We start from the raw sequence: 57145 nt of genomic DNA, 5'->3' as shown, positions 1-57145 counted from the left end.
GCCGTCGGCGATCAGGAAGCCGCAGGAACGGATGTGGTCCGACACGACCTTGAGCGACGACTGATTGTCGTTGGCGCAGCCAATGGCCGCAGCCGAAGCGCTCAGCAGGTTGGTGAACAGGTCGATTTCGTAGTTGGAATGAACGTGCTGCATCACCGCACTGATCCGCTCCAGGCCCATGCCGGTGTCTACCGACGGCGCTGGCAACGGATGCAACACGCCGTCGGCGGTGCGGTTGAACTGCATGAACACGTTGTTCCAGATTTCGATGTAGCGGTCGCCGTCTTCTTCCGGCGAGCCCGGTGGGCCGCCCCAGATGTCGGCGCCGTGATCGTAGAAAATCTCGGTGCATGGGCCGCACGGGCCGGTATCGCCCATGGTCCAGAAGTTGTCGGAGGCGTAAGGCGCGCCCTTGTTGTCGCCGATGCGAATCATGCGCTCAACCGGCACACCGATCTGCTGGGTCCAGATGTCGTAGGCTTCGTCATCGGTGGCGTAGACGGTGACCCAGAGTTTTTCCTTCGGCAGCTTCAGCACGCCGGTCAGGAAGGTCCAGGCGAAGGTGATCGCATCTTTCTTGAAATAGTCGCCGAAGCTGAAGTTGCCCAGCATTTCGAAGAACGTGTGGTGGCGGGCGGTGTAGCCCACGTTTTCCAGGTCACTGTTCTTGCCGCCGGCGCGTACGCACTTCTGGCTGCTGGTGGCGCGGGTGTAGGCGCGCTTTTCCTGGCCCAGGAAGCAGTCCTTGAACTGGTTCATCCCCGCGTTAGTGAACAGCAGGGTTGGGTCATTGCCTGGGATCAAGGAGCTGGAGGCGACACGGGTGTGACCTTGCTCTTCGAAGAAGCGAAGGAAGGCTTCACGGATTTCTGCGCTTTTCATTAGGTTCTTCCACGGAGGCTGCGGCCAAAGGCCAGTGCTAAACGTCATCAGACGGAGCGACGGCAAAGGGCCGCATTATATCGGCCCTTTGCCCGTGGTACAGCGTGTTTATGTGATAGAAACAGTCAATTAGACGGTCTGCACTGTCATTTTCGGGAAAACTCGACAAATGTCGCGAGCACTTGCTCGATCTGCGCCCGGCTAACGTCCAGGTGAGTGACCATGCGCAGGCGCGGCGCGGCGCTCAACTTGATCCCACGCTCGGCGGCAAACGCCTTCAAGGCCTGGGCCCGGTCACCGATATCAACGTAGACCATGTTGGTCTGCACCGGCTCCACCGTATAACCCGCCTCGCGCAGTTCGTCCCCCAGCCATTGGGCGTTGGCGTGGTCGACGGCCAGGCGCTGCACCTGGTGATCCAGGGCATACAGCCCCGCCGCCGCCAGCGAACCGGCCTGGCGCATGCCGCCACCGACCATCTTGCGCAAACGTCGCGCCTTGGCGATCAATGCCGTGGAGCCGCACAGCACCGAGCCGATCGGCGCGCCCAGGCCCTTGGACAGGCACACCGACACCGAATCGAAGTGCTGGGCAATTTCCCGGGCATCCACCCCCAGCTTGACCGCCGCGTTGTAGAGCCGCGCGCCGTCCAGGTGCAAGGCCAGGTCGTGCTCACGGGTAAATGCTCGCGCCGCGGCCAGGTATTCCAACGGCAACACTTTGCCTTGCATGGTGTTTTCCAGCGCCAGCAAGCGGGTACGGGCGAAGTGGAAGTCGTCCGGCTTGATCGCCGCCAACACGTGCTCCAGGTTCAACGAACCATCGGCCTGCACTTCCAGCGGCTGAGGCTGGATCGAGCCGAGTACTGCCGCGCCGCCGCCTTCGTATTTGTAGGTGTGGGCCTGCTGGCCGACGATGTATTCCTCGCCTCGCTCGCAGTGCGCCATCAACGCCAGCAGATTGCTCATGGTGCCAGTAGGCACGAACAAAGCGGCGGCAAACCCCAGGCGTTTGGCCAATTCGGCTTCCAGGCGATTGACGCTCGGGTCTTCACCGTAGACGTCGTCGCCGCTGGCGGCAGTCGCCATCGCGTCGAGCATGCCGGGGGTCGGTTGGGTCACTGTGTCGCTGCGCAGGTCAATCACGGTCATCAAACTAGCCTCTAGCGGATTGGAGCATTCCTTGTGTTAACGATTACTGCGGGCAAACCCGCGGAATATCAAGCCCCGTGCTTGCACAATCGAATACCAACCAAACAAACCGATATAGGTTATCGATACACCAACCGTGCAGTTTCTGAAAAACCATGATAAAAACTCTCCGCCGCCAGGGTTCTGGCGGCAACGTTCTCAGGGCGGGGTGTAATTCCCCACCGGCGGTAATTGCACGCAACGTGCATAGCCCGCGAGCGCTTGGCGCCTCGAACTGCCTCGGCAGCACGGCGACAAGGTCAGCAGACCCGGTGTGATCCCGGGGCCGACGGTCATAGTCCGGATGAAGAGAGAACGGGATTGGCACCTAAGGGCCGAACGCTGACGTCATGTTTGCATGAGCAGGCTGTCCGTACCCTTAAATCCCATTCGATTCATAACGCCCTGTTTTTTTCTTAAACAGGAGTCAGAACATGCAACCCACCGCAATCGACAGCAAAAGCAAAAACCATCACGGCGAGCGCGTCGCGTTTATCCAGGCCTGCTGGCACAAGGATATTGTCGACCAATCCCGCAAAGGCTTCCTCGCCGAAATGATCGCCCAGGGCTACCAGGAATCGGACATCGATTTCTTTGAAGTCGGCGGCGCCTTTGAAATGCCCCTGCACGCCAAGCTGCTGGCCAAGTCCGGCCGTTATGCCGGTATCGTCGCGGCCGCACTGGTGGTGGACGGTGGCATCTACCGTCACGAGTTCGTAGCCCAGTCGGTGGTCAGCGGCCTGATGCAGGTTCAGTTGGAAACCGAAGTGCCGGTGTTCTCGGTATCCCTGACCCCGCACCACTTCCACGCCGGCAGCGAGCACCACACATTCTTTTATGAGCACTTCGTGCACAAGGGCCAGGAAGCGGCACGTACCTGCGCCGACACCCTGCACAAGGTTCGCGCACTGCGCCGCAACGAACCACGGGCTGTAGCGGTTTAAGCAGCACTGCAAACCACTGTAGGAGCGGGCTTGCCTGCGATGGCATCACCTCGGTCTGTCGGGTGTACCGAGGTGATGCCATCGCAGGCAAGCCAGCTCCTACATTCTGACCGAGTCAGTCTCGGGATTCAGGCCAGGCCCGCATCCGTGGTCGGCACGATCAATATCCCCGCTCGCAAGCCATTCTTGACCTTCGGGTTCGGGAAGATGATGCGTGCGCCCTCCTCCTCGATCACCCAGCGGGTCTTGGCAATGTCCTCGGCCAGCAGGTAACCCAGCTCCAACTCCGAAAAGTTTTCCACGTCGGCCGGCAAATGCAGGACGAAGGTATCGCTGTGCTTGATGACTTCCCGGGAGACGCTGAAAAGCTTCAGGCCATCAAGGCTCTCGGTGGCCGGCTCGTTGCCTTCGATGATCTGCTTGAGGCGGGTTTCCAGGCGGGACACGTCCACGCCCTGGTTCTGCCCGAACGGCCGCGCCTTGCCCAATTCCAGGGTGAAGGACTCGGCCTCCAGTTGCTCATAGGTAAACGCGGTAAAGGTGATGGAGGTCTTGTTCTGCAACAGCACCGCTTCCATGCCGGCGGCTCGCAGGCGCGCCAGTTCACGGCGTGAATGCTGGCGACCGTCCTTCCACGGGTACAGCGCGAACTGCTCGATCTTCGAGCCACGGATGGCGGTGTGCAGGTCGTAATGCAGGCGGCTACGCCCAGGCACGCTGAAGAACGTGCGGGCCAACTGTTCAAGCTCGGCGGCACGCATGGCTTCGGGGCCGATGTTTTGTTCGTGACGGCCGTTGAACAGCCGGTTGACGTCCAGTTCGAGATAACGCTCGCCGCGGCGCATGGCCTCGGGGTTACCGAACAGGAACAGAATACGGGTACGGGGCTTGATCTCCCCGCGGGCAATGCCCTGCAGCAAGCGGTCGGCCAATTCGATCGGCGCGGTTTCGTTGCCGTGGATGCCGGACGACAGCAGCACGTCGCAGCCGTTGTCCCGCGCTTCAGGAGGCCGCACTTCCAGCGCGCCCTCACTGAGCCAGCGCAGTTGCACGCCGTCGACAGTCAGTTGAATTTTTTGCGCCGGTTCGCGACCGGCGAGGGTCAGTTCAAGCAGTTTGCCGAGGGCGAGCATACGCAGCTTCCTTAGTGGTTGCAGCCTGGGCCGTGGACGTGATCGTCGTCATCACCTTCAACGTCGGCCGGTTCCATTTCCAGTTGCAGGCTCATCAGGTTGGTGGCCAATGGGCGCATCAGCAGGTTGGCGTATTCCGCGTCGCCTTCTTCCACGTCCACGCCGATCAGCAGTTGGCCGCGGCCGTCGTGCTGGATCCAGATCTCCTTGCCCTGCCAGACCACGGCGACGCGGGTGCAGGAAGTTTCCAGCTGGGTGCCGTCGGTGTCTTCAAGGATCAGTTTCAGGGTGTCGGTGGTCATAAATAGTTCTCAGCCGTGCGGCGTTAATTGATCTGGAAAGGATAAACCGAGCCCAGTTTAAGGATTTGCGTCAGTTCATCCAGTGCCGTCCGGCACTCAAGCAGCAATTGCGGGTCAGCCAGGTCGGTTTCCCGCAGGCTGTCGCGGTAGTGCTTGTCGACCCATTGGGTGAGCGTGTCGTACAACGGCGCCGTCATGATAACCCCTGGGTTGACCGCCGCCAGTTCGGTTTCATTCAGCGCGACGCGCAAGCGCAGGCACGCCGGGCCACCGCCGTTCTGCATGCTTTGCTTGAGGTCGAAGACGTTGACTTCGCGGATCAGCCCGCCCGAAGACGTCAGGCCTTGCAGGTACTGCCAGACGCGCTCGTTGGCGCGGCATTCTTCCGGCACGATCAGCAGCATCGAGCCGTCGGCGCGAGTCAGCAACTGGCTGTTGAACAGGTAGGAACGCACCGCGTCCTCAACGCTGACCTGGGCCCGGGGCACGCAGATCGACTGGAAATTGCCGCCGAGTTTGCCGAGCTTGCCCTGCAATTCGCCGAGCATCTGTTCGGTATTGAGAAACGCATCCTCGTGATAGAACAGCACTTCGCCGTTGCCCACCGCGATCACGTCGTTGTGGAATACACCGGCATCGATCACCGCCGGGTTCTGCTGGGCGAAGACCACGCCGTCATCCCGCAGGCCGTGCAAGCGAGCGACCGCCTGGGAGGCTTCGAGGGTCTGGCGCGCCGGGTACTTTTGCGGCGCCGGGTAGCGGGTGTCGAACGCGCTGCGGCCGAACACGAAAAACTCTACGCCCGCCTCGCCGTAGTCACGGCAGAAACGGGTGTGGTTGGCCGCGCCTTCGTCACCGAACTGCGCCACGGCCGGCAACGCGGCGTGGTGGGCGAAGTGTTTCCCATCGGCAAACATCGCCCCCAGCACGCGGCTGGTGGTCGGGTGTTCGATGCTGCGGTGGTATTTGCAGTTGAGGTTGGCGGCGGTGAAATGCACGCGGCCGTCGGCGGTGTCGGCGCTTGGGCTGACAGTCGCGGCGTTGGCCACCCACATGCTCGACGCCGAGCAGCTGGCTACCAACAATGGCATGGCTTGCTTGGCGGCTTGCTGAATGACTTGGGCGTCGGTGCCGGCAAAGCCGAGGCTGCGCAAGGCGGCCACATCAGGGCGTTCCTGGGGCGCCAGCACACCTTGCACGAAGCCCATTTCCATCAGGGCTTTCATCTTCGCCAGGCCTTGCAGCGCGGCTTCCTTCGGGTTGGAGGACTGCTGGCTGTTGCTCTGGGACGCGACGTTGCCGTAGGACAAACCGCCGTAGTTATGGGTCGGCCCCACGAGACCGTCAAAATTGACTTCACAGGATTTCATCGGCGAGGCTCCACGAACATCTGTATTTTTATAGGCATCAAGTGCAGATCTGTATCTGTTAACCCGATCAAGTGTAGGAGCTGGCTTGCCTGCGATGCGGGCAACTCGGTCATTCAGATACCCCGAGGTGATGCCATCGCAGGCAAGCCAGCTCCCACATTAGATCAGTGTCACTTTCACTTAAGCGTTACGCCTGGGGTCAGCGACGCTGGCAACACCAGGCTCGGGGTCTCAAGCGAGGCCACCGGGTACGCGCAATAATCCGCCGCGTAATAGGCGCTGGCGCGATGGTTGCCCGAAGCGCCCACGCCGCCAAACGGCGCGCTGCTCGCAGCGCCCGTCAGCTGTTTGTTCCAGTTGACGATCCCGGCACGGCTCTCCAGCCAGAACTGCTGGTAACGCGCTTCGGAATCCGACAGCAAACCGGCCGCCAGGCCGTATTGGGTGTTGTTGGCCTCGGCAATCGCCGCCGCGAAATCAGCGTAGCGGATCACTTGCAGCAGCGGGCCGAACAGCTCTTCATCCGCGCGATCCATAACCTCGGTCACATCGATAATGCCCGGCGTCAGCAGCGCGGCCTGGGCCTGTGGCTGGGTCATTTCCAGCAGCGCCACGGCGCCATTGGCCAGCAGCAATTCCTGGGCATCCATCAACGCCTTGGCGGCGCCGAGGGAAATCACCGAGCCCATGAATGGCGCGGGCTGCTGGTCGAATGCGCCGACTTCGATGGTAGAACTCACCGCCACCAGGCGAGCGAGCAACGCATCGCCCCAGGCGCCTTCCGGCACCAGCAAGCGACGAGCACAGGTGCAGCGCTGGCCGGCCGAGATAAACGCCGACTGGATGATGGTATAGACGGCAGCATCCACATCGGCCACTTCGTCCACCACCAGCGGGTTGTTGCCGCCCATTTCCAGCGCGAGGATCTTGTCCGGGCGCCCGGCAAATTGCTGGTGCAGATGGTTGCCGGTGCGGCTGGAACCGGTGAAGAACAAGCCGTCGATGCCCGGGTTGGCCGCCAGGGCGATCCCGGTTTCCCGCGCGCCTTGCAGCAGGTTCAATACGCCCGCCGGCAGGCCGGCGTCGATCCAGCATTGCACGGTCAGCTCGGCGACTTTCGGGGTCAGCTCGCTGGGCTTGAACAGTACGGTGTTACCCGCCAGCAAGGCCGGCACGATGTGGCCGTTAGGCAGGTGACCCGGGAAGTTGTAAGGGCCGAATACCGCCACCACGCCGTGAGGCTTGTGGCGCAATACGGCAGTGGCGTCGCCCAACGGGCCGCTCTTCTCGCCGGTACGCTCACGGTAGCTCTGCACCGAGATCGCGACCTTGTTGACCATGCTGGTGACTTCAGTCGCCGATTCCCACAAAGGCTTGCCGGTTTCCTCGCCGATGCAGCGGGCGAGTTCGTCGGCACGGCTTTTCAGGTTGGCGGCGAAGGCTTCCAGCACGCTCAGGCGCTCTTCCAGGGAACGCTTGGCCCAGGCCGGGAACGCCTGGCGCGCAGCCTGAACGGCGGACTCGACCTGCTCGACGGTGGCGCTGTTACCCGACCACACCACCTGCTGGGTCACCGGGTTCAGCGACTCAACCACTTCACCCTGGCCAGCCAGCCAGCTACCAGCGATATACAACGAATTCATTATTTCGACTCCCGGGCAGCGGACAACGGTACGGCACGCACTTGATCACCGGCGATCAGTTGCAGGCGCTTGGCGGTCTGTTGATCGACCACCAGGGTGCCCGCAGCCAACCGCGCCGGCGCTGCGGTGATGCGGCAATCTTCGCGTTTGCGGTTATGGATCAGGAACGGCGTGGCGTCGTCGCCCGGCGTGCCAATTGCCAATACCAGCGCTTCGCTGTCGCGTACCGCGCGGATCTTGGTGGTTTCACATTCCACCGCCGGGCCCGCGTCGAAGATATCGACGTAACCCTGGTAGCTGAAGCCTTCGCTCTTGAGCATGCTCAAGGCCGGCTCAGTGTCGGTGTGGACCTTGCCGATCACATTGCGTGCGTCCTCGGACAGGAAGCAGGTGTACAGCGGAAATTTCGGCATCAGTTCGGCGATAAACGCCTTGTTGCCCACACCAGTGAGGTAGTCCGCCTGGCTGAATTCCATCTTGAAGAAGTGCCGGCCCAGGCTTTCCCAGAACGGCGAGCGCCCGGCTTCGTCGGACATGCCGCGCATCTCGGCAATGATCTTGTTGCCGAACAGCTGCGGGAATTCCGCGATAAACAGCATGCGCGCCTTGGCCAGCATGCGGCCGTTGAGGCCGTTGCGGTAATCGGCGTGCAGGAACAGCGAGCACAGCTCGGAGTTGCCGGTCAGGTCGTTGGCCAGAAACAGCGTCGGGATTTCGCGGTAGATGTTCAGTTCCTGGGAAGCGCTGACCGTCAGGCCGACCCGGAAGTTGTACCAGGGCTCGCGCAGGCCGACGGCACCGGCGATGGCGGAAATCCCCACCACGCGGCCTTCATCGTTTTCCAGCACGAACAGGTAATCCGCATCACCGCGCCCGGCTTCGCCGCGAAAGGTCTTTTCAGCCCAGCCGACCCGGTGGGTCAGACGCTCTTCATTGGCCGGCAAGGTGGTGAGGCCGGTGCCGGTGCTGCGCGCCAGATCAATCAGGGCCGGTAAATCGCTGCTGCGTACGGGACGAACGATCATGCTATCTCCTCAAACGGGCCGCTGTTGTCAGCCACCCGCGAAACTCTGTTTATACCGCTACCAGGCGCACGCTCGCGCCTTCGCCTACGCCCAGGGCCTCGGCGGCTTCCAGGTCCAGGGTCACTGGCTTGCCCGGCGCGTAGTCCAGCTCCAGCATCACCGCGCGGTAATCCTGCAACTGGCCGTTGCTGACCAGGTACTGGCGGCCGACACCCTTGGCCATCTCGCCGATCTTCACCGGCACCACGCGGCTCTGGGCGATCGAACGAATACCCGACACCCGCGCGTGCAGCGTTGGGCCGCCGTCGAAGATGTCGATGTAATGGTCGGTCTCGAAGCCTTCGCGCATCAGGATGTCGAAGGTGATCTGCGCTCGCGGGTGCACCTGGCCCATGGCTTCTTGGGCGGCGTCCGGCAACAGCGGCACGTAGATCGGGTAATGCGGCATCAGTTCGGCAAGGAAGGTCCGGCTCTTCAACCCGCACAGGCGCTCGGCGGCGGCGTAGTTGAGGTCGAAAAAGTTGCGGCCAATCGCGTCCCAGAACGGCGAATCACCGTTCTCGTCGCTGTAGCCCACAATCTCGGTGACCACCGAATCGGCGAAGCGCTCCGGGTGGCCGGCCACGAACAGCAGGCGGCCACGGGAGTTGAGTTCCGACCACGGCGAACCCACCAGCTCCGGGACCACGTAGAAACTGGTCAGCAAACTGTTGCCGGTCAGGTCATGGCACTGCGAGAGCACGTGGATCTTGTTGTGGATCTTCAGCTCGCGGGAGGCGTGCACAAAGGTTTCGTTACGGAAGCTGTAGAACGGTTCCGAGTAGCCGGCGGATGCGACGATGGCCGAGCAGCCCACCAGCTTGCCGCCGTCGGTGTCTTCAAGGACGAAGAAATAGCTTTCTTCACCGTTGAAGCTGACCTCGGCGGCGAAGGACGCTTCGCTTGCGGCGATCTTGTCGCTCAGGCGTTCGACATCATCCGGCAAGGAGGTGACACCAATCGGGCTGTCCGCAGCCAGACGCTGTACCTCGCCCAGATCAGCCATTTGCGCGGGGCGCATCACCAGCATGGTGTCACTCCTTAACTCGAAAAACTCACAGAGGGAAAAATGCCGGGCACGGGACCTGAATTCAAACAGATCCAATGTGGGGAGTCTTTTGTGGGAGCTGGCTTGCCTGCGATAGCATCAACTCGGTGCAACAGGTAAACCGGGTCGTCTGCATCGCAGGCAAGCCAGCTCCCACAAAAGCCAGCGCCCACATCGACCGAGCCCGGCATACAAAATTTGTGTTCGGCGCCCGATCACTCAAGCGCCGAACGGTCCATCAGGCTTGCGTCAGCGCTTTCACCGCACGTTCGAAGCGGTCCAGGCCTTCCTGGATATCGGCATCTTCCACCACCAGGCTCGGGGCGAAGCGCACCACATCCGGGCCGGCTTGCAGGATCATCAGGCCTTCGCGCTCGGCGGCGTTGAAGATGTCCTTGGCACGGCCTTTCCAGGCATCGCTCAGCACGCAACCGAGCAGCAGGCCCAGGCCACGCACTTCAGTGAAGATGCCGTACTGCTGGCCGATCTTCTCCAGGCGTGAAACGAACAGGTCGTGCTTGGCATTAACACCGGCCAGCACTTCCGGGGTGTTGATCACGTCGATCACCGCCTCAGCCACCGCGCACGCCAGCGGGTTGCCGCCGTAGGTGGTGCCGTGGGTGCCGACCACCAAATGCTTGGCCAGGTCTTCACGCGTCAGCATGGCTGCGATCGGGAAACCGCCGCCCAGGCTCTTGGCGCTGGTGAGGATGTCGGGCACCACGCCGTAATGCTGGTAGGCGAACAGCTCGCCGCTGCGGCCCATGCCGGTTTGCACTTCGTCGAACACCAGCAGCGCGTTGTTCGCGTCGCACAGGTCGCGAGCGCCTTGCAGGTACGAAAGCTCAGCCGGCAGTACGCCGCCTTCACCCTGGATCGGCTCCAGCACCACGGCGCAGGTCTTGTCCGAAACGGCGGCTTTCAGCGCCTCCAGATCGTTGTAAGGCACGTGGGTGATGCCGACGATTTTCGGACCGAAGCCGTCGGAATACTTCGACTGGCCACCCACGTTCACGGTGAACAGGGTGCGGCCGTGGAAGCTGTTCAGCGCGGCGATGATTTCGTATTTCTCGGTGCCGAAACGGTCGAACGCGACACGACGGGCCAGCTTGAAGGCGGCCTCGTTGGCTTCGGCGCCGGAGTTGCAGAAGAACACACGCTCGGCAAAGGTGGCGTCGATCAACTTGTGGGCCAGGCGCAGGGCCGGCTCGTTAGTGAAGACGTTGGACACGTGCCACAGCTTGTTGGCCTGTTCGGTCAGTGCACCGACCAGCGCCGGGTGGGCGTGGCCCAATACGTTGACCGCGATGCCGCCGGCAAAGTCGATCAGCTCTCGGCCCGCCTGGTCCCACACGCGGGAACCTGCGCCACGCACGGGGATGAAAGCGGCAGGTGCGTAGTTGGGAACCATGACCTGGTCGAAATCGGCACGTTGCACCGGGGCTTGCTCAACGGACATCGGAGTCTCCTGAAGAGGAACGCCTGCCTGAAACTGGCGGGCGATGCAGGGATTGTAAGGACAGTTTTCAGTGCGGCCTTGCCGCCAAGCGACAACTTCTTATAGCGCCAACCCGTGATTTTCGCGGGTTTACGCCAATGCGACAAATAGCATCGCAATGGCGCAGTTTAAACGCTGGCGCGGGGTTTGCGGCATCGGCAAGACGATTTGTGTACAGCCGGGTAAAAACCATCTATGCACCGCCTGTGCCTTGACGCGCTTTGGTCCCATTGGCCTTCATCCCATTTGGAACCGCTGCCATGAGCGACCGCACTTCAAGCCCTCACTATCAACAACTGATCAAGGCCGTCCCCCCGTGGCTGGGCAACGCCAGCCCCGAAAGGCACCGTCAACTCAAAGGCACCGCGCCGACAATCCCGGCCTGGTACGGCCGCGCCTCAGACACCGATCACCGCACCCTCAAAGCCCTCATTGGCCACGCCTGGGACGCACAGAACCCGGTGGACCAGGCGCTGGCCAACGTGCTGAACATCAACGACTTCGCCCGCCCGATGCTGCAAAAGGCCCTCAAGGACCAGTTCGCCCTGGAGCCCGATGTGGAGAAGACTCTGATCCGCCTCTACATTCCCGCCAGTATCCCCTGGTTTCCCATCCGCTCCGGCGCCGCCCGCACCTGGACCGTGTCATTGCTGGAAGCCGCCCTGCACAATTTCGAACCCGACGAGACCCAGGCCAACGCCCATGAAAGCGCGTCGTCCTACGTGCAGGAAACGGCCACTGCGGGGCAACTCGAAATCCTCGACACCCTCGAACAGCGCATGAGCATCCAGGCCTTTATAAAGCTGTGCCGCACCCTGGATATCGGTGGCCACTATCAGACTTATCTGGCGCAGCAGCTGCTGGAACCCGTAACTTCAGACGTGCTGCAACTGAAAGTCGACGCAGCCCGCAAAGCCATGCTCAAGGCCGCCCTGCACATGGCGGTGTCGAAGCAGGACCTGGGCAGCCCCTCGCAACGCCTGATTGAAGGCATCGTCGACGGCCTGCAAGGCATGCGCCTGGACGGCAAACTCTGGCAGGCCCACGACTTGACGATGATGTCAGCCAGATTGACCGGCATTGTGCTGTTTGCCCCGGACCTTGAGCGCTACCTGCAAGCGGTGCCCGTCGTCGCCTATATTCCGGATGATCCCGAGTCGCCGATCAAGCAATACGCCTCCTCCGCCGCGTTTATGCTGGACCTCACGCAAAAACTGCGCGGCCGGCCATACCAGCAGTTTTTCAGCCGCTTTGTGGCCCATGAGGATCGCGCCTATTTCTTCGCCGACCTGCACCAACGCCTGAGCCGCGTGACCTGGCACCAGCATGTGGCGACCGACCCAATGCCCACCTGGCGTGAAACACCGGTCAGCAAACCCAACCTGCAATTTGCCGTGAAAAAAATCAGCGGCGACGTACTGACCCATCTGTACCAGCAGACACTCAACAAGATCATCAATGACGCCGCCGTCACTGCCGTCTCCACCGCCAGTGCCAACCGCAAGGCCCGCTGGCAGCGCTGGGACGCCCTGCAAAAAGTCGCCACCACGTTGCTGGAGATCGCCGCGTTTGTCGCCGCGCCGTTTTTTCCGCCACTGGGGGCGCTGATGATCGGCTACACCCTGTATCAGGTGCTGGATGAGACCTTCGAGTCGATCATCGACTGGGCCGAGGGCCTGACAAACGAGGCCCTGAGCCACTTCATGACGTTGCTGGAGACCCTCGTTCAATTGGGCATGTTCGCCGTAGGCGCACCGATTGCAGAGGATGTATTGCGCAAAGCACTGCCCCAGGAACTATGGGATTTCATCGACGGCCTCAAACCGGTGCAGCTTCCCGATGGCCAGCAGCGCCTCTGGCATCCCGACCTGAAACCTTACGCTCGCAAGACACCGCTGCCCGACGCTTCAATTGCCGATGAACAAGGCGTCCATCAGCATCTCGACCAAGCGGCGGTACCCATCGACAACACGCCCTATTCACTCAATAGGCTACCGGGCAAAGACGCCTTCAGCATCACTCACCCCAGCCGCCCCAATGCCTACCAACCCAAGGTCTGGCATAACGGCAACGGTGCCTGGTACAGCGAGCTGGACCAGCCTCTGTATTGGGACAACAGCACCCTGCTTCGCAGGCTGGGCCACCCCGCCGAGCCCTTCAGCACCGCCGAGCTGGAGCACATCCAACACGTGAGTGGCATTAATGAAAGCACCCTGCGCGCAATGCACGTCCAGCATCAGCCGCCCCCACCGGCGCTGGCCGACACCTTGAAACGCTTCAAGATCGAGCGGGACATCAACACCTTCATCCGCCAAATGAGCAGCGATGATCCGGCGCAATACCGCCAGGCTTCAACCATGACCCAACTGCAATTGCTCTGCACCCCCGAGGCATGGCCACAGACCCGTACGCTGCGCGTGGTCGACAGCCAGGGGAAAACGTTATGGCACTACGCACCGACCCCGCGTGCACCACAGGTGGTCATCAACCAAGGCCAACTGAAAAACGGTGACCTGCTCAATACGATCCTGCTGGCACTGAACGAGAACGAGATCAAAACCCTGCTGGGTGAAGAGTTTGGCCAGCCACCCCGCGCACTGGAGGTGCGCGCTCGAACGTTAAGACAACAACTCGCAAAGGCCGCCCAAACACAAAAAAACAGCGTGTTTGAATCCCATTACCGCGCCGTAAACCGCCCTGCAATTGCACAAGCGCAACACCTGATGGACAACGCTCCAGGCCTGCCGGCGACGATGGCTGACATCCTGGCATCCCAAGCCACCCCCGCAGAACGCCTTGAACTCAACACCGGCCGGGTGCCAAAGCGCCTGCAAGACCTGGCACGCTGGGCCCGCCAGGAAACCCGCCTGAACCGCGCCTATGAAGGCCTGTACCTGCACACCCCCGACAATCCGGACAGCCACACATTGGCACTACACTCACTGCCCAGGCTGCCAGGCTGGTCCGGCAAGGTACGCCTGGAGGTCCGTGAACACACCTTTGAAGGCCCGCTGCGCGACCACATCAGCGGCGCCCCCGACACACCACGCAAGGTATTGGTACACGAAGAAGGTCATTACCAGGCGTATGACAGTGAAGGCCAACACCTGCACGGCAGCACCGACTTCTACAACGCGGTGCTCCAGGCTCTGCCGGATAGCGAACGCAACAGCCTGAACCTGCACATACGGCAAGGAACGCAACTGCGCGAAGGGATTGCCAAGGTGGTGCTGCCCAGAGATCGGCTGCTGCCACTCCTGGAAAAACGCCCGGTTCGTCCGCCTGCAGCAAAAACCATCCAGCGTTTGCTTGGAGGCAACAACGGCTACCCGTCCCCGGCGCACCCCACGCCGATACCGGGCACCCCACGCTCGCTGGAACAACGAGCTCAGGAGCTCTACCCCAGCCACAGCGCCGAACAAATCCGAGAGCGAATCCGCGAGCTCAACCGCCAACCCGGCGGTGCACGGTCGGGGCTGCTCCAGTTAGAGGCCGAATACGGGCAATTGAGCCAGGACCTATCAACCTGGGTCGCTGAAACACCTCGCTCGCACCCGCAAACCCAGGCACCGTTACCACTAGCCGTACACACATACGAACACCAAAAGCGCGGCGCCTTCGCTGACGAAATCCAGCGCTGCTGGCGCAGGGAGACCGACCGCAGTGAGTTGGAGGAAGACGCCGGCAACGACTACAGCCTGATATATGAAGAGCCCATTTTGGGACAGTTGCCAACCTTGACCGCCCGGTTCGACCATGTCGCCTCACTCGGCCTGGCAGGCGACGAAGGCAGCATGGGCGTTCATGGGTTTATTCGTCACTTCCCTCAGGTACGCCAACTGGAACTGCGCAACTTTCCACTCGGCACCCTTCCCGACGGGCTGGCGGACCTACCTCGCCTGACTGACTTGACCCTCGACGGTTGCAGCATTCGCCTGACCCCACAGAGCCAGACATTGCTGGCGTCAATGTCACGCCTTGTCTCGCTGGATCTCTACAGCAACCCGTTGGGCATCACCCCCGACGTCAGCGCGATGGCTCACCTCAAGCATCTGGACCTGTCGTCCACCGGTATCGACCAGTTGCCTGCAGGCCTGCTGACCCGCCCCCTGCTGGAAAGCGCAATCCTCAGCAACAACCGAATCACTGAGCTTCCCGATACGTTTTTTGACCTGCCGGAGGAGGTCAGTGCAGGGTTTGACCTGGGGGAAAACCCCTTCCCCGAAGCCACCATCGAGCGCGTAAAAATGCACTTCCAGCAAACAGGCGAACGCTGGGAAGTCAGCGCACCACAAGTCGATATCGAGCGACTCAAGCTGCTCTACCCCACCTTCAGCACCAACGATTGCAACCTCTACTACTTCGGCATGCCGGGCGACCTGAGACTGGCGCGGGTGGAGCTGACTCGCCTGGAGGCCGAATACGACAAGCTCACGGCTGATCTTGAAGAATGGCGAATCGATGTACCCACACAGCACCCCACACTGGAATTTGAGTTGAGTGAAGACCGGCGCGCCCGTGAGCAGGTCAAACGCTACAGGCTAAAGGAGCGGCTCGAAGCGTGTTGGCGTCGGGAAACCAGCATCGACACGTCGAACAACAGCCCCCATATCACTCACGAATTGATGTTCGAAGACACGCTGCTGGGAGATTTGCCGACCCTGAGTGCGAATTTCGATCACGTCTCGTTACTGGCGCTGGTGGGTGAAAGCGCCACCTCGGATATCAGCCGGTTCCTGGAAGCGTTCCCCAAGCTACGAAGCCTGTCGATCCAAAACTACCGCTTGCGGCAGATCCCTCGCCAAGTGTTCCAGATGCCCGAGTTGCAGGAGCTGATCCTGCCACAGTGCGAGATTCAACTGACGCCCATGGGCGCTGAAGAACTCGGCAATTTGAACCTGCTTACCTACCTGGACTTGAGCGACAACCTGCTGGGCACCACCCCGAGGGTTGGCAATATGCAACACCTTACAGTCCTGGACTTGCAAAGCACCGGCATCCGGGAAATACCGCCCGGACTGCTGTCCTTGAGACGGCTTTCCGACGCGGACTTGCGCGACAACGCCATCCGCAATATCGGCTCCGAGTTGCTCGAAGTGCCATCGAAAATCTTTATCGCACTCCAATTGGACGGCAACCCTCTGTCCAACCATGCCAGGCGCGTAATCAGCCGTTATCGACAACGAGCCCGCATAACCGCCCGGCCCGAAAGTTGACTTAACCGCGCTCGGAAGGCACCGACGACAATTCAAACGGGCTACTGCTGCGGCGCTGGTTACGGTCTTCACGGGGGGTGGCGCCGAAGAAGTTGCGGTAGGCGCTGGAGAAGTGCGGCCCCGAGGAGAAGCCGCACGACAGGCCGATCTGGATGATCGACTTGCTGGTTTGCATGAGCATCTGGCGGGCCTTGTTCAGGCGCAGTTCCAGGTAGTACTGGCTGGGGACGCGATTGAGGTATTGCTTGAAGATGCGCTCGAGCTGTCGTCGGGACACGCACACGTGTTGGGCGATTTCGTCGGTGGTCAGCGGTTCTTCAATGTTGGCTTCCATCAACAGAACGGCCTGGGTCAGCTTTGGATGGCTGGAACCCAGGCGGTTTTGCAGCGGGATACGCTGGCGCTCGCCGCCTTCACGGATGCGCTCCACCACCAGCTCCTCGGAGACGGCACCCGCCAGTTCGGCGCCGTGATCACGGGCCAGCACCGCCAGCAGCAAATCGAGTACCGACATGCCACCGCAGGCGGTCAAGCGATCACGGTCCCAGTCGAACAGATGGCTGGTGGCGATGACCTTGGGGAAGCGCTCGGCAAAATCGTCCTGCCAGCGCCAGTGCACGGCGGCGCGGTAACCGTCGAGCAAACCGAGTTGGGCCAACGGGTATACGCCGGCCGACAAACCGCCAATCACGCAGCCGGCACGCACCAGTTGCTTGAGGGCGGTGCTCAGTTGGGAAGCGATGACGGTCGGTGGCTCATCGGCCAGCAGGAACAGCTTTTGAAAGCCTTCCAGCTTGCCGGCCCAAGGTTCGCCCGGCAGTTGCCAGGCGCCATCCATCGGCGGCTCGGCCTGCAGGAACGAGAGTTCGTACACCACGTCCGGATGCACCCGCTGAGCAACGCGCAAGGCCTCCTCAGCCAGCGCAAGCGTCAGTGCTTTAGTGCTGGGCCAAATCAGGAAACCAATTCGATGGGCAGTCATGGAGTGCTATCCGAAGCGAAAAACAGTAATGAAGACAAAGGCCAATGCTAGCCCGTAAACCAACACAAATCTCAAAACATATAGAGATCTAATGTGGGAGCTGGCTTGCCTGCGATAGCGGGGGGTCAGCTTGCACCTCTGGCACAGACACATCGCCATCGCAGGCAAGCCAGCTCCTACAGGGGATCGGGGCCAGCCTTAAAGCTGTGAAGCTTGCACTAATTCAGTGCATAACAGCAGCCCTGTTTACTTCAAGCTACCGGAAAGAAACTGCTGCAAACGCTCGGACTGCGGGTTCACCAGCACTTCGCGCGGGTTGCCACGCTCCTCAACGATGCCTTTGTGCAGGAACACCAACTGGTTGGAGACTTCACGGGCAAAGCCCATTTCGTGAGTCACCACCACCATGGTCCGACCTTCCTGGGCCAGGTCCTGCATCACTTTGAGCACTTCACCCACCAGCTCCGGGTCGAGGGCCGAGGTAGGTTCGTCGAACAGCATCACCTCAGGCTCCATCGCCAACGCACGGGCAATCGCCACGCGCTGCTGTTCGCCGCCGGACATGTGGCCGGGGAATGCATCCTTACGATGGCCCACACCCACTTTAGCCAGGTAGTGCTCGGCCTTTTCCCGGGCGTCTTTTTTCGACATGCCCAGGACATGCACCGGCGCTTCCATGACGTTTTCCAGGGCGGTCATGTGGGACCACAGGTTGAAGTGCTGGAACACCATCGACAGTCGCGAACGCATGCGCTGCAGCTGCTTCGGGTCCGCGGCCTTCATCGCGCCGTCCTTGTTGGCCACCAGTTTCAGCTCTTCGTTATTGAGCAGAATCTTGCCGGCGTGGGGTTGCTCCAGCAGGTTGATGCAACGCAAAAAGGTACTTTTGCCCGAGCCACTGGACCCGATGATGCTGATCACATCACCGGCCGCGGCGGCCAGGGACACACCTTTGAGCACTTCATGACTGCCATAGCGTTTATGCAGGTCTTGGACTTCAAGTTTGTACATGCGGTCGGTTCTCACAAAAACAGTTGGTCAGTCGTTGAGCAAGCGCCCGTGCCGCAGCGCTTCGCGCCCCGCCACCTTGGCCAGCCAGAAACCCGCTTGGGCATAACGCAGCCGTTCAACGGCAAACAACACCCCAGGCGTACCCGCGCAAACAATGCTGACGCGGTCGGACAAGGGATCGATCACTTCAAATATCGGGTCGCCGGCTTCCACCACATCTCCGGCTTTACGCAGGTAACTGATCACGCCGGCGTGGGGCGCGAACAACAACTCGGTGCCTTCGAAGGGCAGGCCCTCGCAGGGTTCGTGGGCGGCTTTCGGCCACTCCCCGGTTATCAAGCCTTGCTCGGCAAGGAACGCCAGGATGCCTTCGGCGTGGAAAATCGCTTCGTCACGGCCGGTATCGGCCTGGCCGCCCAACTCCAATGTCGTCGCCAGGCAGGCCAACGGAATCTGCGCCTCGGGGAACGCCCGGGCCAAACGCAGCCACGGCAGCGAACAGGCTTCGTCAAACGAGCTGCCGCCGGAATCTTCCGCCAGCAGGCCGACCTTCACATTCAAATGCGCCGACAGCGAACGCCACTGCGGCCAGTGCTGCGGCAGCGCGTACATGTGCAGCGCGGCTTCGGCATCGCAATGCAAGTCGAGCACCACATCGGCGGTGCAGGCATGACTCAGCAGGATGCGCTGCATGCCTTGCAGCTGGCTGCTCGGCTCGGGCAATGCATTGAGTGCATCACTCATGGCCTGGCGGATCATGCGCACGTTGGCGTGGGGATCATCACCCAATTTGCCTTCGAGCAACTCGGCAACCGGCGCGCTCAACTCAACAAAATCGCGGTTGAAATTCTTGCCGCTGCCGATCTCGAAACGCCCTTGGTGGCTGCCTTGCAGCAGTTGCCCCAGGCCCATCGGATTGGCCACCGGCACCAGTTCGATCACGCCGTTGAGGGCGCCTTGCTGTTCCAGTTCGGCCAGGCGCTTTTTCAGCTCCCAGGCGGCCCGCATGCCGGGCAATTCATCGGCGTGCAGGCTGGCCTGGATATAAGCCTTGCGCTCGCCGCTGCCGAAACGGAACACCGTCAGCTGGCGTTCGCAGCCCAGATGACCCCAGGGCAACAGGTGATCGATACGTTCCATATCAATGCTTCCGTGGAGCCAGGTAGCTCAGCCAGCGGCCTTCGGCCAACTTGAACAGGCGCACCAGGATGAAAGTCAGGCACAGGTAGAACGCGCCGGCGGTGATATAGGCTTCGAACGGCAAGTAGTACTGGGCGTTTACCGTGCGCGCGGCACCGGTGATGTCGATCAGGGTGACGATGGAGGCCAGGCTGGTGGTCTGGAGCATCATGATCACTTCGTTGCTGTATTGCGGCAGCGCCCGGCGCAGGGCCGATGGCAGCAGGATCCGGCGATACAGCTTGTAGCGCGACATGCCCATGGCCTTGGCCGCTTCGATCTCGCCATGGGGCGTGGCCTTGAGGCTGCCGGCGATGATTTCGGCGGTGTAGGCGCTGGTGTTCACCGCGAAGGCCAGGCATGCGCAGAAGGTCGCGCTGGACAGCAGTGGCCACAGGAAGCTTTCACGCACCGCTTCAAACTGGGCCAGGCCGTAGTAGATCAAGAACAGCTGCACCAGCATCGGCGTGCCGCGAATCACGTAGGTGTACAGCCAGGCCACGCCATTGACGATCGGCTGCTTGGACACGCGCATCAGGCCCAGGGGCAAGGCTGCGAGCAAGCCGAAGAACAGCGAAATGGCCAGCAGTTTCAGGGTGGTCAGCAAGCCGCCGAGGTACAGCGGCATGGCCTCCCAGATGACGTTGTAGTCGAAGATCATAGATCAGCCGCCTTTACGCCTACCGAGTAGCGCTTCTCAAGATGACGCAGGGCCAGCAACGACACGCTGGTGATCACCAGGTACATCGCCGCCACTGCGAGGAAGAAGGTAAAAGGTTCGCGGGTGGCGTCTGCCGCCTGCTTGGCCTTGAACATCATGTCTTGCAGGCCCACCACCGAAATCAGTGCGGTGGCCTTGGTCAGTACCAGCCAGTTGTTGGTAAACCCAGGGATCGCCAGCCGAATCATCTGCGGCACCATCACCCGGAAAAACACCTGGAAGGGGCTCATGCCATAAGCAAGGCCGGCCTCGGCCTGGCCCTTGGGAATGGCCATGAAGGCGCCACGGAAGGTTTCCGAAAGGTAGGCGCCAAAGATGAAACCCAGGGTGCCGATACCGGCGGCCAAGGGGTTCAAGTCAATGTAGTCGTTGTAGCCGAGCAGCGGCGCAACGCGGTTAAGCAGGTCCTGACCGCCGTAGAAAATCAGCAGGATCAGCACCAGGTCGGGGATCCCGCGGATCACCGTGGAGTACAGGTCGCCCAGCCAGGCCAACCAGCGCACCGGCGACAGGCGTAACGCGACCCCGATCAGACCCAGAACAATGGCCAAGGCCATGGACGACAAGGCGAGCTGAAGCGTCAACCATGCGCCATCGAGGATGACGGCCCCGTAGCCTTTCAACATGATTCAGGTCCTCGAAAAGGGGGATGAAAAAATGGCGCAAACTTCAGAGACCCTGTTGCTTGCGCCATTGCGGACAGACAGCTGCGACGGTTTACTTGGCTTCTGGGCCGTAAATGTCGAAGTTGAAGTACTTGTCCTGGATTGCCTTGTACTTGCCGTTGGCACGGATCGCGGCGATTGCAGCGTTGATACGGTCCAGGTTTTCCTTGTCGCCTTTACGCACGGCGATGCCGATGCCGTCGCCGAAGTACTTGGCGTCGGTGAAGGCCGGGCCGGTGAACGCGTAGCCTTTACCGGCTGGCGTGTCGAGGAAGCCTTCCTGCAACAGGGTGGCGTCGGCCACGGTGCCATCAAGGCGACCGGCTTCCACGTCCAGGTAGATTTCGTTCTGCGAGCTGTAAGGAACAATGGTGGCGCCTTTGGGAGCCAGCACTTCCTTGGCGAAACGGTCGTGGATCGAACCGCGTTGCACGCCGATCTTCTTGCCTTTCAGTTCATCCAGGCTATCGCTGACGGCAGTGCCTTCCTTCAACACCAGGCGAGCCGGGGTCAGGTAGTAACGGTTGGTGAAGTCCACGGACTTCTTGCGGTCTTCAGTGATGGACATCGAGGACAGGATGGCGTCGATCTTGCGCACTTTCAGCGCTGGGATCAGGCCGTCGAATTCCTGCTCGACCCAGGTGCACTTGACCTGCATCTGCTCGCACAGGGCGTTGCCGATGTCGTAGTCAAAACCGACGATGCTGCCATCCGGTGCCTTGGAGGCAAACGGAGGGTAAGCCGCTTCAATACCAATCTTCAGGGGCTTGCCTTCGGCGAAAGCCTGCATGGACAGCACGGACAGCGCCAGGGCGCCCAACAGCACGAGTTTCTTCATCTTGGGACTCCATCGGTATAGGGCAAAACAGCAGTATGAGCCAGAGCCCACGATGCGACTGAGTGAAACCGAATAGCGTTGCTGCGTCCTACGCCAGTTCAACATCGGCGACGACGAGCGAGTGATCGGCATTCTAACGACAGGCCGGAAGCCGATATTTCCTCAATGCGACAACAATTTACAGAAGCACCGAGAAAGCGGTTCCAGCACATTGACAGCCCCTGGATTTTATGCAGAGGCAAAAGATATTAAACCTGTTAACGCTGCAAATTGCGGGCCTATTATTCGCAAACCCTTCTAGCACGGCAAGTGTAGCGTTGGATCTAATTTTACAGGGCGTCTAAAACGCGGGTTTTCGGGGCATGGGCGTAGCACTTTGCCTCATGTTTGGGCGTGGGGTTACACATTTGCGGGGCTCGGTAACATTCAGAAACTTCCTACGATGAAAACCGATATTTATTGGTGTGGGAGTTGGAATGCGATTCACTGTGGGAGCTGGCTTGCCTGCGATAGCGGTGGGCCAGCCAACACAGTGGGGTCTGATACGCCGCCATCGCAGGCAAGCCAGCTCCCACATTAATCCGGTCTTGGCAGTGGCATTTGCCGCTCCTCACAAAAAAGCCCCACCCGGCCTACGCCGAATGGGGCTTTGCCCTACAACCCCGCCTTACGCGACGTTCATGGTCTTGTGCGTCTCGATCAACTGCGCCACCACCCCCGGGTCCGCCAGGGTGGAGATATCCCCCAACCCGTCGTACTCAGCCGTCGCAATCTTGCGCAGAATCCGGCGCATGATTTTCCCCGAACGGGTCTTCGGCAAGCCCGGCGCCCACTGGATCACATCCGGCGAAGCAATCGGCCCGATCTCTTTGCGCACCCAGTTTTTCAACTCCAGGCGCAGCGCTTCATTCGGCTCTTCGCCGTTTTTCAGCGTGACATACACATAGATGCCCTGGCCCTTGATGTCGTGAGGCACACCCACCACCGCCGCTTCCGCGACTTTCGGGTGGGCAACCATCGCGCTTTCGATCTCGGCGGTACCCATGCGGTGGCCGGACACGTTGAGCACGTCGTCCACCCGACCGGTGATCCAGTAGTAGCCATCCTCGTCACGACGCGCACCGTCACCGGTGAAATACATGCCGCGGAAGGTCTTGAAGTACGTGTCCACAAACCGGTCATGGTCGCCATACAGCGTACGTGCCTGGCCTGGCCACGAATCGAGAATCACCAGGTTACCCTCGGCCACGCCTTCGATCAGGTTGCCCAGGTTATCCACCAGCGCCGGCACCACACCGAAGAACGGACGTGCCGCCGAACCCGGCTTGAGCGCATGGGCGCCCGGCAGAGGGCTCATCATGTTGCCGCCGGTTTCGGTCTGCCACCAGGTGTCCACGATCGGGCAACGGGATTGGCCGACGTTCTTGTAGTACCAGTCCCACGCTTCCGGGTTAATCGGCTCACCCACCGAACCCAGCAGGCGCAAGCTGCTGCCATCGGCGCCTTCGCAGGCGGCGGTGCCGGAAGCCATCATGGCGCGGATCGCGGTCGGTGCGGTGTAGAGGATGTTGACCTGGTGCTTGTCGACGATCTTCGCCACCCGGGTGATGTCCGGGTAGTTCGGCACGCCTTCGAACATCAGCGTGGTCGCGCCGTTGGCCAGCGGGCCATAGACGATATAGGTGTGGCCGGTGACCCAGCCGACGTCGGCGGTGCACCAGTAGATTTCGCCCGGGCGGTAGTCGAACACGCGCTCGTGGGTCAGGGCTGCATATAGCAGATAGCCGCCGGTGGTGTGCTGCACGCCCTTCGGCTTGCCGGTGGAGCCCGAGGTGTAAAGGATGAACAGTGCTTCTTCGGCGCCCATCTCTTTCGGCGCGCACACGGTGCCCGCCACTTTCATCAGGTCTTCGTACCAGATGTCGCGATGCTGGTTCCACTTGATGTTGCCGCCGGTGCGCTTGCACACGATGACTTTCTGGATGCTGCTGGTTTCCGGGTTGGTCAGGGCGTCGTCGACGTTGGCCTTCAGGGAAATTTTCTTGCCGGCACGAATGCCTTCGTCGGCGGTGATCACCACCTTGGATTTGCAGTCGATGATCCGACCGGCCAGGGCCTCTGGCGAAAACCCGCCAAACACCACCGAGTGAATCGCACCGATCCGGGCACAGGCCAGCATGGCGACCGCAGCTTCGGGAATCATCGGCATATAGATAGTCACCACGTCGCCGCGATGCACATCCTGGCCGCGCAGGGCGTTGGCGAACTTGCAGACTTCTTCATGCAGCTCGCGGTAGGTGATGGTGCGGCTTTCGGCCGGGTCATCGCCCTCCCAGATGATTGCCGCCTGATCGCCGCGCTCGGCGAGATGACGGTCCAGGCAGTTGTAGGAAACGTTGAGGGTGCCGTCGGCAAACCACTTGATGTCGACATGGTGATCGTCGAAGGAGGTCTGCTTCACCGTGGTGAAAGGCTTGATCCAGTCAAGGCGCTTGGCTTGCTCGCGCCAGAAACCGTCGGGGTTGACCACCGACTGCTGGTACATGGCCTTGTAGGTCGCCTCATCGGTCAGCGTATTGGCTGCTACTTCGGGGCGAACGGGGTACAGAGAAGCCGCACTCATCTTTCTTACCTCGGTGACATAGTTGTTGTTGTATGGCCCTGTTGTAGCCGGGCCGAGCCTATAGAACCATTCGACGATGGTAGTAACAAGCCCCTACAAATTGCCCACCTATACCCTGGCGGCGCTCTGGCCCGCGGCCTGTGGCGCTTTGCAGGTTTCTGAAAAAACCTTCATTTCGCGATTGTTACAAAAACCGCCAATAGTGTTTATCAAAAGCACGGGTATATGAATATAAGCGAGGCGCCTAAAATCAACTCCGCCAACCAAGGCACCGTGATTAACCAAGTTACAGCCCCCACGAAGGCACGTTAATCCGAACTTACCAACTCTAGTTACACACGTGGCCTCACAAGGGCCCCGTGACCCCTTTCGACCGCCAAAAGGTAAATAGTCAAATGAAAGCGTTATTAGTTATGGCCCTTAGCAGCTTGTGCGCCACTGCCGCCCTGGCCGACGAAGCCCCGACTGACGTAGCCAGCCAGAGCACTCCGATTGTTGAAGACTACACCTACAGCACCCACCTGGACGTTGCCAAAGTATTGTCCATGAGTGAAGTTCCGAATGTATGCCAAGTTGTACCGGTAAAAATGGAATATGAAGACTCACAAGGTCAGCGTCATATTCTTCAATACCAAGTGATGGGTAACGGTTGCTCTAACGGATAATAACTTCGTTAGTTTGAACTGAACCTGAACTTATTCGCCGCAAGAAATCGTTCTTGCGGCAAAGAGCCGGCCCCACCATCGCCCCGCTTCACCCCCTCGAAAAAAATCCTACCGCTCGTCCTTCCAGCCAACCCCAACAAACCCGCGCTCTGGCTCGAAAAGCAGGCTTTTTGTCTGCGATCCGTGGCCATCCGCCGCAACACAAAGCCGAATTTTTCCCTATAATGCGCGGGTAAATCGGGCCTGCAATATCCCTTTACACTGGGATGAAGAGCCAGACCTGAGGCCCCCGCTGGAGCTCGCAAGCACTGCTCCGCCCCTCAAGCCTCAAGCAGAACACCCGTAACCCTGATTCCGTTTAATGCGTGCGCTAGCTGCAACAAACGATTCCTTAAGATCCACCGCGGCCTTTGGGCCGTGTGAACACCCAACCATCCGGTTTCACACGGGCACCTTAGAGCCCTCACGCAGGAGACGACACGTCATGCTGAGCTGGGACGAGTTCGACAAAGAAGAAGACGGCGAAGTAGTTGCCAAAGGCGCCAACGCCGGCCACGCCACCGAAGCCAACATGGACCGCCTCGACGGTGCCGGCGCTGCTGCCGCCATCGAAGCCCGCGCCGTCACCGCCGCCGACTCCGCCGCCATCGTGCGCGCCAAGGCTGCACTCGACAAACTCGACGTCGCCGAAGGCCTCGCCGAGCTCGAAGGCTCCGCCGCCCGCGTCGCCGTTGACGAAAAGCGCATGATCAACTGCCGCGCCGACCTCAACCAACTCGTACCCTTCAAGTACGACTGGGCCTGGCAGAAATACCTCGACGGCTGCGCCAACCACTGGATGCCGCAAGAGGTCAACATGACCGCCGACATCGCCCTGTGGAAAAACCCCGAAGGCCTGACCGACGACGAACGCCGCATCGTGATGCGCAACCTCGGTTTCTTCTCCACCGCCGACTCGTTGGTCGCGAACAACCTGGTACTGGCTGTTTACCGCCTGATCACCAACCCGGAGTGCCGCCAGTACATCCTGCGTCAGGCCTTCGAAGAAGCGATCCATACCCACGCCTACCAGTACTGCATCGAATCCCTGGCCATGGATGAAGGCGAGATCTTCAACATGTACCACGAGATTCCATCGGTCGCCAAAAAGGCTGCCTGGGGCTTGAAGTACACCCGTTCGATCTCCGATCCGAAGTTCGAAACCGGTACCGTCGAGACTGATAAAGAGTTGCTGCGTAACCTGGTGGCTTACTACTGCGTACTGGAAGGCATCTTCTTCTATTGCGGCTTCACCCAGATTTTGTCCATGGGCCGTCGCAACAAAATGACCGGGGTGGCCGAGCAGTTCCAGTACATCCTGCGGGATGAGTCGATGCACCTGAACTTCGGTATCGATGTGATCAACCAGATCAAAATCGAAAACCCGCATTTGTGGGATGCCGAGATGAAGGAAGAAGCGACCCAGATGATCCTGCAAGGGACTCAGCTGGAGATTGAATACGCTCGCGATACCATGCCGCGTGGAGTGCTGGGGATGAATGCGGCGATGATGGAGGATTACCTCAAGTTCATCGCGAACCGTCGTCTGTCGCAGATTGGGTTGAAGGAAGAGTATCCAGGGACGACGAATCCGTTCCCGTGGATGAGCGAGATCATGGACTTGAAGAAAGAGAAGAATTTCTTTGAGACTCGGGTTATTGAGTATCAGACTGGTGGGGCGCTGAGCTGGGATTGATTCCTGAGCCAAGTGAGATTAAAAAGCCCTGACTTGTTCAGGGCTTTTTTGTGCTCGTTGATCTGAACAAGATTCTTCTTACGCGAAGATCATCCACAGAATGATTGATGCGAATTTCGATACTGATAGTCTCGTCCGCCGGTGCCTAAGAAACGCCCAACGTAGAAGCCAGCCTCACCCATACAGTCAAAAATCTGCCTGAACTCATGCGGAATTAATACTGTATTGAGGCCACGCAAGTTGGAGTTTCTTAAATCCGCTCTCTACGTTGGGCTCTGGCCCTCCCAAAATCCACGTAGAGGTCATAGGAAATGCCTAGTCAATATTTGTTCGACTTGTCGGCGGCCAAGAAAGTAGCCACGCCCGAGCCTTCTATTGCCATCGTTTTCACTCGCCATAATCTTCACCTTCATGCCCTTCTTTTAGAAAACCAACCCTGGTTCTGTGCCCGCGATCTGGGGCGGCTGATGGGGCTATATCTGGATGAGCGAACGACTCGTAAGCTTGATCAGGATCAGCGGCAAAGCCTGCGATTGCTGTTTCACGGTCAACCGGAAGAAATGCTGATGATCAGCGAGTCCGGCGCCTACGCGTTGCTGGTCTATCACTACGCGCCGGAGAACAGGTTGCTACGTGGTTGGCTCACTCATGAAGTTATCCCCACTTTACGAGACGAGCGTCAGCCAAGAACGGTCGAGCGGCCGTTGCTAAGCATGCTGGATTGGCCGGGGATGTCGTTAAACCTGCTGCATTGGCAAGATGAAGGTTGGATACGGCTCAGGGATATGCCGTATCTGTTGGTGACCAGAACCTGCCGAAGGGAGTCAGCAAGAACGCCGTGGTGGCGAAAGCTGACTCAGACTTTCCGAATGAAGCAGCGATTTTCCTGGCATATACGACCGCCAAATCCGACTGAGCCGTAGGAAATTTCATAGACGTAATAATGGCCACTCAGTATCGTCCGAGGGTTTTCTACCCTCGGCGGCTGTATGGATATTACGAAAGACAAAACGGACTGGAACGACTCGGAATTGGCTGCGGCGGTCGAGGCCTATTTGAAGATGTTGGCATGGGAAAAAAACGGCCAACCTTTCAACAAAGCACTCGAAAACCGTCTGCTACGTGAAGGCCCGGTGGTAGGCCGCGCGAAGGGTTCCATCGAGTTCCGCATGCAAAACATCTCCACTGTTCTCGTGCGTATGGGCTGGGACCGTATCGAGGGTTATAAGCCTGCGAAGAACGTAGGCTCAGGCGTAGAGCAACGCATCCGCCAAGCGCTTGCGGCGCACGGTGTATTCGAATCCGAAGACGCCGCCCAAACGGCAGACGAGCAAACGCTTATCCGCCGCGCATCCAAACTGCAGCAACAACCTTTCCATAAGTTACCGGATGGCATTGCCCAGCCGCAGAAAGTGTCGACCGTCAGCACCGCCTTCGTTCGCGACCCGAAGGTGCGCGCCTGGGTACTGAAAGAAGCCAATGGCATCTGCGAAGGCTGCGGCTCGAACGCGCCTTTCGAGGTCGACGGTCAGCCATTTCTTGAAGTACATCACGTCAGGCACCTCGCCCAGAAGGGTTCGGATCGCATCACCAATGCTGTAGCCTTGTGCCCCAATTGCCATCAGCGGTGTCACCGGTCGAGCGACCGGGATGTTTTCACCAAAGGGCTTTACTCCAAAATCAACAGATTGATACCGGAGTAAACTCTTGCTGTCAGAGCAGATGCACCTCCAAAAAAATAGTAGATAGGACCGAGACCCGCCCGTGAACCCAGACATGCTCGAATCCGGCCCCTTGGATGCCAAAGTACTCTCCGTCTTTGACTTCGACGGCACCCTGACCCACCACGACAGCTTCGTGCCGTTCCTGAAGTTCGCCTTTGGTAAAGGCGAATTCGTGCGCAGGATGGTGAAGCTGGCCGTGCCTGGCGCGCAGTTTCTGTTGCGCGTCATCAGCCGTGATGAACTCAAGGCGCAGTTGATCCGCACCTTTATGACCGGTGTGGACAAGGCGTGGGTTCAGCAGAAAGCGGACGAGTATTGCCAGGCGTATTGGAACAAGTTGATGCGCCCAACCGGGCTGCAATCGGTGGCCGATGAGCTGAAGTCCGGGGCGGTGGTGACGCTGTGTTCGGCGTCGCCGGCGTTGGTGCTGCAGCCGTTTGCGGATCGGCTTGGGATCAGGTTGATTGGCACTGAGCTTGAGGTGGTTGACGGGGTGTTGACGGGCAAGCTCACCGGGAATAATTGCCGGTGTGAGAATAAGGTGCTTCGGCTTGAGGCGGTTTATGGGGATCTGGGGGAGTATCGGCTCAGAGCCTGGGGTGATACGCGCGGGGATCGGGAGTTGTTGGCGGCGGCGCAGGATGCGCATTTTCGGCATTTTCATGCGAAGAAGAAACGAATCAAGCAACGCTGAATCGCCTGGACAACCTATCTGTGTGCCCTGGATTGACTGCCCTAGGCGGCGATCCAGTTTTCCACGATCAAGCCATTCACTCGCTTGAACTCACCTTCGTTGTTAGTCACCAGGACCAATCCTGAGCTTCTGGCGTGGCCCGCAATGTGCAGGTCATTTACGCCGATTGGAGTGCCCTTCTTTTCGAGATCGGAACGGATCGAGCCGTAGTGAAAAGCGGCCTTGTCATCGTAGTGAATGACGTCAAGCCGGGAGATGAAGTCCTCCACCGCTCGAGTATTTTTCTCAACAAACTGGCTCTTTTCGGCACCGTGCATCAATTCTGCGAGGGTGATCGAAGAGATCACCATACGCCCTACATTCGCATTGAATTTTTCCAGTATTTCCATAGGCCGACGCTTGATGATGTAGATCACGATGTTCGTATCAAGCATGTACTTAATCATCAAAGGACTCTCGCTCTTGCTGGGTTTGGTCGGCGCGCTCCTCCATAAAGTCATCAGATACCGATTCGCTTGCAAGGAAAAAGCTGTCCCAAGTGTTTTCAACCGGCGAAATAATCAGTTCGCGCCCCACGGCACGCACCTCTACGGTTTTCACCCCAGCGGGAAAACGCATGTCAGCAGGGATACGGATATTTTGTGTACGGTTATTGGTGAAGATCGTTCCAGTAGACATAAGGAACACCTCTCAAGGCAGGGGAAGACAGGTAGGAATGATAGTTTGCAGGTGCTCTATTGCATAGCTCTATAGCAGCTACCCGACGAGCGTAGCCGAACAGGTAGCTGTTGGTGGCGGCGCAGGATGCGCATTTTCGGCATTTTCATTCGAAGAAGAAGTTGGGCAAGTTGCAGCGGTGATGCGGGTGGGTGGTGTCTGCAGGTAGACCGAGGTGATCCCATCGCAGCCTCGCTGGGGCTCGACAGCTCCCACAGGTGATCTTTGTACATCCTTCGAGTTGGTGGGAGTTCGTTAGATTGGCGCTTTGAGATCCACGCCCAGCGCCGTCGCGAAGGCTTTTACCAGTGGGCTGCGCGGGGTGTTGTGCTTGAGGATGACGTTGAACGGCGTGCTCAGGTGGATCTGTTCCGGGCATAACACGCGCAGGCGCCCTTCCTTCACCAGCGGCGTGGCGTAGTGGTCGGGGAGGAAGCCCAGGAAGCGGCCGGTGAGGATGAGGATGGCCACGGCTTCAACTTGTGAGGCCGAGGCGGACTGGCTGTCGTAGCTGACGAAGTTGGCTTTGTCGCTGTGGATCGCGTACCGATGGTTGACCACTTCATGCTGGCGCAACACATCTGCATTGATGTCACTCGCTTCAAACAGCGGATGCCCGACGGCGCAGTACGCGTGGGACTTTTCTTCGTACAGCGGGAAATAATCGAATTCTTCCCGTCGCTGGTACACCGGCACGATGCCGACAATCAGCCGCCCTTCCACCACGCCCCGTTCAACTTCGTCCAGTTGCGAGGCATGTAGGCGTAATCTTATTTTCGGCGACTCTGTATGTAATTTCCCCAGCGCTTTAATCAGCGGCGAATTAACGTCCGATACGGTGTTATCAATAACGCCCACACTAAGGTCGCCGATCAGTTCATTCTGCGCCGAACTAAGCTTGTCTCTGAAACTGTCCACCGAGGCAAATAATTCAATGGACGCCTGATAGACCAACTTGCCTTCTTCGGTCAGGCCAAACCCTTCCCGGCCTCGTGTACACAGGCGCATGCCGATGCGAATTTCCAGGTCGGAAATCTGTTTGCTGATCGCCGCCAGGCCCACATTCAGCTCGTTCTGCGCCGCGCTGAAGCCGCCCGCTTCGACCACAGCCTTGAACACCCGCAACAATTTGAAGTCCAGGCCGCTGAGTTGCAGCGGAGGTCTTGTGCCGGGTTTTGGCGGTATGTTTCCAGAATTGGAAAGTGGGGTTTCCATAATACGTGTTGACCTCAAGTGCCATATTCAACAGGCTTTGACCTACTCCATGAACATCGCCGGGCGGCAATAATGAACATACTTAACCGCCCTTGGCAACCTTGAATATAGCGGGTTGAACAGCTTTTACCGGCTGATTTAACGCCCTGAGAACCTGACACTTCGATCAGGACTTTTTGTTTTGTTACTGCCCTCCGAATCCATAAGGCCAAGCCACGTCCATCGGGCTTGTCACTTCTAAAAACAAGCGTGAGGAACACCATGTCTCAGCCCACCGATCGCCTCTGGGGTGCTCGTTTCAAGTCCGGCCCGTCTGCTGCTTTGGCGGCGCTGTCCCGTTGCCCTGAGCGCTATTTTCGTCTGACGCCCTACGACCTGGCCGGCTCCCGGGCCCATGCCCGTGAGTTGCAGAGGGCCGGGTTGCTGGATGAGTCGGAAACCTTGCGCACCCTGGAAGCGCTGGACCGGATTGGTGAGGACTTTGCCGCTGGCCGCCTGCACCCGACGCTGGATGACGAGGATGTGCACACCTTCATCGAGCGGGTGTTGACCGAGCGGTTGGGCGCCCTGGGCGGCAAGTTGCGCGCCGGGCGTTCGCGTAACGACCAGACGGCCAACGATTTGCGCCTGTTCCTACGGGACCACGCGCGCACCATCACCACCGAGGTGCTGGGTTTGCAGCAGGCGCTGGTGGACCAGGCCGAGCAGCATATCGAGAGCATCTGCCCGGGCTTCACCCACTTGCAGCAGGCTCAGCCGATCGTGTTCGCCCATCACTTGCTGGCCCATGCGCAATCGATGCTGCGGGATGTGCAGCGCCTGGTGGATTGGGATGCGCGTACGGCGTTGTCGCCGTTGGGTGCAGCAGCAATGGCAGGTTCGGCGATTGCTCGCCAGCCAGAGCATTCCGCCAAGGAGATGGGTTACACCGGGCCGTGCGAAAACTCTATCGATGCTGTAGCCAGTCGTGACCATGTGGCGGAGTTTCTGTTTGTGGCGGGCATGCTCGGGGTGAATATTTCGCGGCTGTCGGAGGAGTTTTGCCTGTGGTCGTCGCGCCAGTTTCGCTGGGTGCAGTTGGACGATGCCTACGCCACCGGTAGCTCCATCATGCCGCAGAAGAAGAACCCGGACATTGCCGAACTGGCGCGGGGTAAAGCGGGACGTTTGATTGGCAACCTGACCGGCTTGATGTCGACGCTCAAATCCTTGCCGCTGTCGTACAACCGCGATTTGAGTGAAGACAAGCACAGTGTGTTGGACAGCGTGGATACGTTGCTGCTGGTGCTGCCTGCGATGGCCGGGATGGTCGCGACGATGAAGGTGCAGGTGGAAGAGCTGCGGCGCCAGGCGCCGATGGGATTCACCCTGGCGACTGAGGTGGCGGATTGGCTGGCCACCCGCGGTGTGCCGTTCAAGGAGGCCCATGAGATTACCGGCGCCTTGGTGCAGGCCTGTGAGAAGCATGAGATTGAATTGTGGGAAGCCTCGCCGGCGCTGTTGGCAGAGGTGGATACACGCCTGACACCTGAGGTGCGTGAGTGCCTGACCCTGGAAGCGGCGATTGCGGCGCGCAGTGGTTGGGGTGGGACGGCGCCGGAGCGGGTGAGGGAGCAGATTGGGCGGTTGAAGGTGGCTCTGGCAGGCCAGCAGCAATGGGCAGAGAGTTACACCGGCTTTCGAATTTAGCGCCCACCTTGTAGGAGCCCGGCTTGCCGGCGATGGCGTTCTTGAGAGCGCAATCGCCGGCAAGCCGGGCTCCTACAAGGATGTTGGTATCCAGTTAGATCGTTGTTTTGGAGAGTCACCATGAAACAAACCCCGGCAGAGCGCTTGCAAGCCGAGCGCCAGCAGACCGAGAACCAGTTCGATATCACCCAGTACGAGCACGTGCCACGTCGATATTACGGTCGGATGTTTTTTGCCACGTTGATCGTGATCGCCCTGGCCGCCTTACTGCGTGCGTTCGCCAACGGTCAAATCGAATGGTCCTACATCGGTCAGTTCCTCACGTCCGAGGCGATCATCTGGGGCCTGGTGAACACCATCATCATGTCGATCCTGGCCATGGCGCTGGGCGTGGTGATCGGGGTGATCACCGCCATCATGCGCATGTCGGCCAACCCGATCCTGCGTTACGTGGCCATCACCTACACCTGGCTGTTTCGTGGCACACCGCTGATCCTGCAACTGCTGTTGTGGTTCAACCTGGCGCTGATTTTCCCGGTGATCGCGATTCCCGGCCTGTTCAGCATCGACACCGTGGACCTGATGACGCCGTTCGTGGCCGCCCTCCTCGGCCTGAGTATCAACCAGGGTGCCTACACCGCTGAAGTGGTGCGCGCCGGCCTGTTGTCGGTGGACACCGGCCAGTACGAAGCCGCCAAGTCCATCGGCATGCCGAGCCTTCAGGCGCTGCGTAGGGTGATTCTGCCCCAGGCGATGCGGGTGATCATTCCGCCTGTAGGCAACGAGTTCATCAGCATGGTGAAAATGACCAGCCTGGCGAGTGTGATCCAGTACTCGGAGCTGCTGCACAACGCGCAAAACATCTACTACGCCAACGCCCGGGTCATGGAGTTGCTGATTGTTGCCGGCATCTGGTACCTGGCGGTGGTGACTGTTCTTTCATTCGGTCAGAGCCGCCTTGAGCGTCGTTTTGCCCGCGGCGCCGGCAAGCGTTCGTAAGCCCTGACTGAGGAGATTTGCCCATGAGAAGCATCGTCAAGGCCGTGAACCTGAACAAGTATTACGACCAGTATCACGCGCTGCAGGACATCAACCTGGAAGTCGAGCAAGGCGAAGTGCTGTGCATTATCGGCCCGTCCGGTTCCGGCAAAAGTACCCTGCTGCGCTGCGTCAATCAGCTGGAAAAAATCGACAAGGGCGGCCTGTGGGTCGACGGCGAACTGGTGGGTTACCGGGTCGTCGGCAACAAGCTGCATGAGTTGAATGAATCACAGATCGCCCGTCAGCGCTTGGCCACCGGCATGGTGTTTCAGCGATTCAATTTGTTCCCGCACATGACCGTGTTGCAAAACATCATCGAAGGCCCGTGCCAGGTGCTCAAGCGCTCGCCCAAGGAAGCCACCGAGGACGCACTGGAGTTGCTGGCCCGGGTTGGCCTGGCGGACAAGCGCAATGCCTACCCGGTGGAATTGTCTGGTGGGCAGCAACAGCGTGTGGCGATTGCCCGTGCGTTGGCGATGCGCCCCAAGCTGATGTTGTTTGACGAACCCACGTCAGCTCTCGACCCGGAACTGGTAGGAGAAGTGCTGTCGGTGATGCGCGATTTGGCCACCACCGGCATGACCATGATTGTGGTCACCCATGAATTGGGCTTCGCCCGCGAAGTGTCCAACCGCATGGTGTTTATGGATGCCGGCCAGATTGTGGAAGCCGGCAGCCCTGAAGAAATTCTAATAAGCCCACAAAACCCGCGTACCCAAAGCTTTATTTCTGCCGTTCGCACTTAACTAAAAAACTAACGAGAACGCCCCCATGAAAAATCTGTTTCTTCCAAGTTTGCTCGTAGGCCTGATGGCCTCCACTTCGGTTTTGGCGGCATTGCCGGCAGCGATCAAGGACAAGGGTGAGATCAGCGCGGCCATCGTGCCGAACTATCCGCCGATGGATTTCAAGGACACCGCCACCAACAAACTCACCGGCCTGGACTTTGACCTGGGCAACGCCCTGGCCGAGCGCCTGGGTGTGAAGATCAAGTGGCAGGAAACCGGCTTCGAACAAATGCTCAGCGGCCTGACCACCAAGCGCGTGGACATCGTGCTGTCGGGCATGAGCGACACCGCCGAGCGCCAAAAGGCGGTGACCTTTATCGATTACTTCACCAGTGGCCCGCAGTTCTACACCCTGGCCAAGCGTGAAGACCTCAAGGAATTGACTGACCTGTGCGGTAAGAAAGTCGGCACCAGCCGACGTACTACCTGGCCGTCGGAAATTGCCGCGTGGAGTAAGGAAAACTGCGAAAAGGCCGGTAAGCCAGCGATCGTGGTGATTGGCACTGAAGGTTCGGCGGATGCCCGGGCGCAGTTGCAACAGAACCGTCTGGATGCGGCGATGCAGGGCAGCGAAACCATTCCTTACCTGATGTCGCTGGACAAGGGTAAGTACAAGCCGGTGGGCCTGGCGATTTCCAAGCAGTTCACGGGGCTTGGGATTGAGAAGAGCAATACCGAATTGGTCACGGCCATCAGCGAAGCGCTGCAGGGCATGATTGATGACGGGACCTACGGCAAGATTCTGAAGAAGTGGGATCTGGAGCAAGGTGCGGTTCAGAAGATCAGCATCAACGCCGGCCAGTAACAACACGTAACCCTGTGGGAGCCGGGCTTGCCCGCGATTGCGGTGTGTCAGTCACCAGAAATATTGACTGACACACCGCAATCGCGGGCAAGCCCGACTCCCACAGGGAACAACTGTGTATGAAAGATAGTAACCAGCCCCAAGAATAAGGACATCCGCCCCACCGTGGCCACGTACTCCCTGGTAATCCGCCGCCTGATGATCTGCTCGGTGACCATCGTCGTCAGCCGCGCCATGACCAGTCCGCTACTCGCGCTGTTGCTCAGCACCCGCCTGGGCCTCAACCAGCAAGACATCGGCTTGCTGATGGGCATCGCCGTATTCATCGCCACCCTGCTGGGCCTCTACGGCGGCTACATCATCGACCGCCTGGAAAAGCGCAAGCTGCTGATCCTGGCGATGCTCTCCAGCTCCATCGGTTTTCTGTTACTGACCTTTGCCAGCAACCTGTACCTGACCACCCTGACCCTGGTGATCACCGAAGCCGCGTCGGCGCTGTTCCTGATCGGCTCCAAGGCGATCATCAGCGAGAACCTGCCGGTGGGCCAGCGCGCCAAGGTGTTTTCCCTGCGCTACACCCTGACCAATGTCGGCTACGCCACCGGCCCGATGCTCGGTGTGGTGATTGCCGGCCAGATGCCCCTGGCGCCGTTCCTGATCGCCAGCGCGATTGCCTTTGGCAGCCTGTTCCTGATGATCGGCATCCCGCCGACCCAGCGCGACGACAGCAACAAACCCTTGAGTTTTCTCAGCACCCTGAGGACGCTGCGCAGCGATCGCACCTTGATCCTGTTCACCAGTGGCAGCCTGTTGAGCACCATTGTCCACGGGCGCTACACCCTGTATCTGTCACAGTTTCTGCTGGTGGCCTACAAGCCGGAGAACGCGTTGAAAATTCTCTCTGCCGTGCTGGCATGCAACGCCATCACGGTGATCCTGATGCAGTACCAGATCGGCCGGTTCCTCAAGCGTGAACAGCTGCGCTACTGGATCGTGCTCGGCACCTCGCTGTTCATTGCCGGGTTGATCGGCTTCAGCATGGCGGACGGCCTGGTGTCGTGGTGTGTCGCGATGTTTGTGTTCACCCTCGGGGAGATGATCATCTACCCGTCCGAATTCCTGTTTATCGACACCATCGCCCCGGATGCCCTGCGCGGCAGTTATTACGGGGCGCAAAACCTGGCGGCATTTGGTGGCGCATTGAGCCCGGTGATCTGCGGCTACCTGCTGATCAATGCATCGCCCGCTTCGATGTTCTATGTACTGAGCGGGCTGACGGCGGTGGGCGGCACCTTGTGCTTCCTGAGTGGACGACGTGTGGTGGCCCGTGCGTAATTTCTACTGATATTTGCTCGATATCCCGCTATTAATAGCGAAATATCTCACGGACCCGAGCCCCATGAAATTCGACACGGCCTACAGCCTGAGTCTCGACGACAAGCTGTCGATCTATGACGTGCGCGACCTGAATTTCGACGAAACCGCCGCCTTCGACTCCGACAAGGACAGCTTCCTGTGCCCCAACGATGAATGCCGGGCGGCGTTTGCGGCGGGGAATGTGCTGGGCACGTTCAACGCGAAAAACGTCAATTACCTGCGCACACCGCACTTCAAGAATATCCCCAGCACCCGGCATATCGACGGCTGCCGCTACGCCAGCCGCCACGCCGGAAAAGGTGAAGCGGAGGATGGGCCGGAAGAAAACTTCCCGTCGGAATTTGTCCTGACCCGACGCCAATACGAACGCAAGACACCGCTGATCGGTGCCGAGGGCGGCACCCCACAAGAGCCACCGAAAACGCCGGCAACCCGCAGCCCTCCGTCTCACAGCTCAAGCGACACAACCCCGGACAAGACCAGCGTCTTCGCCCACCCGGTGGAATGCTACGTGTCCAATATCGGCGACAAGGACAAGCTTAAAAGCATGCCCTTGAAGGTCGGCGACCACACCGCGACCTACTGGACGTTTTTCAAGAAGATCGAATACCTGCAAGACAACAAAGGCCTGATCTACTGGGGCAAGATCAAGGAGATCAAGGACTACACCAGCAGCTTTCGCATCGACTTCGAAAAGAAGGCCTGGCTCGACAAGAAGCCCTACTCCATCAACGTTTACCTGAGCAAAAAACTGATCGAGAACTACCGCAAGCGCAAAGTGTTCCTGGAACAGATCAAGGCGGCGGTGGACAGTGAGCGGCCGTTGTATTGCTTCTTTTATGGGGTAACGCCGGAGTTCAAGCAGGTGCCGAGCAAGAAGAACCCCGAGCAAACGTTCGGGGTATTCAGTGCGAATATCGAGAACCTGGACCACCTGATTATTCGCGAGGCGCCGGGGTTGGAAAGCTAGAGCAGCATGCTCACCATCACCGCGCCCAACAACCCGATATACACCCGCGCATGCAGCGCGTCCGGGATGCGGCCGATCCACGGGGTGGCCAGGCGAATGCCCAGCAGCGAGCCCAGCGTGAGGATGGCAAACGCCAGCAAGTCGACATAGCCGACAAACCACGCGCCCAATTCCACCTTGGCAAATCCCGCCATGACCATGTAGGTAAACGTACCGGCTAGCGCCACCGGTATGCTCAACGGGTTGGCCATGGACGTGGCCTGGGACATGCTCAAGCCGCAACGGCGCAACAGTGGCACCGTCATTACGCTGCCGCCCACCCCGAGAAATGTCGCGATCACTCCAATGGCGATGCCGCCGCCCATCACTTCAGTACCGCCCAGGCGCCGGGGCTGGAGTGTGTTGTCGTGGCTGAGAAAGCCTCGGCGCAACAGGCAATCGGCGATGGTGAGCGCCAGGTAAGCGATAAAGGCGTAGCGCATGAAATTGCCGCTGGCGAACATGGCGGCACCCGCCCCCAGCACCGCGCCGATCGCGATAAACCCGCCCAACGGCCACAGGTAATGACGAATCAGATTACCTTTGCGCCGATGTTTTCCCGTGGCGATCAGCGCATTGACGATCATCACGCAGGTGGAGGTGGCGACCGCGATATGCATCGCCGATTCACTCACGCCCGCGTCGTGGCTGAGCTGGAGCATGCCGTACAGCAACGGCACCACCACGAACCCGCCACCGAACCCGAATAGCACCGCGGTCACGCCGGTCATGCAGCCGAACAGCGCCAGTAATAGATAGAACATCGAGTATCGCCTTCAGCATCGGGGTGAGCTGATGACGATAGAGACTCAAGACTTGGCCCGCTTGCGCAGGTCGGCCAATAATGTGTGAGATATTGCCACTCTCGGAGTCAGCCACATGCGCAACGTTTCCATCGCTCAACTGGACCTGACGCCCCGCACCGTAGTGGCGATCGGCACCGATTATCCCCACGGCTACCTGCTCAAGCGCCACAGCCATCGACGCGGACAGTTGCTGTATGGCGCCACCGGAGTGATGCAAGTCAGCACCCAGGAAGGCAATTGGGTGGTGCCGCCCCAGCGCGCCGTGTGGATTCCCGCCCAAGTGCCCCATGAAGTGCTGATGCTCGGGGTGTCGACGCGCAGCCTGTATATCGAACCGCACGCCGTCACCGACCTGGGGCCCAACTGCCACGTCATCAGCATTTCGCCATTGATGCGCCAGCTGTTGATGGACGCGGTGGAGTTGCCCCTTGAATACGACGAAACCGGGCGCGACGGTGCGCTGGTCAGCCTGCTATTGCATGAACTGGCCCGCGCCACGCACTTGCCGCTGCATATTCCGCTGCCGGAGGAGCCTCGCTTGCTTGCCTTGTGCCTGGCGTTTCTGCAGCGGCCGGACGTGCACCAGTCACCGGTTCAATGGGCCGAACACTCGCACCTTAGCCTGCGCACCTTCAGTCGGCATTTTCGCCAACAAACCGGCTTGAGCTTCGTGCAGTGGCGCCAGCGCGCCTGCGTGGTGCAGGCCCTGGCGCGACTGGCCAGCGGCGAGACTGTCACCCGGATCGCGCTGGACTTGGGCTATGAAAACCCGGCGGCATTTTCCAGCATGTTCCGGCGGGTGCTCGGTCATGCACCGAGTAACTATCTGGAAGGAGCCAAATAGAGCGGCGGCAACCCTATCGAAAAAATCCAGTTGATGAGCGGTCAAAACAACTGTACAAAAACACAGTATAGTTTGCCCTCCCCCGTCGAACCTGGAGAAAGCCCATGTCCTCTCTGGCAATGAGCAGCACCGTAGAACAGCAGATCGTCCTTCACCAATTCACCCCACGCCACAGCGTACAGGCCCGCCTGATGCTGGGCTGGAGCCGGGAAGACCTGGCCCGGGAAGCGGATGTGGACGTGGATGCCCTCCAGCGCTTTGAGAGCCATGGCGATGTGGAGGATGAAGTCCGCCTGAGCGTGGCGTTTCGCCTGGAGGCTGAAGGGTTGGTGTTTTTCCCGGGGTTTGCGCCGGGGTGGGGGATGAGTGTGCGGGGTCGCGCCAGCGCTTTGGAACAACCCGCCACCAAAAGCATCATCTCCCGGTTTCTGGATTCAACAGCGGCATCGATTGATCCAACTACCCCGCAGCCGAATGGTGCATAGCGTCGGGGCCATGAACTCACGCCTGCAACTGCAACGCTCGGCGGATCATTTGTGGCGGCTGGCCAAACGCCCGTAAAAAAGCCCGACGCATGCGCTCCGGGTCTCCGAAACCCGTCTCCCGGGCAACGACGTCGATGGAGTGGCTGCCGGATTCAAGCATCAACCGCGCCGCTTCAATACGCAGGTGTTCGACCGCCTTGGCCGGCGATTGGCCAGTTTCGGCGCGAAACAGTCGGCTGAACTGGCGTGGGCTGAGGTGTGCGGCTTCGGCCAGTTGCTCCACCGAGAGGTCCTCCTGCAGGTGCCCTTTGGCCCAGGCCAGAGCGGTTTGTACACGGTCGGATTTGGGGTCCAGTTCCAGCAGCGCCGAAAACTGCGACTGGCCACCGGCACGGCGATGGTAGACCACCAGTTTCTTCGCCACATCGCGGGCCACTTCCACGCCCAGGTCATGCTCTACCAAGGCCAGGGCCAGGTCGATGCAGGCGGTCATGCCAGCGGATGTCCAGAGCGGGCCGTCGACGGTGAAGATCCGGTCTTCATCCAGCTTCACATTGGGGTAGCGCTGGCGAAACGTCATGGCGTGGTACCAGTGGGTGGTTGCCTTGCGCCCTTCCAACAGCCCGGCCGCGGCCAGGTGGAACGAACCGGTACAGGCTGACGTGACCCGCCGCGACGCCGTCAATGACGCCTGCAAATAAGCCACCATGCCCGGCGTGGGCTCCAGTAATTCGTTGTCCCCCAACACCACGATCGTGTCATAGGCCTGCTGCCCGAACGCCAGGCTATCAATGGCAAAGCCCATGGAGCTTTTGATCGGCCCACCGTGCTCAGAGAGTAAGTCCACGCGATAGAACGGTCGACCCACCACGAAGTTGGCAAATTCGAACACGCTGCTGGTGGACAGGCTGAGCACCTGAAAGCCGGGAAACAGCAAGATACCGACGGACACCATGGCAAAACCTCATGTCTCTAAAGGTGGGATATATGACATTGCAGCCACCACATTACACCCATAATCTTGATTCCAACAAGGCCGATCCTCTCCCCGGCCATTTGGAGCAACTGCCATGTCACACCATAAAGGTTATGCCCTGATCACCGGTGCTTCGTCCGGCATAGGCGCGGTGTATGCCGACCGCCTGGCCCACGCGGGCTACGATCTGATTCTGGTGGCCCGCAATCAGCAACGCCTGGAGCAACTGGCGACCCGCCTGAAGGCCAGCACTCAGCGTAACGTCGAGGTGATAGCCGCCGACCTGAATCTGCCAGCCGACCTCGCACGTATCGCCCAGGTCGTACACGAAGACAGCCGTATCAGCCTGCTGGTCAATAACGCCGGCGTGGGCGCCACGGCTTCGCTGCTGGACTCCGACGCCGACAAGATGGACGCGATGATCCTGCTTAACGTGCTGGCGCTGACCCGCCTGGCCAAGGCGGCCGCGACCAACTTTGTCGCCCAGGGTCGCGGCACGATCATCAACATTGGCTCGATTGTCGCCCTCGCCCCCAAGCTATTAAACGGCGTATACGGCGGCACCAAGGCCTTCGTGCAGGCCTTCAGCGAATCGTTGCAGCATGAGCTGGCCGACAAGGGCGTGGTGGTGCAAGTCGTGCTGCCGGGCGCAACCGCCACCGAGTTCTGGGACATTGCCGGCCTGCCGGTGAACAACCTGCCGGAAACCATGGTGATGACCACGGAAAACCTGGTGGACGCTGCCCTCGCCGGCCTGGCCCAAGGTGAAGCCGTAACGATCCCTTCACTGTCGGACAACGCCGATTGGGAGGCTTACGAAAGCGCACGGCTGGCACTGGGCCCGAACCTGTCGCACCGCAAACCCGCCGCACGCTATGGGTTGAACTAGCCCGGCCCGGGAATAAACGCAGGCTCCCTGATTGCCAGGGAGGCCTGCTCATAGCCGTAGGCAACCGAAAGCAATGTGGGTTCGCTCAAACTCGCGCCGTAGAAGTGAAGTGCCGTCGGCATACCGTCATCGTCCATGCCCGAGGGCACGGATATTCCGGGGTAACCGGCCGCCGCTGCGTAGTAGTAACTGCCCGAAAGGAAGTTCGACACGATTGCATCGAGCTTGTGCTCGGTCAGTGGGGTCTTGAGGGCGCCCTCGAAAATCGGACCGATAGCGGCCCATAACCCTTCCCGCACTTCATCACTGATATCCAGGTCTTTGATCATGGTGAGCAGCCCCTGATCGGGAACCCCCGGGCCGTTGTTGCGCTCGTTGAATTCAATCAGCTCGGACAAGGATTTCACCGGCAAACCTTCGCGCCCGGCCAGGTAAGCCTCAAATTTTTGCTTAACGTCGGCGTAGAGGGCGAGGCTGTAACTGGCATGGATATCGCCGGATAAGCCTGCGGCCAGCCGCCCCACTGGCACCAATATCGCACCCTTGGCCTGCAGCAATTTGAGAGCGTCGGCAAAATGCTGCCGGTCGGCTTTTATGTCTGGGTCTTCTGCGTCATCTGCCGATAGCTCAGGCAACGGTGTGTAACCAATGCGTTTGCCCTTCAAGGCATCATCATTGAGCCCGGCGGTGTAACGGTCCGTTTCGGTCATGGCATCCAGTGCCTGCGCAGCATCTCGTACATTGCGGGTGAAGGTCCCCACCGTGTCCTGGCGGGAGCTGGTCATTACCCCTTCAGTACTCACCAGACCCACAGTGGGTTTGAAACCAATCACACCGTTATAGGCCGCCGGCGCGATGATCGAACCATTGGTCTCGACGCCCAGTGCCAAAGGCACCATCCCCTGGGCCACCGCCACGGCCGAGCCCGTGCTTGACCCCGCCGGCTGGCCATTCAATCGATGAGGATTGAGCGTTTGGCCGCCCCTGGAACTCCAGCCACTGGTCGATATGTCAGAGCGAAAATTGGACAACTCGCTCATGTTGGTTTTGCCAATAATCACCACACCGGCCTTCAGCAGGTTGTCCACCACCCTGGCATTTTTTGAAGCGGGCTTGCCCACCAGCGCCATTGAGCCACCACTGGTCTGCATCTTGTCGCCTGTTTCGAAAACATCCTTGAGCGCTATCGGCACGCCATGCAATGGCCCGCGTACCTTGCCAACTGCACGCTCCTGATCAAGTGCACGGGCGTTCTCAAGGGCATCCGGATTGATTTCAATAAACGCGTTGCCGCCCTGCAAGCCCTTGTCCACGTTGGCGATTAACTTCAGCGAATCCCTCACCAGCGAAGCCGAACCGGGCCCGTCGGGCCTGGCCATGTCCGCCGCCAGTTCGTCGGCACTGCGATAGGCCTGCGGTGGGTTAACCACCGCCTCGAAAAGACCTGCTCCCCACCCCGCGCCCAAACCTGGTCCGATCATAAATAGCTCCCCTGCCTGTCCGAATGTTGCGGATACCCTTCGATATCCCGGCCTCAGTCTAAGAGGCGAATCATTCAATGACTCGGGGGTAACTCTTACCGCCGCGTACGATCACTCGCGATACGGAGTAGGCATTTCAAGGTGCTCCAAAACCTGTCGGCAACCTCGTACCAACGCGGCCAGGCGATCACCCGCCCAGTGCGCGCCATAAAACCAGACAACCCTCGCAACCCCTTCGGCGTCCATCCCGGCGGGCACGCAAAAGCTTGGGTTGCCCGCGGCGGATGCCTGCTCAAAAGTGGCACTGTGCGCATCCGCCACCACCCCATCCAGACGATTTTCCGTGACCCGATCATTAATTTCGTTGCCCGGGTCCAGGGTGAAATGGCGCGTGTCGTCCGCCACCCGTGCAGTCACGGCCACCAACTGCGCACCGGCGGCGCGCAGTGCGTTCAGTACCAGGACAAAGTGCGCGCTGTGCCTGATCGTTTCCCGAACACCACCCGCAACATACTCGCTGGCAAAGCCAATACGGCTGCCTGCCAAGGACGGTGTATGTCTCAGATGACCGGCGTCGGCGACCGGCGGGATCTCCACCATCACTGGCCCCTGGGGATCGACGCCGCTGAGGGCGATCAGTGATAACGAGGCATCGCGCACGGTGTGCATCATGGGACCGGGGATGTCGAACCTTGGGCCGTACCCACTGGAGATGCCAAACTCCAGGCCGCCCTGGGGAGGGGACGAGTCGGTGATCGCACCCGCCGCCTTACCGCCAAACACAACGCCCTTGCCAGCGGTTGGTGCGCAGGACGGGGGACCAGGACTCTCCCCCGAGACGGGCTGCTTGAACAGGCACGGCGCGCCCGATGCCGTGACCTTCCTACTCTTGTCGTCCATACACTCCCACGCCTCGAATTGGGTTTTCGAGGCGTGATTGCATCCCTTTAACGGGGTGGGTGTCTGTCGGAAATGGCTGGCACTGGCTCGTTTTAAAACCCTGGCATCAGCATCAAACGGCCATTACCCGCTGACGCGCTCTTCGCTGCCTTGATGCTCGACTTCCAACCACCACGCCTGCCCGCGTTCCGGTTGATTGAGCATGAACGCCCGGCCCATCGGCGGCGTGGTGATCGACACGTTACGCTCCCAGGCCAGTGCCATGATGCGGTCGAAGGGTTCATGCCATGCGTGAAACGCCAGGTCGAACGTGCCGTTGTGGATCGGCAGCAGCCAGCGGCCTTTCAAGTCGATATGCGCCTGCAGGGTTTCTTCCGGCTGCATGTGAACGTGGGGCCAGTCGACGTTGTAGGCACCGGTTTCCATCAGCGTCAGATCGAACGGGCCGTACTGCTCGCCAATGCGCTTGAAGCCGTCGAAATAACCAGTATCACCGCTGAAGAAAATCCGCCGTGGGCCATCGATCATCACCCACGAACACCACAGCGTCTGGTTACCATCGAACAGGCCGCGCCCGGAGAAGTGCTGGGCCGGTGTTGCGACAAAACGAATCCCGTCGACTTCGGTGCCCTGCCACCAGTCCAGTTGCCGCACCTTGCCGGCGTCCACACCCCACTTGACCAGCGTATCGCCCACACCCAGTGGCGCGAGGAAGTAGCGGGTCTTGTCCGCCAGTTGCACCACCGCCTTGTGGTCCAGGTGGTCGTAGTGATTGTGGGAAAGGATCACCGCCTCGATCGGCGGCAGCTCCTCCAGGCTGATCGGTGGCTGATGGAAACGCTTGGGGCCGGCCCAACTGAACGGCGATGCGCGCTCGGCGAACACCGGGTCGGTCAGCCAGAACTTGCCGCGCATTTTCAGCAGCACAGTGGAGTGCCCGAGGCGGAAAACGCTGTGGTCGGGGGCGGCAAACAGTTGCTCGCGGGTCAGCGGCTGCACCGGGATCTCACCCACCGGCCGCGTGCTGCGAGGCTTCTGGAAGAGCATCTTCCACATGATGCCCAGGGTCTTGCCCAAGCCGCCATGCTGGATGGGCTTCTGGTTGGTGAAGTGACCTTGATGCTGTTCGGAAGACTTGGGCGCTGTAGAAGAACTGTCGAGACGGGTTGAGATCGTGGCCATTACCGAGGAACTCCTGCAGACTGCTCTAAAAATTACACTGCACAGTGTAGTTTCTAGATTGCAACAAAACCGGGAGCAAGTAAACTACCGAGTGTAAGTTTCCCTTCAGAGCCGAATCCTCCCATGACTGTACCCCTGCGCCTCACCGACCGTAAACGCGAAGCCATCGTGGCAGCCGCCATCGCCGAGTTTCGCGACAACGGTTTCGAGGTCACCAGCATGGACAAGATCGCTGCCACCGCCGGGGTTTCCAAGCGCACGGTGTACAACCACTTCCCGAGCAAGGAAGAGCTGTTCGCCGAGATCCTGCATCAACTGTGGGCCAGCAGCGTTGCGCAACTGGACGTCAGCTACGCCAGTGACCGCCCGCTGCGTGAGCAACTGCGCGGGCTGCTGCAAGCCAAGATGACCATGATGTCGGACGCCAACTTCCTCGACCTGGCCCGGGTGGCGATTGCCGCCACCATCCACTCGCCGGAACGCGCCCAGGACATGGTCAACCGCCTGAGCATGCGTGAAGAAGGCTTCACCCAGTGGGTACGCGCCGCCCAGGAAGACGGCCGGCTCAGTTGCACCGACCCGTGCTTCGCCGCCCATCAGGTGCAAAGCCTGCTCAAGGCCTTCGCCTTCTGGCCACAGATCACCCTGGGCCAGCCCACCCTGGATGCCGATGCCCAGGCGAACGTTATTGAGTCGGCCATCGACCTGTTCCTGGCGGGCTATGAGGTCGTGCCGCAGCACTGACCTGTTGCAGGAACGACATCCCAGGTCGTTTTTTGACGGATTTGCCGTGTGTCCTTTGCAAATGGCCTCGAAGGACACTGATTATTCCTACGCGAATAACTGACAATATTCACACGTATTATCCGACCAGTGGTTTTCTCGATCACGTGTGCTGCCGTACCTGCAAAAGAAAAATCGACCCAGGAATTTATGGAAAACCAACCAGGCAAAGGGCTGTCATTTGCCAGACGTATCTACAGGCCAAGGATCATCGGCCTGGGCATCGGCTGCATCAGTGTCATCGCTGCGCTTTACCCACTGCACATGCCAGGCTGGGTGTGGACGTTGCTGCTGTTCAATGGTTTTGGCTGGGCGCACCTGGCGTATCAACTCTCCTCTCGCTCCGACTTCCCCTACAAGGCAGAACGAAGAAACCTGCTGTACGACTCGCTGCTCGGCGGGTTCTGGGCGGCCACCACCCAGTTCACGCCCCTGACGGCCGTGACCATCCTGTCGATGATGACCATGAACAACGTCGCCGCCGGCGGCAAACGCCTGTTCCTCCATGGCGTCGTGGCGCAAGGGGTGGGCGTCGGCGTGTCCTGGCTGTTGTTCGGGATCACCTTCAACCCCGACGTCAGCCTGGTCCAGGTCTACGCCTGCCTGCCGATGCTGACTCTGTATCCCATGGCCCTGGGCATGGTCTGCTACCGCCTGGCGATCAAACTGTCGGAACACAAACGCGCCCTGAGTGCCCTGAGCCGCACCGACAGCCTCACCGGCCTGCTCAACCATGGTTCGTGGAAAGACCTGCTGCACCTGAAGTTTCACAAGTGCCAGCAACAGCAGGTCCACGCCACCATCGCGCTGATCGACATCGACCACTTCAAGCAGATCAACGACAGCTACGGGCACATCATCGGTGACCAGGTATTGCGCCAACTGAGCCTGGAGCTGCGACGCAACCTGCGGGAAAACGACCTGGCAGGGCGTTATGGCGGCGATGAGTTCTGTGTGATTCTTCCGGACATGCCCCTGGAACAGGCTGCGCAGGTCATGGAGCGCATGCGCGAAGTGTTCAGCAACTACCGTAATCCGGAAATCCCCGAGCTGCGGGTCAGCCTGAGCATTGGCCTGGCTTCGTTCCAGCCCGCCTTCAGCGACGCGGCCATGTGGCTCAACGCAGCGGATCGGGCCCTGTATGCCGCCAAAGACACCGGTCGTAACCGGGTCAATATCAGCGACTACGTGGTCGCCCACACCGCCTGAATCCCGCCCGCTACAACTCGTCTGAATTAAACGCAGGCGTCACCGACCGATAGCATAATGCCGCCATTGGTCGGCCGCCGTAGAACTTCTTGCCGGCCATACCACTCTGAATCCGCTGTTCCACCCTTCTGCCCGCACAAGGAAGCTGGCAATGAGCACGTTTGCCGTAGGCTTGAGCCCTACGGTGGCAGGCGCCCCCATGGAAATCCCTGACGCTTGCTTCCCCCGAGCACACGACCATGCTATTCAACGCCCATAAAAAAACCATCAGTACCTTGCAAGCCACGATCACCCAGCAAGCCGGCCTTCTCGACGCCATCGACCGCTCCATGGCCGTGATCGAATTCGACCTGCAAGGCACTGTCCTTCGGGCCAACGAAAATTTCCTCAAGGCCATGGGCTACACCGCCGACCAGGTCGTGGGCCAGTCCCATCGCCTGTTCTGCACCCCGGCCTTTGCCCGCAGCGCCGAGTACGGCCAGCTGTGGACGCACCTGCGCAATGGCCAGTTCCAGTCGGGCACCTTCGAACGAGTGACCGGCGCCGGCCAGCCGATCTGGCTGGAGGCCAGCTACAACCCGGTGCGCGACGCATCCGGCAACGTGGTGAAAGTGGTGAAGTACGCCATGGACGTCACCCCGAAAATGCAGGCCGAGAGCGAAGCCAACGCCAAGTTGCAGGCCATCGACCGCGCCATGGCGGTGATCGAGTTCAACCTCGACGGCACCATCATCAGCGCCAACCAGAACTTCCTGCATCGCATGGGCTACACCCTGGCGCAGGTCCAGGGCAAACATCACCGCATGTTCTGCAAACCCGAACTGGCCAACAGCAGCGCCTACAGCGATTTCTGGCAGCGGCTGAACCAGGGTGAGCTGTTCAACGGCCAGTTCGAACGTATCGACAAAAACGGCCAGGTCCTGTGGCTGGAAGCCAACTACAACCCGGTGTACGACGCCAGCGGGCGCCTGTGCAAGGTGGTGAAATACGCCTCCGACGTCACGGCCATGGTGGAGAAACACGCCGCTGATGCACACAGCGCGACCCAGGCCTATCACATCTCGCTGCAAACCCGGGACATCGCCGAAAAAGGCGCCGAAGTGATCCAGCAGACCGCCACGGGCATGCGCGAGATTGCCGCCAATATCGACGGTTCTTCCGCGCTGATCGCCAAGCTGGGCGAGCGTTCGCAACAGATCACCGCCATCGTCAACACCATTCGCGGGATTGCCGACCAGACCAACCTGCTGGCGTTGAACGCGGCCATCGAAGCCGCGCGGGCCGGTGAGCAAGGCCGCGGGTTTGCGGTGGTGGCCGACGAAGTGCGGCAACTGGCGGCGCGCACCAGCGGTTCAACGGCGGAGATTTCCTCGATGATCGAGATGATCCAGAGCGAAACCCGCCAGGCCATCGACAGCATGGACGGCACCCGGGACCGCGCCGCACAGGGCGTAGAGCTGGCCAACCAGGCCGGCACGGTGATCCTGCAGATTCGCGAAGGCACCAGCGAGGCGGTGCAGGCCGTCAGTGCGTTTGCCAATGAACGGGGCAACAGGTAAGCGACAGGCTTCTTCATGTGCCGGGTGGAGGGCTCGGTCTATAGTGGTGGCTTGTCTTACGCCACGGATTCGAGCCCGCCATGACCCAAGAGAAAACAGAAGCCAAGGTTGATCACCTGCGCTTTCACCGCAAACACGCCCACCTCGCGCCGACCTTTGGCAACGATACGTTTGCGCTGAAAGCCGAAGCCTTTGCGCGCTTCTTTGGCACCCCGACCTTCCTCGGGGCACAAACGGCGATTGTGGTTCTGTGGGTGGTGCTCAACATGACCGGCGTCACGCATTTTGACGTGTACCCATTCATCCTCTTGAACCTGGCGTTCAGCCTGCAATCGGCCTACGCCGCGCCGTTGATCCTGCTGGCCCAGACCCGCCAGGCCGCAAGGGACAAGGCCCAGTCCGACGCCGACGCCCAGCACCGTGAGGCCCTGGCTGTGGCCAACACCGAACGCCAGGCCCAGGCGGCGCAGACCACCAAGCAACTGCTGGAACTGCTGGAGCAGAACACCAAGCTCACCGAGATGACCAAGCAACTGACCGAACGCATCGAAGGGCTGACCAGCGAAATGCATGACCACTTCGTCCGCAAGACCTGACCCTGCCACCCACCCACTGTAGGAGCTGGCTTGCCTGCGATAGCGGTGGGTCAGCCAGTACATGGGTGGCTGATAGACCGCTATCGCAGGCAAGCCAGCTCCTACAGTGGGTGCGCCGGCAAGCGCACATGCTGGCCCAACTGATCAAACAACGTCACCACCGAGCGCAACGCCCGGCAGTCGGGGCGCGTCAGCAGCCACAGGGCCGTGTCGTGCCCCACCAACGGCGGGCTCAGCGGGTGCAGGCCCGCGCCCAGCAGGTAATCCGGCAACGCCGCTACGCCGAGCCCCGCGCGCACCAGTTCGGTTACCGACACCATGCTGTTGCAGCGATAGGCAGGCATCACCCCCGGCAAGTGCTGGCGCCGCCAGGTAACGGTGGGGTGATCCGGCAGGAAGTCATCCGGCGCAATCCAGCTCAGGGCATCCAGCTCCGCGCCTGCATGCTGGCGGGCATAATCGGCACTGGCACACACCCGATACGACACCGTGCCCAGGCAACGTCCTACCAGATGTTCGGGCGGTGCCTTGGTCAGGCGCAAAGCGATATCCGCATCGCGGCGGCTGAGGTTGGCAAAGTCATTGGAGGTGCTCAGCTCCAGGGTCAGCGCCGGGTAACCGGGCATGAACTGCGCCAGGGCCGGCAATAACAGTGACTGCAACACCGAATCCGTACACGTCAGGCGCACCGTGCCGCTGATCACTTCACCGCCCTGCTCCACGCCCACACGCGCGGCCTCCAGCGCCTGTTCGGCACGTTCGGCCTGCCCGGCGAGGGTGGTGGCCAAGGTGGTGGGCAGGTAGCCAGCGCGGCTCTTTTCAAACAGTGTCTGGCCCAGCGCCTTCTCCAGCCGTCGCACCGCGCGAAACACCGTAGACACATCCACCCGCAACAACGCCGCCGCCCGTGCGAGCGTGCCGCCACGCACCAGCGCGAGGATCAGCGAAAGGTCGGGGTAGTCGATTTGATAGTGCGTTGCTGCATTGAGCATGTGTGTTAGTGCCAATATTGATTGCGTGAGCGCCAATCTATAGTGAGCGCCAGGACTCAACAAGCCACGGATACCCGCAATGAATAAAACCACCCTGCACCTCGCCTTGATCGGCGACTACGATGCCCAAGTCACCGCCCATCAGGCCATTCCCCTGGCGTTGCAACAGGCCGGCGAGGCGCTGGGCCTGACGGTGCGGTTCGACTGGCTGGCCACCGACACGATCAAATCCACCGAACAATTGCAGCATTACGACGGCTTCTGGTGTGTCCCCGCCAGCCCCTACCGCGACCTCGACGGCGCCCTGCTGGCCATCCGTTATGCCCGCGAACAACGTCGTCCTTTCCTCGGCACCTGCGGCGGTTTTCAACACGCGGTGCTGGAATATGCCCGCAACGTGCTGGGCTGGGCCGACGCCGAGCATGGCGAACTGGCCCCCGACTCGCCGCGTGCGGTGCTCACGCCCCTGACCTGTGCCCTGGTGGAAGCGACAGACACCATCCGCTTGATGGCCTTTACCCGCATCGCCGAGGCCTACGGCACACTCGATGTCCATGAAGGCTACCGTTGCCGTTATGGCATCAACCCTGACTTCGAAAGCGCGTTGCTGGAGGCCGACCTGATCGCCAGCGGCCATGACTCGGCGGGCGACCTGCGGGCAGTGGAATTGCTGGACCATCCGTTTTTTGTCGCCACCCTGTTCCAGCCGGAACGTGCGGCACTCAAGGGCGTTACTCCGCCACTGGCCATTGCGTTGCTGAGGGCGTGCGCATGATCGCCAAGACGCCTGCGCCGCCGTATTACGCCGTGGTATTCAGTTCGTTGCGCACTGAAGGCGACAACGGTTACGGGCAAGCGGCCGACCGCATGTTGGAGCTGGCCCGGCAGCAGCCCGGATTTCTCGGCGTGGAATCGGCGCGCGGGGACGATGGGCTGGGCATCACCGTGTCCTACTGGAGCAACGAAGCCGCGATCCTGGCCTGGAAGCAACACGCCGAACACACCCAGGTGCGCGAACAGGGACGCTCCACCTGGTACTCGGCGTGCCATACGCGGGTGTGCAAGGTGGAGCGGTCTTACGCGTTCGAGCGCTGAAACATCCACCTGTGTAAAACACCCAATTTGGACAAGCGAGCTTCTGTGGGGAGAGAGCTTGCTGTAGTGAGGGAGCTTCTGTGGCGAGGGAGCTTGCTCCCGCTGGAGTGCGCAGCGCTCCCAAGATTTTGGGGCCGCTTCGCAGCCCAGCGGGAGCAAGCTCCCTCGCCACAGAAGCTCTCTCGCCACACTGCCACAGCAAGCTCCCTAGCCACAAAAAGCGCTCCAGCCGCAGGGCTATGCGCCACTCAACTGACCAGACTGCGCACCGCACTGATCTGTGGAATTTCCACCCGGCGCATGTACACCCGCAGCGGCTCCGTGATGTTGATGCGGTCGTCGATATTCTGGTCCAGCAACAATTGGACCCGCTCGCGGGACAAGGTCATGGCCTGCGCGTCAACCGGCTGCCAGACAAATTCGGCGGTGGGGATGATGCCGTCATCAGCCACGTCCATGCCGAAGGAGTCTTCGCTGAAACGTACGATGTACTGGCCGGTCTTGCGGTTCAGGCCGACAAAACCGTGGAGTTGGTCGGCGGCCTGGCAGATAAGCTCGGAGGTGATGCGCATGGTAAACCTCACTGAAAAGTCCTACTTGGACTGGAAAGATGGTTTACACGCGTGGCAGAAAAATCTGCCCTCTGATGGGGCAGCTGAGGCCAAGAGTACTGCATAGCACAGCACAAAAGCGCAGAAAAATGGCCCGTGAACACGTTAATGTCGGTTTGGTGATAGCGCCATTCGCATTCAATTGTTAAAAAGGAGCCCTTCTCAAAGTTACCTCCACGAAAGGACTTCGCATATGCCTGTCACGTTTACCAAGAGTGCCCTGCTGCTGGCCCTGATGCTGGGCCTTGGCCAGGCGCAGGCGGCAAGCCCGATCAGCCCTACCGAACTCGCGACCAACGAAGGCATCCCGCACCCTGCCGTGATTGCCCACCGTGGCGCGTCCTACGACGCTCCGGAATCCACCGCAGCCGCCTACAAAGTCGCGCGCGACCTGGGTGCCGACTACCTGGAAATGGACCTGCAACGCAGCAAGGACGGCGTACTCTTCGCCCTGCATGACAACAACCTGCAGCGCACCACCGACGTCGCCACCAAGTTCCCCGAGCGCAAGGACAGCCCGGCCAACGAATTCACCTGGGCCGAGCTTAAAACCCTGGACGCCGGCAGCTGGTTCAACGCCGCCTACCCGGACCGCGCCCGCCCTGGCTTCGTCGGCTTGAAAATCCTGAGCCTGGACGAAATCATCAAGATCGCCGAAGGCAACCCGCAGCACAAACCCGGCCTGTACATCGAAACCAAAGAGCCGAAGCAATTCCCGGGTATCGAAGCCGACCTCAAGAACAAGTTGCTGGATAAAGGCTGGCTGAGCTCCACCGGTTCCAACCAGGCCCAGAAAAACATCGGCGTCGGCCAGGGCAAGGGCCGCGTGGTGCTGCAAACCTTTGAGAAGGACAGCCTGAAAGAACTGCAAAAAGAGATGCCCAACACCCCGAAAATCCTGCTGTTGTGGGTGGGTGAAGGCAGCATCGAACCGAAATCCAAGGTGACCTTCGCCGAATCCGGCGAGCCGAGCAAAGCCGCCTACTACGCCAAGCAAGAACCGAAAGACGCCGCCGAGTTCGAAAAATGGATCGACGAGGCCAAGAGCCTGGGCGCCATCGGTACCGGCCCATCGGCACAGTTGACCAACCTGGGCGACCAGAGCTACTCCGACCTGGTCAAACCCGAGATGAACCAGTTGACCCACGACAAGGGCCTGCTGGTGCACGTGTACACCGTGGATGAGCCGGTGGACTTCGACAAGGTGATGAAGGCCGGCGTCGATGGCATCTTCACCAACCGCGCCGCCGAACTGCTGAAGTACTACAAGCGCTGGCCGTCCTCGAGTGTGGCCGACCTGCTGCAGGACAACGGTTACTGAGTGCCGCCCGAATGGTCAGGTCGCCTGTGGCTGGGGCCTGACTACGGGCTGATCCAGGGCATGGCAGGGCATACCGCGCCCCATGCACACTATGCCCATCAGTTGATGTTCTCCCCGGGCGGGCCGATCACGGCCAGCCTCGATGGCCGTGTCACCACGGCCCATCGCCTGTTTATCCCCTCAAGAATGCCCCACGCCATCCTCCACACCGACGGTGAGGTGTTGATGGTGTATGCCGAGCCCGGCGCGTTTGATTTTGCCTCTTTGCAAACCGCCCTGGCCGACAGCGAACTGTCCCTTGAAGCACTCGACCGCACATTGCGGCAGTTGCCCAGACGCGCCCAGGAAGATGCCCGCGTTGAGCGCGCATTGCTGGCGCTGGACCAGCAACTGAGCGGCAAGGTCTCGGCCCACGCCCTGGCCCAGGCCGCACACGTTTCGTTGAGCCAGCTGGAGCGTTTGTTCGCCAACCAGTTGGGGGTGCCGGTACGTCGCCTGGTGCTGTGGCGACGCTTGCGTGTGGCGCTGGGGCTGGCACTCGGCGGCGGCACCTTGACCGAGGCCGCCCATGGCGCCGGGTTCGCCGATTCGGCGCATTTCTCCCGGACCATGAAGCAGCTATTCGGCGTCACGGCCGGGGCATCGTTGCGCAACCTGCATGTGCGCATCCTGGACTAGCTCGACGGGAACCGGCGGCTCCTTGCTCAAGCGCACCGTTTTGAATGGATCACACAACTGCGCCACATAATCCCGCGGAAAATCCGGCCGGCTGCCAATCCCCAGGTCGCCCTGGCCCATTCGATAGTCCTGGCGGTAAAACGCGGTGCCCAACAGCCAATCCCACAGGTTGAAAAACAAGCCGAAATTCACATCCCCTGCCCGGCCATACTTCATGTGATGAAAACGGTGCACCGGCGCCCAGGCGAACACCCAGCGCAGCGGCCCAAGGCGCATGTCGACATTGGAGTGCTGCAACAGCAGTTGAATGGCAATCGCCAGGGCCAACAGCAGCGCCACATCCGTGGGAATGCCCAGCAGGATCAACGGCGCCAACCCGGCCGTGGCTTCCAGCATCTGGTGCAACGGGTGCTTCATCAAACCATTGAGGCCGTACAGCCGTTGCACGCTGTGATGCACCGCATGCAGGCGCCACAAGGCGGCGACCCGGTGACTGGCGTAATGCATCAGGGTGATGCCCGCATCGGCAATGAAGATCGCCAGCAGCAACTGCTCCCAAAGTGGCCAGGCGCGCGGCCATACACCGTCGAAAGCCAGTAGCGCGGTCAACACGGGCAAGCTCAACAGGCCCACCGCATTGAGGCTTTCATTGACCAGTGCATGAATCATGTCCCGCCGACGATCCCCCTGGTTACGATTCCATTGAGGCTCATAAGGCATCCACCCTTCAGCGATAAACGACACCACCACCGCCGTGACGAACACCAGACCCAGCCATTGCGGCGCGTCCACCTGCACCAGCCAAAGCGCCCAACCGATAAACCCCACCCAGAACACAGGCCCATAGACCCAGGTCATTAACCGTTTCATCTGTGTCTCCCATAATTGAGACGCCAGCATGAAACCCCGCCTTCGCGGCCGATTGAACAAACGGCGCAATTTAAGGGTGAATTAAGTTGCGCTGGTTAACCTGATCCCACTTAAACAGCTCACCCCAAAGGATCACACCATGAAAACCATCACTGCCCTGTTCGCCGCTGCCGCCCTGACCCTCACCGCTGGTTTGGCCCAGGCAGACGTTCGCCCGGACCAGATTCCAAGCCTGCTCAAATCCGGCGCCATCATGGATTTCGAAAAACTCAACGCCAAGGCCGTGGCCCAGCACCCGGGCGCCACCATTGTCGATACCGAACTGGAAGACAAAGCCGGCCGCCTGGTCTACGAGACCGAACTGCGTGACACCAGCAACGTGAAGTGGGACGTGAAGCTGGATGCCAAGACCGGCGAAGTGCTGGAAAACAAGCAAGACAAATAAGTTGAATCACCCAAAAGCCGCGCCGCCCCAAGGGCCGCGCGGCTTTTTTATGCGCGCTCGTCGCCCGGAAGAGCAAATAGTCTAATTACCGTGAACGAATTTGTACCTTGTGCCGCCAAGCTCGCTAGAATCCCAACCATCAGCCAAGGCACAACGCCAGCAGCATCAGGATCGAGACCGTTCGCCATGGGGCAAAAAGCCGCCGACATTGCCACCATTGGCCGAATCAGTGCTGTACCTGCCATCCTCCAGGTGATCAGCGAAATGACCGGCCTGCGGTTTGCCGCCGTGGCCCGGGTCACCGATGACTCCTGGACCGCCTGCGCCGTGCGCGACCGCCTGGACTTCGGCCTGCCGGTCGGCGGCGAGCTGGACCTGACCACCACCCTGTGCCACGAAATTCGCGGCTCCCACGTCTCGATCGTGATCGACAAGGCCAGCGAAGACCCGCTGTACCGCGACCACCACACACCGCGCATCTACCACTTTGAAAGCTACATCTCGGTACCGGTGTTCCGCACCGACGGGCGTTTCTTCGGCACCATCTGCGCCCTGGACCCGAACCCGGCGCAACTGCGCAGCAGCACCATCCAGTCCACCATGGAGTCGTTCGCCCGGGTGCTGTCGCTGCAAATCGAAGCCGAGGAAAGCCTGCAACAAACCGAGGCCGACTTGCAGCAGGAGCGCGAAACCGCCGAACTGCGGGAACAGTTCATCGCCGTGCTTGGCCACGACCTGCGCAACCCGCTGTTCGCGATCAACGTCGGTGCCGAGCGCCTGTTGCGCAAACACCCGGACCCGGCCACCGACGTCCTGGTGCGACACATGCTCGCCAGCGGCCGCCGGGCCTCGCAGTTGGTGGAAGATGTACTGGACTTTGCCCGTGGGCGCATGGGCAGCGGCATCCCGGTGAACATCGGTGAATGCTCCGGGCTGGAAGATACCTTGCAGCATGTGGTGGACGAGGTGCAGCACGTGCACCCAACGCGGCTGATCCACGCCCGCATCGGCAACCTCGACGGCGTGCGCGGCGACCGCGAACGGCTGGCGCAATTGCTCTCCAACCTGGTGGCCAATGCCATCAGCCACGGCAACCCCGAAGGGCCGGTGGAAGTCAGCGCCCAGGTCAACGCCGGCACCTTCGAACTGACGGTGAAAAACCGTGGGCTGATCAGTGACCAGGCCATGCCACTGCTGTTCCAGCCCTACTCCCGACCGACCGGCGCCCTGCCCCAGGCCGGGTTGGGCCTGGGGTTGTACATCGTCAAACAGATTGCCGATGCCCATGGCGGGCGCCTGGAAGTGTCATCCCACGAGCAGGACGGCACGGTATTCAGCTTCAGTTTGTCGACGGGCGACTGACGCCTGTCTCAAACTGTCACAAAACCGTCAAATCCAGTCGCCATGATGCACGCAAGTGAACCTGTGAAATCTCCTACAGGCACTTTCCCTGCGAGCCTCCATGAACCACAGCATCGACCACGGCCACCAGGACCCTGACCTGTTTGGCTTGCTTTACGGTTTTCGTTTTCGCCCCGGTGAAAAGGGCGAGCAGATTGACTCAGCCACCGCCCTGGCGGCCTTGCAGCAACCCGGTGACCCCGAAGAATTCCTCTGGCTGCATTTGAACCTCGCCCACGCCGCCTGCGAGCGCT

Annotated in this window: 54 protein-coding genes and 1 riboswitch (2 of these 55 only partly in view); of the genes, 27 read left to right on the top strand and 27 right to left on the bottom strand. The window is 60.2% G+C overall.

Annotated features, from left to right (window positions below; all coding sequences use genetic code 11):
• Together alaS and ltaE are read right to left on the bottom strand one after the other, a co-directional pair.
• Positions 1-882, bottom strand: partial view of an alanine--tRNA ligase gene (gene alaS / locus HX875_RS08885; protein WP_177042906.1) — the start only. Its footprint begins 1737 nt before the window's first position; 882 of the gene's 2619 nt are visible here — the first part of the coding sequence; it begins with the start codon at positions 880-882; the stop codon falls past the left edge of the window.
• 146 nt (positions 883-1028) lie between these two features.
• On the bottom strand, positions 1029-2033 hold the full coding sequence (ltaE, locus tag HX875_RS08880) for a low-specificity L-threonine aldolase (RefSeq protein WP_177042905.1): 1005 nt from the start codon (positions 2031-2033) through the stop codon (positions 1029-1031).
• 190 nt (positions 2034-2223) lie between these two features.
• Positions 2224-2393, top strand: a riboswitch (FMN riboswitch).
• 113 nt (positions 2394-2506) lie between these two features.
• Here ltaE and HX875_RS08875 point away from each other — a divergent pair.
• Positions 2507-3016 carry a 6,7-dimethyl-8-ribityllumazine synthase gene (locus tag HX875_RS08875; protein WP_076015023.1) on the top strand — a complete coding sequence of 170 codons (510 nt, stop codon included), beginning with the start codon at positions 2507-2509 and terminating at the stop codon, positions 3014-3016.
• Between the two features lie 128 nt (positions 3017-3144).
• On the opposite strand, the gene astE is transcribed toward HX875_RS08875, so the two are convergent.
• The 7 genes from astE to HX875_RS08840 form a co-directional block, all read right to left on the bottom strand.
• A complete protein-coding gene (gene astE, locus HX875_RS08870; protein ID WP_177042904.1) occupies positions 3145-4149 on the bottom strand; it encodes a succinylglutamate desuccinylase in 1005 nt (334 codons plus the stop codon).
• 11 nt (positions 4150-4160) lie between these two features.
• The gene (locus HX875_RS08865) at positions 4161-4451 is read right to left on the bottom strand and encodes a hypothetical protein (protein WP_003214319.1); all 291 of its coding nucleotides are present in this window, start codon (positions 4449-4451) and stop codon (positions 4161-4163) included.
• 23 nt (positions 4452-4474) lie between these two features.
• Positions 4475-5821, bottom strand: coding sequence for an N-succinylarginine dihydrolase (gene astB / locus HX875_RS08860; RefSeq protein ID WP_177042903.1), 1347 nt, complete (start codon positions 5819-5821; stop codon positions 4475-4477).
• Positions 5822-5997: 176 nt separating this feature from the next.
• Complete coding sequence (gene astD / locus HX875_RS08855; protein WP_177043105.1) at positions 5998-7467, bottom strand: succinylglutamate-semialdehyde dehydrogenase; 1470 nt, start codon at positions 7465-7467, stop codon at positions 5998-6000.
• A complete protein-coding gene (astA, locus tag HX875_RS08850; protein ID WP_003214325.1) occupies positions 7464-8489 on the bottom strand; it encodes an arginine N-succinyltransferase in 1026 nt (341 codons plus the stop codon). Before astA ends, astD begins: the two co-directional genes overlap by 4 nt.
• Positions 8490-8538: 49 nt before the next feature.
• Complete coding sequence (aruF, locus tag HX875_RS08845; RefSeq protein ID WP_177042902.1) at positions 8539-9558, bottom strand: arginine/ornithine succinyltransferase subunit alpha; 1020 nt, start codon at positions 9556-9558, stop codon at positions 8539-8541.
• Positions 9559-9814: 256 nt separating this feature from the next.
• The gene (locus HX875_RS08840) at positions 9815-11035 is read right to left on the bottom strand and encodes an aspartate aminotransferase family protein (protein WP_177042901.1); all 1221 of its coding nucleotides are present in this window, start codon (positions 11033-11035) and stop codon (positions 9815-9817) included.
• A 299-nt stretch (positions 11036-11334) separates the two neighbouring features.
• On the opposite strand from HX875_RS08840, the gene HX875_RS08835 reads away from it, so the two are divergent.
• Entirely contained in the window at positions 11335-16290 is a 4956-nt protein-coding gene (locus HX875_RS08835; RefSeq protein ID WP_177042900.1) for a leucine-rich repeat domain-containing protein, read from the top strand.
• Between the two features lies 1 nt (position 16291).
• Here the strand turns inward: HX875_RS08835 and HX875_RS08830 are convergent, their stop codons facing one another.
• From HX875_RS08830 to acs, 7 genes are all read right to left on the bottom strand, one after another.
• Positions 16292-17272: a GlxA family transcriptional regulator gene (locus tag HX875_RS08830; protein WP_008435259.1), complete on the bottom strand. Its 981-nt coding sequence runs from the start codon at positions 17270-17272 to the stop codon at positions 16292-16294.
• Positions 17273-17518: 246 nt separating this feature from the next.
• Positions 17519-18283 carry an ABC transporter ATP-binding protein gene (locus HX875_RS08825; protein WP_003214336.1) on the bottom strand — a complete coding sequence of 255 codons (765 nt, stop codon included), beginning with the start codon at positions 18281-18283 and terminating at the stop codon, positions 17519-17521.
• 27 nt (positions 18284-18310) lie between these two features.
• Complete coding sequence (locus HX875_RS08820; RefSeq protein WP_177042899.1) at positions 18311-19423, bottom strand: succinylglutamate desuccinylase/aspartoacylase family protein; 1113 nt, start codon at positions 19421-19423, stop codon at positions 18311-18313.
• A gap of 1 nt (position 19424) precedes the next feature.
• Positions 19425-20123, bottom strand: coding sequence for an ABC transporter permease (locus HX875_RS08815; RefSeq protein ID WP_010165618.1), 699 nt, complete (start codon positions 20121-20123; stop codon positions 19425-19427).
• Positions 20120-20809, bottom strand: a complete 690-nt coding sequence (locus tag HX875_RS08810) for an ABC transporter permease (RefSeq protein WP_003214341.1) — start codon at positions 20807-20809, stop codon at positions 20120-20122. Before HX875_RS08810 ends, HX875_RS08815 begins: the two co-directional genes overlap by 4 nt.
• Positions 20810-20900: 91 nt before the next feature.
• Positions 20901-21686, bottom strand: coding sequence for an ABC transporter substrate-binding protein (locus tag HX875_RS08805; RefSeq protein WP_017475899.1), 786 nt, complete (start codon positions 21684-21686; stop codon positions 20901-20903).
• 667 nt (positions 21687-22353) lie between these two features.
• Entirely contained in the window at positions 22354-24309 is a 1956-nt protein-coding gene (gene acs / locus HX875_RS08800) for an acetate--CoA ligase (RefSeq protein ID WP_177042898.1), read from the bottom strand.
• A 395-nt stretch (positions 24310-24704) separates the two neighbouring features.
• Between acs and HX875_RS08795 the strand changes: the two genes are divergently transcribed.
• From HX875_RS08795 to HX875_RS08775, 5 genes are all read left to right on the top strand, one after another.
• On the top strand, positions 24705-24974 hold the full coding sequence (locus HX875_RS08795; RefSeq protein WP_177042897.1) for a DUF2790 domain-containing protein: 270 nt from the start codon (positions 24705-24707) through the stop codon (positions 24972-24974).
• Positions 24975-25458: 484 nt separating this feature from the next.
• Positions 25459-26709, top strand: a complete 1251-nt coding sequence (locus tag HX875_RS08790; RefSeq protein ID WP_023659243.1) for a ribonucleotide-diphosphate reductase subunit beta — start codon at positions 25459-25461, stop codon at positions 26707-26709.
• A 311-nt stretch (positions 26710-27020) separates the two neighbouring features.
• Complete coding sequence (locus HX875_RS08785; RefSeq protein ID WP_177042896.1) at positions 27021-27632, top strand: BRO-N domain-containing protein; 612 nt, start codon at positions 27021-27023, stop codon at positions 27630-27632.
• A 66-nt stretch (positions 27633-27698) separates the two neighbouring features.
• Positions 27699-28412 carry an HNH endonuclease gene (locus HX875_RS08780; RefSeq protein ID WP_177042895.1) on the top strand — a complete coding sequence of 238 codons (714 nt, stop codon included), beginning with the start codon at positions 27699-27701 and terminating at the stop codon, positions 28410-28412.
• Positions 28413-28485: 73 nt separating this feature from the next.
• Positions 28486-29127: an HAD-IB family hydrolase gene (locus HX875_RS08775; RefSeq protein WP_177042894.1), complete on the top strand. Its 642-nt coding sequence runs from the start codon at positions 28486-28488 to the stop codon at positions 29125-29127.
• 41 nt (positions 29128-29168) lie between these two features.
• On the opposite strand, the gene vapC is transcribed toward HX875_RS08775, so the two are convergent.
• The 3 genes from vapC to HX875_RS08760 all read right to left on the bottom strand — a co-directional run bounded on the left by vapC (position 29169) and on the right by HX875_RS08760 (position 31059).
• Positions 29169-29573 (bottom strand): type II toxin-antitoxin system tRNA(fMet)-specific endonuclease VapC, encoded by a 405-nt coding sequence (gene vapC / locus HX875_RS08770; protein ID WP_026077784.1) that lies wholly within the window; start codon positions 29571-29573, stop codon positions 29169-29171.
• Positions 29566-29805: a type II toxin-antitoxin system VapB family antitoxin gene (gene vapB / locus HX875_RS08765; RefSeq protein ID WP_008432930.1), complete on the bottom strand. Its 240-nt coding sequence runs from the start codon at positions 29803-29805 to the stop codon at positions 29566-29568. The genes vapC and vapB overlap by 8 nt, the downstream gene beginning before the upstream one ends.
• Before the next feature lie 294 nt (positions 29806-30099).
• Entirely contained in the window at positions 30100-31059 is a 960-nt protein-coding gene (locus tag HX875_RS08760; protein ID WP_177042893.1) for a LysR family transcriptional regulator, read from the bottom strand.
• 261 nt (positions 31060-31320) lie between these two features.
• On the opposite strand from HX875_RS08760, the gene argH reads away from it, so the two are divergent.
• From argH to HX875_RS08730, 6 genes are all read left to right on the top strand, one after another.
• Positions 31321-32748 carry an argininosuccinate lyase gene (gene argH, locus HX875_RS08755; RefSeq protein WP_177042892.1) on the top strand — a complete coding sequence of 476 codons (1428 nt, stop codon included), beginning with the start codon at positions 31321-31323 and terminating at the stop codon, positions 32746-32748.
• Positions 32749-32868: 120 nt separating this feature from the next.
• Positions 32869-33747 carry an amino acid ABC transporter permease gene (locus tag HX875_RS08750; protein WP_003211504.1) on the top strand — a complete coding sequence of 293 codons (879 nt, stop codon included), beginning with the start codon at positions 32869-32871 and terminating at the stop codon, positions 33745-33747.
• 23 nt (positions 33748-33770) lie between these two features.
• Complete coding sequence (locus HX875_RS08745; protein ID WP_003211502.1) at positions 33771-34535, top strand: amino acid ABC transporter ATP-binding protein; 765 nt, start codon at positions 33771-33773, stop codon at positions 34533-34535.
• A gap of 25 nt (positions 34536-34560) precedes the next feature.
• Positions 34561-35382: an ABC transporter substrate-binding protein gene (locus HX875_RS08740; RefSeq protein WP_177042891.1), complete on the top strand. Its 822-nt coding sequence runs from the start codon at positions 34561-34563 to the stop codon at positions 35380-35382.
• A gap of 165 nt (positions 35383-35547) precedes the next feature.
• Positions 35548-36717: an MFS transporter gene (locus HX875_RS08735; RefSeq protein ID WP_177042890.1), complete on the top strand. Its 1170-nt coding sequence runs from the start codon at positions 35548-35550 to the stop codon at positions 36715-36717.
• Positions 36718-36781: 64 nt separating this feature from the next.
• A complete protein-coding gene (locus HX875_RS08730; RefSeq protein WP_177042889.1) occupies positions 36782-37729 on the top strand; it encodes a hypothetical protein in 948 nt (315 codons plus the stop codon).
• Here the strand turns inward: HX875_RS08730 and HX875_RS08725 are convergent.
• Complete coding sequence (locus HX875_RS08725; RefSeq protein ID WP_177042888.1) at positions 37726-38532, bottom strand: sulfite exporter TauE/SafE family protein; 807 nt, start codon at positions 38530-38532, stop codon at positions 37726-37728. The genes HX875_RS08730 and HX875_RS08725 overlap by 4 nt on opposite strands.
• Before the next feature lie 115 nt (positions 38533-38647).
• On the opposite strand from HX875_RS08725, the gene HX875_RS08720 reads away from it, so the two are divergent.
• Positions 38648-39418, top strand: coding sequence for an AraC family transcriptional regulator (locus HX875_RS08720; protein ID WP_177042887.1), 771 nt, complete (start codon positions 38648-38650; stop codon positions 39416-39418).
• 104 nt (positions 39419-39522) lie between these two features.
• Positions 39523-39903: a helix-turn-helix domain-containing protein gene (locus HX875_RS08715; RefSeq protein ID WP_177042886.1), complete on the top strand. Its 381-nt coding sequence runs from the start codon at positions 39523-39525 to the stop codon at positions 39901-39903.
• Positions 39904-39919: 16 nt separating this feature from the next.
• Here HX875_RS08715 and HX875_RS08710 read toward each other — a convergent pair whose 3' ends face one another.
• Positions 39920-40858 (bottom strand): GlxA family transcriptional regulator, encoded by a 939-nt coding sequence (locus tag HX875_RS08710; protein WP_177042885.1) that lies wholly within the window; start codon positions 40856-40858, stop codon positions 39920-39922.
• Positions 40859-40973: 115 nt separating this feature from the next.
• On the opposite strand from HX875_RS08710, the gene HX875_RS08705 reads away from it, so the two are divergent.
• Positions 40974-41768, top strand: coding sequence for an SDR family NAD(P)-dependent oxidoreductase (locus HX875_RS08705; RefSeq protein WP_177042884.1), 795 nt, complete (start codon positions 40974-40976; stop codon positions 41766-41768).
• On the opposite strand, the gene HX875_RS08700 is transcribed toward HX875_RS08705, so the two are convergent.
• The 3 genes from HX875_RS08700 to HX875_RS08690 all read right to left on the bottom strand — a co-directional run bounded on the left by HX875_RS08700 (position 41765) and on the right by HX875_RS08690 (position 45331).
• Complete coding sequence (locus HX875_RS08700; protein WP_177043104.1) at positions 41765-43159, bottom strand: amidase family protein; 1395 nt, start codon at positions 43157-43159, stop codon at positions 41765-41767. The two genes, HX875_RS08705 and HX875_RS08700, sit on opposite strands and share 4 nt — an antisense overlap.
• Positions 43160-43360: 201 nt before the next feature.
• Positions 43361-44149 (bottom strand): hypothetical protein, encoded by a 789-nt coding sequence (locus HX875_RS08695; protein ID WP_177042883.1) that lies wholly within the window; start codon positions 44147-44149, stop codon positions 43361-43363.
• A gap of 123 nt (positions 44150-44272) precedes the next feature.
• The gene (locus tag HX875_RS08690) at positions 44273-45331 is read right to left on the bottom strand and encodes an MBL fold metallo-hydrolase (RefSeq protein ID WP_177042882.1); all 1059 of its coding nucleotides are present in this window, start codon (positions 45329-45331) and stop codon (positions 44273-44275) included.
• A gap of 123 nt (positions 45332-45454) precedes the next feature.
• Between HX875_RS08690 and HX875_RS08685 the strand changes: the two genes are divergently transcribed.
• The 4 genes from HX875_RS08685 (at position 45455) to HX875_RS08670 (ending at position 49478) form a co-directional block, all read left to right on the top strand.
• The gene (locus tag HX875_RS08685; RefSeq protein WP_177042881.1) at positions 45455-46075 is read left to right on the top strand and encodes a TetR/AcrR family transcriptional regulator; all 621 of its coding nucleotides are present in this window, start codon (positions 45455-45457) and stop codon (positions 46073-46075) included.
• Between the two features lie 189 nt (positions 46076-46264).
• On the top strand, positions 46265-47323 hold the full coding sequence (locus tag HX875_RS08680) for a diguanylate cyclase (RefSeq protein ID WP_177042880.1): 1059 nt from the start codon (positions 46265-46267) through the stop codon (positions 47321-47323).
• 239 nt (positions 47324-47562) lie between these two features.
• Entirely contained in the window at positions 47563-48882 is a 1320-nt protein-coding gene (locus tag HX875_RS08675; RefSeq protein WP_177042879.1) for a methyl-accepting chemotaxis protein, read from the top strand.
• 80 nt (positions 48883-48962) lie between these two features.
• Positions 48963-49478: a DUF1003 domain-containing protein gene (locus tag HX875_RS08670; protein ID WP_177042878.1), complete on the top strand. Its 516-nt coding sequence runs from the start codon at positions 48963-48965 to the stop codon at positions 49476-49478.
• 101 nt (positions 49479-49579) lie between these two features.
• On the opposite strand, the gene HX875_RS08665 is transcribed toward HX875_RS08670, so the two are convergent.
• Positions 49580-50470, bottom strand: coding sequence for a LysR family transcriptional regulator (locus tag HX875_RS08665; protein ID WP_177042877.1), 891 nt, complete (start codon positions 50468-50470; stop codon positions 49580-49582).
• Positions 50471-50549: 79 nt separating this feature from the next.
• On the opposite strand from HX875_RS08665, the gene HX875_RS08660 reads away from it, so the two are divergent.
• Together HX875_RS08660 and HX875_RS08655 are read left to right on the top strand one after the other, a co-directional pair.
• Positions 50550-51245, top strand: a complete 696-nt coding sequence (locus HX875_RS08660) for a CTP synthase C-terminal region-related (seleno)protein (RefSeq protein ID WP_177042876.1) — start codon at positions 50550-50552, stop codon at positions 51243-51245.
• On the top strand, positions 51242-51565 hold the full coding sequence (locus HX875_RS08655) for an antibiotic biosynthesis monooxygenase family protein (RefSeq protein ID WP_177042875.1): 324 nt from the start codon (positions 51242-51244) through the stop codon (positions 51563-51565). The genes HX875_RS08660 and HX875_RS08655 overlap by 4 nt, the downstream gene beginning before the upstream one ends.
• A 248-nt stretch (positions 51566-51813) precedes the next feature.
• Here HX875_RS08655 and HX875_RS08650 read toward each other — a convergent pair whose 3' ends face one another.
• Positions 51814-52137, bottom strand: a complete 324-nt coding sequence (locus tag HX875_RS08650) for a DUF2025 family protein (RefSeq protein WP_177042874.1) — start codon at positions 52135-52137, stop codon at positions 51814-51816.
• A gap of 232 nt (positions 52138-52369) precedes the next feature.
• Here HX875_RS08650 and HX875_RS08645 point away from each other — a divergent pair, with 232 nt between their 5' ends.
• Positions 52370-53497 (top strand): glycerophosphodiester phosphodiesterase, encoded by a 1128-nt coding sequence (locus HX875_RS08645; RefSeq protein ID WP_177042873.1) that lies wholly within the window; start codon positions 52370-52372, stop codon positions 53495-53497.
• Positions 53498-54175, top strand: a complete 678-nt coding sequence (locus HX875_RS08640; RefSeq protein WP_177042872.1) for a helix-turn-helix domain-containing protein — start codon at positions 53498-53500, stop codon at positions 54173-54175.
• On the opposite strand, the gene HX875_RS08635 is transcribed toward HX875_RS08640, so the two are convergent.
• Positions 54116-55045: a sterol desaturase family protein gene (locus tag HX875_RS08635; protein WP_177042871.1), complete on the bottom strand. Its 930-nt coding sequence runs from the start codon at positions 55043-55045 to the stop codon at positions 54116-54118. The genes HX875_RS08640 and HX875_RS08635 overlap by 60 nt on opposite strands.
• A gap of 139 nt (positions 55046-55184) precedes the next feature.
• On the opposite strand from HX875_RS08635, the gene HX875_RS08630 reads away from it, so the two are divergent.
• From HX875_RS08630 to HX875_RS08620, 3 genes are all read left to right on the top strand, one after another.
• Positions 55185-55490, top strand: a complete 306-nt coding sequence (locus HX875_RS08630; RefSeq protein ID WP_177042870.1) for a PepSY domain-containing protein — start codon at positions 55185-55187, stop codon at positions 55488-55490.
• A 186-nt stretch (positions 55491-55676) separates the two neighbouring features.
• Positions 55677-56852, top strand: coding sequence for a GAF domain-containing sensor histidine kinase (locus HX875_RS08625; protein ID WP_177042869.1), 1176 nt, complete (start codon positions 55677-55679; stop codon positions 56850-56852).
• Positions 56853-56952: 100 nt separating this feature from the next.
• A protein-coding gene (locus HX875_RS08620; protein WP_177042868.1) for a transporter crosses the window boundary here: on the top strand, positions 56953-57145 show its 5' portion. 830 nt of this gene lie beyond the right edge of the window; the window shows 193 of its 1023 coding nt (coding positions 1-193); the start codon lies at positions 56953-56955; its stop codon lies off the right edge, out of view.

This window comes from Pseudomonas yamanorum, from assembly GCF_013386765.1.
Taxonomy (GTDB): Bacteria; Pseudomonadota; Gammaproteobacteria; order Pseudomonadales; family Pseudomonadaceae; genus Aquipseudomonas; species Aquipseudomonas yamanorum_A.
The sequence above is the reverse complement of the archived record's forward strand: the minus strand, read 5'-3'. Positions and strand labels throughout refer to the sequence as shown.

Coding starts and splice junctions, on each gene's coding strand:
- ltaE (WP_177042905.1), bottom strand. CDS start 2,033: ATGACCGTGATTGACCTGCGCAGCGACACAGTGACCCAACCGACCCCC.
- HX875_RS08875 (WP_076015023.1), top strand. CDS start 2,507: ATGCAACCCACCGCAATCGACAGCAAAAGCAAAAACCATCACGGCGAG.
- astE (WP_177042904.1), bottom strand. CDS start 4,149: ATGCTCGCCCTCGGCAAACTGCTTGAACTGACCCTCGCCGGTCGCGAA.
- HX875_RS08865 (WP_003214319.1), bottom strand. CDS start 4,451: ATGACCACCGACACCCTGAAACTGATCCTTGAAGACACCGACGGCACC.
- astB (WP_177042903.1), bottom strand. CDS start 5,821: ATGAAATCCTGTGAAGTCAATTTTGACGGTCTCGTGGGGCCGACCCAT.
- astA (WP_003214325.1), bottom strand. CDS start 8,489: ATGATCGTTCGTCCCGTACGCAGCAGCGATTTACCGGCCCTGATTGAT.
- aruF (WP_177042902.1), bottom strand. CDS start 9,558: ATGCTGGTGATGCGCCCCGCGCAAATGGCTGATCTGGGCGAGGTACAG.
- HX875_RS08840 (WP_177042901.1), bottom strand. CDS start 11,035: ATGTCCGTTGAGCAAGCCCCGGTGCAACGTGCCGATTTCGACCAGGTC.
- HX875_RS08835 (WP_177042900.1), top strand. CDS start 11,335: ATGAGCGACCGCACTTCAAGCCCTCACTATCAACAACTGATCAAGGCC.
- HX875_RS08830 (WP_008435259.1), bottom strand. CDS start 17,272: ATGACTGCCCATCGAATTGGTTTCCTGATTTGGCCCAGCACTAAAGCA.
- HX875_RS08825 (WP_003214336.1), bottom strand. CDS start 18,283: ATGTACAAACTTGAAGTCCAAGACCTGCATAAACGCTATGGCAGTCAT.
- HX875_RS08820 (WP_177042899.1), bottom strand. CDS start 19,423: ATGGAACGTATCGATCACCTGTTGCCCTGGGGTCATCTGGGCTGCGAA.
- HX875_RS08815 (WP_010165618.1), bottom strand. CDS start 20,123: ATGATCTTCGACTACAACGTCATCTGGGAGGCCATGCCGCTGTACCTC.
- HX875_RS08810 (WP_003214341.1), bottom strand. CDS start 20,809: ATGTTGAAAGGCTACGGGGCCGTCATCCTCGATGGCGCATGGTTGACG.
- HX875_RS08805 (WP_017475899.1), bottom strand. CDS start 21,686: ATGAAGAAACTCGTGCTGTTGGGCGCCCTGGCGCTGTCCGTGCTGTCC.
- acs (WP_177042898.1), bottom strand. CDS start 24,309: ATGAGTGCGGCTTCTCTGTACCCCGTTCGCCCCGAAGTAGCAGCCAAT.
- HX875_RS08795 (WP_177042897.1), top strand. CDS start 24,705: ATGAAAGCGTTATTAGTTATGGCCCTTAGCAGCTTGTGCGCCACTGCC.
- HX875_RS08790 (WP_023659243.1), top strand. CDS start 25,459: ATGCTGAGCTGGGACGAGTTCGACAAAGAAGAAGACGGCGAAGTAGTT.
- HX875_RS08785 (WP_177042896.1), top strand. CDS start 27,021: ATGCCTAGTCAATATTTGTTCGACTTGTCGGCGGCCAAGAAAGTAGCC.
- HX875_RS08780 (WP_177042895.1), top strand. CDS start 27,699: ATGGATATTACGAAAGACAAAACGGACTGGAACGACTCGGAATTGGCT.
- HX875_RS08775 (WP_177042894.1), top strand. CDS start 28,486: ATGCTCGAATCCGGCCCCTTGGATGCCAAAGTACTCTCCGTCTTTGAC.
- vapC (WP_026077784.1), bottom strand. CDS start 29,573: ATGATTAAGTACATGCTTGATACGAACATCGTGATCTACATCATCAAG.
- vapB (WP_008432930.1), bottom strand. CDS start 29,805: ATGTCTACTGGAACGATCTTCACCAATAACCGTACACAAAATATCCGT.
- HX875_RS08760 (WP_177042893.1), bottom strand. CDS start 31,059: ATGGAAACCCCACTTTCCAATTCTGGAAACATACCGCCAAAACCCGGC.
- argH (WP_177042892.1), top strand. CDS start 31,321: ATGTCTCAGCCCACCGATCGCCTCTGGGGTGCTCGTTTCAAGTCCGGC.
- HX875_RS08750 (WP_003211504.1), top strand. CDS start 32,869: ATGAAACAAACCCCGGCAGAGCGCTTGCAAGCCGAGCGCCAGCAGACC.
- HX875_RS08745 (WP_003211502.1), top strand. CDS start 33,771: ATGAGAAGCATCGTCAAGGCCGTGAACCTGAACAAGTATTACGACCAG.
- HX875_RS08740 (WP_177042891.1), top strand. CDS start 34,561: ATGAAAAATCTGTTTCTTCCAAGTTTGCTCGTAGGCCTGATGGCCTCC.
- HX875_RS08730 (WP_177042889.1), top strand. CDS start 36,782: ATGAAATTCGACACGGCCTACAGCCTGAGTCTCGACGACAAGCTGTCG.
- HX875_RS08725 (WP_177042888.1), bottom strand. CDS start 38,532: ATGTTCTATCTATTACTGGCGCTGTTCGGCTGCATGACCGGCGTGACC.
- HX875_RS08720 (WP_177042887.1), top strand. CDS start 38,648: ATGCGCAACGTTTCCATCGCTCAACTGGACCTGACGCCCCGCACCGTA.
- HX875_RS08715 (WP_177042886.1), top strand. CDS start 39,523: ATGTCCTCTCTGGCAATGAGCAGCACCGTAGAACAGCAGATCGTCCTT.
- HX875_RS08710 (WP_177042885.1), bottom strand. CDS start 40,858: ATGGTGTCCGTCGGTATCTTGCTGTTTCCCGGCTTTCAGGTGCTCAGC.
- HX875_RS08705 (WP_177042884.1), top strand. CDS start 40,974: ATGTCACACCATAAAGGTTATGCCCTGATCACCGGTGCTTCGTCCGGC.
- HX875_RS08695 (WP_177042883.1), bottom strand. CDS start 44,149: ATGGACGACAAGAGTAGGAAGGTCACGGCATCGGGCGCGCCGTGCCTG.
- HX875_RS08690 (WP_177042882.1), bottom strand. CDS start 45,331: ATGGCCACGATCTCAACCCGTCTCGACAGTTCTTCTACAGCGCCCAAG.
- HX875_RS08685 (WP_177042881.1), top strand. CDS start 45,455: ATGACTGTACCCCTGCGCCTCACCGACCGTAAACGCGAAGCCATCGTG.
- HX875_RS08680 (WP_177042880.1), top strand. CDS start 46,265: ATGGAAAACCAACCAGGCAAAGGGCTGTCATTTGCCAGACGTATCTAC.
- HX875_RS08675 (WP_177042879.1), top strand. CDS start 47,563: ATGCTATTCAACGCCCATAAAAAAACCATCAGTACCTTGCAAGCCACG.
- HX875_RS08670 (WP_177042878.1), top strand. CDS start 48,963: ATGACCCAAGAGAAAACAGAAGCCAAGGTTGATCACCTGCGCTTTCAC.
- HX875_RS08665 (WP_177042877.1), bottom strand. CDS start 50,470: ATGCTCAATGCAGCAACGCACTATCAAATCGACTACCCCGACCTTTCG.
- HX875_RS08660 (WP_177042876.1), top strand. CDS start 50,550: ATGAATAAAACCACCCTGCACCTCGCCTTGATCGGCGACTACGATGCC.
- HX875_RS08655 (WP_177042875.1), top strand. CDS start 51,242: ATGATCGCCAAGACGCCTGCGCCGCCGTATTACGCCGTGGTATTCAGT.
- HX875_RS08650 (WP_177042874.1), bottom strand. CDS start 52,137: ATGCGCATCACCTCCGAGCTTATCTGCCAGGCCGCCGACCAACTCCAC.
- HX875_RS08645 (WP_177042873.1), top strand. CDS start 52,370: ATGCCTGTCACGTTTACCAAGAGTGCCCTGCTGCTGGCCCTGATGCTG.
- HX875_RS08635 (WP_177042871.1), bottom strand. CDS start 55,045: ATGAAACGGTTAATGACCTGGGTCTATGGGCCTGTGTTCTGGGTGGGG.
- HX875_RS08630 (WP_177042870.1), top strand. CDS start 55,185: ATGAAAACCATCACTGCCCTGTTCGCCGCTGCCGCCCTGACCCTCACC.
- HX875_RS08625 (WP_177042869.1), top strand. CDS start 55,677: ATGGGGCAAAAAGCCGCCGACATTGCCACCATTGGCCGAATCAGTGCT.